A 57,671-nucleotide genomic window follows, 5' to 3' on the forward strand; every position below is an offset into this window, starting at 1 on the left:
GATCGTTACTGGGGTGATTGCTGAAGCAACAACCGGCCCTGGAACTTGATTGCTTGTGACATTGACCACATTTATAAGATTGTCTCCAAGGTCAAAAACTGCCTGTGTTACAGTATAAGAAACATTGTAAACCCATGTTTCATCTACGTTCAGGATACCTGGTTCTGTAACATCTCCGCTCAAAACTGTGAGATTGATTCCCGAAGTGGTTCCAGGTAAAAAATCCGTGGTAGTTAAATTTGTAACTCTGATATTTCCCGTATTGGTGACAGTGATTTCATAATCAAGTTTTTGGCCGGCTGCGGTAACCGGATTAGGGCCACCAATCTGGGTTTTTGTCACCAATAAATTGGGGGCCTGGATGAGTGTTTCAGTATGAGAATCAGTTGCTGAGACATTAATATTGCCCGCGGAAGCAGAAACTGATGCATTGTTTGTAAAAAATCCCGCATCTATGTCTTCCTGTTTTATATCATAAAATCCTGTAAAACCAGTATTATTGGAAGCTCCAACAGCTAAAGAAAAGGCAGATCCATTAAGGGTAATAGTCGGATCTGTTACCGTTACATTTGAAAGTGGAAAATTCCCGGTATTGGTAACCAAGAATGTGTAATTAATTCTGTCTCCAACATTTTGTATACCGTCTCCATTTAAATCTACATAGAGGCCTGATTTGATGAGACTGATATTAGGTAAAGGCGATGTCATGATGAAAGTTTCTGTCTTTTGACAGTTAAATTCATCTGTAACAGTAGCTATATATGTTCCGGCAGGTAAATTGGTTCGGTTTAATCCCGTTGTTCCATCGTTCCATGTTACTGTTTTTGTACCTGTGCCACCATTGACCGTCAATGAAATAGATCCATTATTGGTCCCGGGAGTAGGTTGACTCACCGATGAGGAAATAGCCAATTCACTTGGTGGCGTAATGGTTTTTGTAAAAGTATTGGTGACTCCCTTTGAATCTGTGACAACCAAAGTGGCTGTACCGTTGGAAGAATAGGTAACGGTTGGATCAGCCAAAGTAGAAGTGGACGGACTTGCATTTGGACCAAAAGTCCAGTTGTAACGGTAGGGTACGCTACCTCCATTTGTGGTAGATATGAATTTTACACTAGTCGAACCGTTTTGTGTACAGGCTGTATAATCAAACTGCACAGCTAATGGAGCGTCTACTGTTATGTCAGATCCAAATTGACATTGAGCACTTGGATAGTCATTACATTGATAACTTGAAAAAAGATTTGCTGAACCTGAAGTAGTCCAAGCCAAAAGTGGGTTTAGTAACTTTACTTGTGCACCACAAGACCAAGTAAATGAATGGTTAAGGGTGACGATTTTGTCTCCTGATTTTGCAGATGGTAGGACGCCCAGCCAAATATTTATGAACTGAGTCGATCCTCCGATAGATAAGTCAGCAAAAAGTCGGGTATTACTTGTACTTGATCCAGAGTTCGAATTGTAAACGATAGAAATATAAGCGGTTTGTTGAACACCTGGAGTACAAGTGGCGAAGGAATCTGACAAAGGTACCCCTGAAGCATCACTCAGATAAACCTGCTTGATGGTAAAATTATTTGACGAACATGAGCTTCCACAGCCTCTCAAGTCTATGAGATTTGGCTGGTTCTGTGCATGAGTTTCTGTGGGGATTATCCCCAACAACCAAACGAAAAATATAGCCAAATAGGCTATAGTAGTTTTGAATTTTCTCATAATTACTACTATTAATTGAAGAGTGTGGTGATTGCTCACCGAAAATTATTTTCAAAAATCAAAACCTAAGTGGAATCTGATTTCCGAGTAATTAGTGCTAAGCTTTCTGCCTTATATTTTATTAAGGCTTTGGCTAGGTTAAAAGATTAAGATTTACAAATGGGTGTTTTTGTAAAGCTTTAAAATTGAATAACAACTACTAAAAACCTTTGGAAAGTCAAAATCTTAAGAATAGGGTGATTTGTTGATCTTAACTTCAATTCAAAAGTTTCAATTTTATTTAGAAAAAGAAAACTTGTGTTTTACAAAGCAAAATTGTGCGCTTTATTTACTTTTTTATTCGGATTTTCGTAAAACCAATCATGTAGTTTAAAAGCTTTTTTACCTAAAGAGAGCATTTTTTCCATAATTGAAATGAATATTTCCAATTATGGTTCTTCAAAAAGTGTTCGGTGGTTAAAACAAAAAAAAGCTACCTGTAAGAGGATTAGTCCCAGGCAGCCTTTTTGATAAATAGACTCTAAACATTAAAAAGTGCAACAAAATTTAATTTCTTTCGGGATTTACTCCCGTTAATTGAGAGTTATTAAAACCATCTAGGGTTTTTCATGGTAACTTTTCTTGCTGAAAGGTAGTATCCGACTGAGATTTCATGCGAGTTAGCTCTCATGTTTTGGAGTACGTTAAGATTTTGGTCATAAGCATATCCAATTCTAAGGTTAGGAGTGGCAAAGATTTCACCGATAAAAGCAACTGCATTTCTTTTGCTTAAAGAACCTGCTTCCGGATTTTCACTCATGATATTTAGATTTGATCTGTAAGAAGCTCCTAACCAAAGTCTATCCATAAAAAGCATCATGCCATTCAAATCATAAGTGGTAGGTGATCCTTTTACTTGCTTGACAAGGAAAGATGGTTTGAATTTTACGTTCTGAGAAACATCCAACAAAGCGCCGGCAGTAAGGTAGAAGTGAATGTCATGATAAGCTAAGGCGATGTCTTCTTTTTCTAAGGAACCCTTTCCTATTAGGTTGTAGGCACTAAGTCCTGCATAAAATTTATTGTTGTGGAAAAACAAGCCAAGATTTGCATTTGGCGTCATCATATTTATCGTGCCTGTAGGAATTTCAGGATCATTATCGTGAAGTGCTTTAAGCATATCTCCATTAATACTGTATTGGCCTATACCTGCACTGGCTCCTAAGCCAAAGAATGATTCTCTTCCTGTCTGTATCCTGTAAGCATAAGTCAACATAGCAGAAGTGGTCTTGGTCGGGCCGATTTTGTCCGATAAAATAGTAGCTCCAAAACCCATCATGCCTTCATTGGCACTAAAATCTGCAGTTAAAGTGAATGTTTGGGGTGCGCCTTCGAAGCCAACCCACTGACTTCTATAAGTGCTTTGGACATATCCTTCATTTTTATATCCGGCATATGCTGGGTTGATATGCAGTCCATTAAAAATGTATTGGCTAAACTGAGGTAATTGTTGTGCGGTTGATTCAGAAAAATTCAAAGAAGAAACCAATAAAATGATTGCGAGTAATCTAAATGTTGTTTTCATAACTTTTAAAGTTTACGGCCGGGTGACCTGATTGCGAGAAGATTATTTGTTTAGAGTTTTTAAAAATGATCTAAATCGTTATGAAAGGATTCAAATACATTATTATGATGTAAATATAGTATAAAATGTATTTCAAATCCAAATTTATTTTAAAAATAATTTTACAAAATGCATTTTTTAACATTTAAAAATGATTTTTATGTGTGTTTGTTGTCAAATCACTCTAGCCTAAAATGCTAAAAAATTATTATTCAAAAATCTCTGAATCACCAAAAAAGTGCATTTAAATTGAGATTTGGCTGTTTTTGATTTCCAAAAAGTAGAATTTGAGATTTATAAAATGGAAAAAATGACTTTAAAGTCATTTTTTCAATAAAAATCAGAAAAGGAAAAAAAGTAAAAAAAATTGGCCACCGAATTTTTCGGCAGCCAATTTAAATTCAAAATATTTCGGTTTAAGGAATTTAATTATTCCTTTTTATACAATTCTTTGCTGACAGCCTCATATTTATCGCCAGACATCCAGACAGGTCTCTCGTTCCAATTAGCTATGTTTTGTGCAGCCAAAATATAGGACTTCCAATAAAGCAAAGCATAGTCTAAGTCAAAGTTATCGACATGGTCTCCCGGCTGGTGGTAATATTTATTGATTTCATCATCAAAAGCTGAAAAACCCAAACTGAAAGTTGGAGCAGGGATACCCTTTCTGGCAAAATTCACATTATCCGACCTGTCATATAATCCCTGTTCAGGAGAAGGATCTGTGGTAGCTTTCAGTCCGAATTCTGTAGCTGCGACTTCGATTAATGGATCGGCTGAAGTTCTGCCCAATCCAATAACAGTTATGATGGATGTATCATTGTATCCACCATTGTCAATATTTAGGTTGAAAATAATTTGATTAAGCGGGATTAAAGGATTTTCAGAGAAATATGCAGAGCCCAATAAGCCCTTTTCCTCAGCTGTCCATGCACAAAGTAATATTGACCGCTTGGGAGGGTTTTTTGCAAAGTATTTTGCAGCATTGATAACGGCCACCGTTCCTACTGCATTATCCCTTGCGCCGTTATATATGGAATCCCCTTCTGCATTGGGTTTTCCCACACCGACATGGTCATAATGTGCAGAAAGCATGATATACTCATTTTTAAGCTTTGGATCTGTTCCTTCAATTATGGCAACCACATTTTTTCCTGTGATTTTTCTATTGATTTTTCCTTGTATTTGGACTTCTGTTGTCGAATACTCTCCTTTCCCAATTGCATTGATTGATTCATTGTTTAAATCTTTCAACCATATATAAGGAATAGTTTCTTCCCCTTTGGAATTATCTACTGTCAATTGCGGTCTGTTCAGATAGTTGGCAACAAGATTCCAAGGTACAGAGGGGACATTATACATTTCAATTAAGGCGATGGCACCTTTTGATTTTGCCAAAGCAATTTTGTCTCTTCCTGCACTGAATAGATCTGCAGGACTTAATCTGTTGGGTGCTCCTACATTGGTCACCACAATTTTTCCTTTGACATCTTTACCTTCAAAATCAGCCTCCTGTCCATATCCGACTACTACCAATCCAAATTTACCGGATAAAGAAGGACCATCTAATACCAAAAGTCCATCTCCTTGTTCAAAAATATTCTTCCCCAAGGAAACAGTTCCTTTTGATGGGGGAGAGGATAATCTAAAAGGAATATTTTGGTAATATCCATTGGCACCTTCAATTTGATGTGCGCCGTATTTCCAAAACTGCTCTGAAATATATCTTGCTGCAGCGTCTATTTCAGGTCGAATTGGGTCCCTTCCCATTAATTCATCTGATGCCAAATACCTGAAATGGGAAATGGCTTCCTTTTCGTTAAACTCTTTTTCAATGCTGCTTTTTTGGGCCTGTACTTGAAATGCAAGTGCCGATAGTGCCAACAATAGTGTTTTCCTTTTTGACATGGTGGTAATTATGTTTGTGGCTGAATATATTATAATTATTGCTGAGTACAAAGAATCCATAAACTTAGACCTATTCAATAAAAATGAATTCAATAAAAGTCAGACCTTAAGGTTAAATTTTGACAAAAAAAAACAGTCTAAGTGACTGTTTCATTTGAGATCCTTTTTTTAGGATTTTTTTGAATGATCAAAGGTTTTCTTCCATTTCACGGTATGCAAGTATTCCGCCAAGCAAGTTCCTAACTTTATTAAATCCTTGGGTTTCAAGGAATCTTTTTGCATTCCCACTTCTTGCTCCTGATCTGCATTGCATTACAATTTCTTTATCCTTGAAATCTTTGATTTCATTAAGTTGATGTGCCAATTGCCCCATTGGAATATTGAGTGCCCCAAGGTTATCTTCTTCATATTCCCATTCTTCTCTGACATCTATAAATACAAAGTCTTCTTTGTCATCCAATTTCTTTTTGAGCTCTTCTACAGTAATATCTTCCATGATTTATTTATTTTACCAGTATTCTAAATGACTTTTGTTCTTTCCCAATGGTGGTTTTGACTACATATATACCGCTTTGCATTCCCTCAAAATTAACATTTTTCCCTTTATCATAATCTGATATGGGAAGTATAATATTTCTTCCCATTGGATCATATACATTGATGGTATCCACTTTGCCTTCTATCAATAATGAACCTACCACAGGATTGGGGTAAATTTTTAAAGGAACTGAAGCCTCTGACTCACTTTCAAAGGGGGGTGTTCCCAATAGATGAGCCCTGATCATAAGAGAACCTTCGACTGTCTCATTCTGAACCCAAGATCCGGTGGCATTAAAAAATATCTCACCACCATTATCATATGTTTTGTCTAATCCCACGTATAGGAAGTCATTTGTAAATTGGGTAAACCCAATATAAAATGAACCATCGATTGCTACATTTTGATCTACTTCAAAGTAGGCAAATTCATTCAGGGAAGTTTTTGTTGGGATAAATACTTCTTTTTTGAAGATAGGTTCTTCTTCCAGTTCCTTCCAAACCATCAGGTCTATAACTCCCCCCAATTGGGTGAAGTTTGTAAAGTTGATGCTGATACCTTTTAAATAAACAGTACTGCTTACCTCGTACCTTACAGCAAGCATTCCTGATCTTTGATTGATTCCTGCAGAATAATCCACGCTTCCATCATCATAAGCCAAAAAATCGCGAATAGGAAGTGTTGTTCTGACTGTGTCATTGATCCTGAAATCCACTTCAGGATAGGTGATTGGTATCCCATTTTCAACACCATTCAATAAGCCATCACCTGTCACCAAGTAGCTGATAAGTTCATAATCCATTTCTTCATCAGGTAGTGGAACATTAGAAATGGTATTGCTTCCGAATGTTCTTCTTTCTTGCCCTACAGGTACAGGATTGAATGGAGTGTTGCTGTTGATCGTCTTGACTACATTCTGATTAGCTTTTTCACGGATTTCAAATGTGTATTCCATTGCTCTGAAACCATTGTCAAGATTTTTGAATTCGTTTGAAGTTGTATTCCAAAATGTATCCTGGTCTTTTTGTAAAATAAAAAGTGGAATGGCAGAATATTTTTCGAATGGCCTTGAATTAGAAAGTGTAAGCGCTCTATCCGGAAATGATAGATCGGTCTCAGTTCGGTTTTTATGGAGGAATACATAATCCAAAATCCAACTGTCAAATGGGCCGGAACTTCTGCCCTGGATCTGAAACCTGAATTGGAATTTATCATGTAAGAATTTAGGAAGGACCTTGATGGTCTCCTGGGTAAAGAAAAATTCTTCTGCGGTAAGCCCTCCTGATTTTTCCCAGACATTGACCCATAAGCTATCTTGATCCAAAAATTGAAGGGAAAGAAAATCATTCGGATCGGGCATTTCTGCTTTTCCACCCGGCTGCCAAAAAAAACTTAAATAAACAGAATTTGCCTCCGAAGTGCTTAATCCGGATAAATCGATAGGAAATGAAGTGATTTTATCAGTCAGTCCTTGTTCAAACTGTACTGTCGAATAAGGCCTGCCTGCTTCGTCTATTCCATCTAGAAGCAAGGTTCCTATTGTCGGAGCGGCATTGGCAACTGTTGTTGACTGGGTTGCGCCTTCACTGATCCATTTGTTTGTATCCAATTGGGGGCCTGAAAAATCATCCCAAAATGGAAGCGTTAGCCTCTCAGCTTTGATTCTTTTATTTGCAAAGGAATCAGATTTTTGTGGTGCTTGAATCGGGGTTGGAAGCTGTTGAAACTGGGCAATGGAAGAGTAAGGACTTAATATAAGTACCAGGATAAAAATTTGAAGAAATATTGGTTTCAATAATCCCATTTAAAAATTGTTTGTTCCTTTTTTTCCTTCAGAAATCCAGATTTCTATGGGTTCACCGGTTTTGACTGATACTCCCGCAGGAGGCATTTGCCTTATAATAATTCCTGGAGCAACACTGTCGGTTTCGACATAGTTGATATTACCCATTCTTAAACCTGATCCGATGATCAAAAACTCTGCGTCTATTTCATCCAGACCAGTCAGAGACGGTACTTCCAGGATTTGGTTTCCTAAACCATCTCCAACAACCAAGTCAATTTGAGATCCTTTTGGGATTTCAAAACCTTCGTCTATGTTTCTACCTCTATATTTTTGTTCCAAAACTACGTTGATCCCGATATCAGGTACATAGATGATTTCCCCACGGACCAAACCTATATTTCCAAGAATTTCCTGGGCATTTTTCAAAAGGCTGTTTACCAGATTTGGCATTTTTATCAATGGTGCATTTCGGGCATTGAGGGTGACATAGATCTTCCTGCCTTTTTTGACTTTGCTGTCAGGACCGGGATTTTGCTTAAGTACAGAGAAAGGTTTGGCTTCTACGCTATAACCGCTATCAATATTTACTTCATAAGTAAGATCTCTATCTGAAAGAAATTTCTCTAGTTCTCCTACCTCAAATCCTTCTAGATTAGGAACAGTCACAGTCTGTCCATGATTGGTGTATGAAGGAAGGTAAATCTTCAGAAAAATAAAGGATAGAATTGTAATGGTCAGGAAAACCAAACCTAGGTGGATGGCAATTTTCTTAATTGAGTCTTTTGTATTCCCCATGAATCAGATGTAATCTTTATGCTAACGTATAAAGGTAAAATTATATTTGCTTTCTAAACAACAAATATCATCAATTCGAGTCTTTATCGGCAGGTAATCCCAAAAGAAAAAAGTCGAATACCCAAAACCAGGTAACTCGACTTTTTTCTTAGATGTGTCATTTTTTGTTTTTCTGAATCGAAAACGAGATTCATCAATTGAACCATCTATACAATTATCTTTTCCGAATTTTGAACGGAAGGGTTTAAGGTTTATTGAATAAATAGTTTTCTGGTTTCCGATACTGATCTACTTGTGATCTTCACGATAAACAACCCTTTTGAAAATTGCTGGGAAGCAAAAGTATAAGTTTGGTTCAAGGTATTGGCGTAATCCACATCATGCAGAAGGGCACCTGTAGAGGAGAATATCTGGATGTTTACCGATTCATAATTTGCAAAATTGAAAGCAACATTGAAGTATTCTACTGCAGGGTTTGGATAAAGGGAAATTTCCCCAAGTTCAGGTACTACAGGTTCAGGGTTTGCTGATATAAATAGCTCAATATTATCTAGGTAAACCGAACTGCTTTCCTCATCACTGTTTTCAATTACGAAAGCTATTCTTGAATTTTTCTTGTTTGTACCGGCAAAAGGTGTCAAATCCACGAAGTCCCTTACAAATTCAGAAGCATTGTTTGGATTTGCATTTGCGGCTTGAACGGTCGTTATTTCCGCACCTGTTTTTCTGTATACTTCAGTGTAAGTATCTCCGCCATTATCGCTTGCCATTACTTTTAACACTGTATTTGGATTCACAATACCAGCAGCCCTGTCAAAGAAAACACTTGCTTGAGGACTGATTGACAGATCCAATATTGGAGAACCCAACCAGAAGCTATTTTCTGTTGGTGTGATTTCTACCTTACTGACATTGCTCCCTATGCTTCCTGATTGAAGGGGAGAAATAACCCAAGAAGGAAACTGGTTTTCAGGATTGATGCTGATCCATGGCCCAATGGTAGAAGTTCCGTTGAAATTTTGCCTAAAGGGAGCCCTTGTTTTTTCGGTATCCATGTGGACAAATCGACTTAAAGTAATTTCTTCCCGAGCATTTTGGTCAAAATTTGGAAATAGTATTGTATAAGATAAAGTGTTGATTCCTAGGCTGGTCGATTTTGGAAGGTTTATGTTGGCTGTTTCTCCTGCAGCCAATGGTTCTGCTCTTGCAATGAAACCTTGGTTTGATCCACCTGAAATCCTCCTGAATATAAATCCCGAAATAGGTAGATTTCCGGTATTGGTTACAGAAATCACTTCACTTTCATGGTTATTGGATCCAATTGGTGTTGGACTGATCAATTCTTCGAGCTTAAGGTCATACTTGAAGGTCTCCTCTTGGAGGATTTCTATATCTTTTATGTATAGATTATTTCCGAAGCCATTTCTTCCGATAAATGCCACACGGACATTTCCAAAACCTGCAAATTGACTTAAGTTGACAATTTCCCTCCTGAACTGGGAATTACTAGTAGGTATAAATTCATCAAGGGTAGGTGTCGAAGTGCGAAGGAAATTAAAATCCTTATCATAAGGAGCATTTATGATATCGAATGTATTGCCGCAATCTGTAGATACCGCTACCAACAAGTAATCCCCAAACGAGTTGTTGTTGAATGGACCATAGGCCATATTGAACGTTAACTGTGCATTTTGGAAAGTACTGAGATCTATCTGAGGAGATATGAAATAATCCAATTCTCCGAATGCCTCATATTCATAATTCCTAATAAACAATGCCTGTTCAGCTTGTCCGTCTAACACAACTTGGGTTGCTTGCCATGTAAATAAGCCATCAGGATTATCGATTACCCACTTATTTCCGATATCATCAAAACTGAATGCGTATGGAAGTGGAACTACGGGTTGAATGCTTGGGCTCGACTGAATCGTATTATTTGAAGGGTTTTGATCTGCTGTACCGTTTACAAGTCTTATCGTGGCAACAAAGTTATTTCCTGAAGAATTTAAACTGATCGGATCAAAAGACACAGTAGTTTCTTGACCTGTATTCAAGTTTAAATTAAAGTTCTTTGATTGTAGAAGTGTTCCGTTGTTTCTAATTTCTATCGTCGCAGAAGTAATAACATTTGTACCCCTATTCAAAATTTCCAAAACTGGGGTCAGGGTCAAATCACAAATTAAGTCCTGAGGTTCCACTATCTTTTGTAAAGCGAGGTCACTTGAAAAAAGCTCCGGAGCAATAGTCCCTCTACCATTTACCAAGGAAGCCCTTCTTGGACTTTCTGCCAAGACAACATCCATTCTTGCGACTTGACCAAATGTGAAGTTATTCATGCAATTATCTGGAGTGTAGTCCATGTAATTTTCCACAAGGTCTCTGGTATTACAGGTAAATCTTGGATTTGAAGTTCTACAAGCATTGTTTGAGCCACTTTGGAGGGGTGTATCTTCCACAAAGTCGTCAACAGAACAATCTCCATCTCCCCAAATATGACGCAATCCGAAAAAATGTCCGACTTCATGGGTTGTAGTCCGCCCTTTTGAACCTGAAACAGCATTGTCACCTTCTCCAAAATAACGGTAATCTATTGTCACACCGTCTGTTTCTCTTGAATTGGGAGGAAAGTTGAGTCCGGGTAAGTTCGAAACCGGAAATGAAGCATAACCTATAAACGGAGACACTAAAGTTACTACCCAAATGTTAAGATAATCTTCAGGTGGCCAAAGAGAAGTCTGGCTTATCAATTCGACATCACTTGAACTGTTTGGATTAAATGAGGTCTTAGGACTCAAAACCCTGACAACCCCTGTAGTAGGCAAACCATTAGGATCTTGTTTGGCCAAGACAAATTCAACATTTGCATCTGCAACAACCCCCAAAAATTCTTCGGGAGTAAAAATCGTATCTGCATTGAGTCTTCTGAAGTCCTCATTCAAAATACGAATCTGGCTTTCAATCTGAGAAAATGGAATATTTGTGGATGCTCCTTCTGGGGTACCGTTGTGAAGGACATGCACAACCACAGGTATTACCCTTTTTTCTGCCTGTACTCTTTGTTGGGGGTTAAAATTTTTCTTCTTTTGGTTGATTTCTTTTGTAATCCATGATTCGAAATACTCTCTGCTGCCATAAATACCCAGCTTATCCTCTTGCATTTTTTCCATGAGCACATGGGCACATTTCTCATCATGAATATGCTGATAGGGTTGGCCAAAAAAATTCTGGGCCTCAACTTTGAGATTTGTCAGGGAAAACAAAAGGAATAAGGCATATCTTATTCCTTTACCAAAAGACTTTAATTTCATCCGTGTTAAATTAAGCAACTAAAACATTTACAGCTTCAACCTTGGTAATCTCAGGAACTGACCTTTTGATTGCTTCTTCAACGCCAGCCTTTAGGGTCATGGTTGACATTGGGCAGGAACTACAGGTTCCGGTCAATTCTAATCTCAGAATAAAATCATCCGTAACTTCCACAATTCTTACATTTCCTCCATCAGCCTCCAAATATGGCCTGATGCTGTCCAATGCTGCTTCAATTCTTTCACTAAGAGGTAAACTCATTTATTTTTTTAATTTACTTGTACAACTTCAGTTTTATTTTTTTCAGCATTCCTTATGGCAACCTGTCTGGCTACTGCCTCTGCCAATGCTGAGAAGGCTTTTTCGGTAATTCCTGATTTCAATACGGCAGGAAATCCAGAATCGCCGCTTTCCCGGATGCTTTGAACGATCGGGATTTCACCAAGCAGAGGAACATCAAATCTCTCTGCAAGTCTTTTTCCTCCCTCTTTGCCAAACAAGTAATACTTGTTTTCAGGCAATTCCTCTGGCGAAAAATAGGCCATATTTTCCACAACACCTAAGATGGGAACGTTTATTTGGGGCTGTCTAAACATAGTCAAACCTTTTGTTGCATCCCCTAAAGCCACTTTTTGTGGAGTAGTGACAATGACCACCCCGGTGACAGGAACTGTCTGGACCATAGTCAGGTGAATGTCAGAGGTACCCGGTGGCAAATCGATAAGCAGGTAATCCAAATCACCCCATTCCACATCGCCTATAAATTGCTTCAAGGCAGAACTAGCCATTGGTCCCCGCCAAACCACCGCTGAGTCAGCAGGAGTCAAGAAACCAATGGACATCAATTTGACACCATATTGTTCTATGGGTATGATGATGTTTTTTCCTTCTACCTGTTTTACTGACGGTTGCTCGGCTTCTACATTGAACATAATGGGGATCGAAGGACCTGAAATGTCAGCATCTATCAATCCAACTTTAGCTCCCATTTTTGCAAGTGCGACCGCTAGATTAGAAGCAGTAGTGGATTTTCCGACCCCACCTTTGCCTGAGGCAATGGCAATTATGTTTTTTACCTGTGGCAGCAAAGGAGCATTTGCCCTACTGCTCGTCACATTGGAAGTCATGTGAATATCCAAAACGATATTCCTTCCAAATGTCTCTTCCAAGACTTCTATGCAATTATTTTTGATAACTTCTTTGAGCGGACAAGCAGGGGTAGTGAGCACTACCTTAAAACTGATTTTATTTTCTGCCACATCAAGATTCTGAATCATTCCCAATGTCACCAAATCCTTTTTTAAATCAGGATCCTGTACCTTGGAAAGCGCTTTAAGAATGTCGTTTTTTTCTATTTTCATTTTTTAATGAGGTAAACCCGACTGCAAAATAGGCTATAATTATAGCAATTGAAAAACCTATATGATACATCAAGCACGAAATATTTCAAAATCATTAACTTTCTTCCCTAGCAATAAGTTTCGTATTTAATCTGTCCTGTTTTTGATGGAATACTTTTTATCTTTGATTCCCAAAATTTAAAAATAAGTGATAAGCAGAAATACCACAGACAAGGTCAGGGAAAGGGTGGACATCGAGGAGGTGGTCAATGATTATGTGCCATTGAAAAAAAAGGGGCAAAATCTTTGGGCTTGTTGTCCTTTTCATAATGAGAGTACTCCTTCATTCTCTGTCTCACCTGCCAAGCAGATATATAAATGTTTTGGCTGCGGAAAGGCAGGGGATCCTATCCAATTTGTAATGGATATTGAAGGAATAGGTTTCAATGAGGCTATCCGGCAATTGGCGCAGAAATACGGTATAGAAATCGAGGAGGACAAGCAAGTTACTCCAGAGGCTGTTCAGGCATTTAATGAAAAGGAAAGCTTATATATTGCTTTGAATTTTGCCAAGGAATTTTTTGTACAAAACCTTCAAAAGGAAGAGGGGAAAGCAATCGGTCTGAGTTACTTCAAGGAAAGGGGATTCAACCCTTCTATTATTGAAAAATTTGATTTGGGGTATGCTTTGGACGGATGGGACAATTTGCTCAAAGCTGCTAAGGAAGCAGGCCATTCTGAAGAAATTTTGCTGAAAGCCGGTTTGATTCTTCAAAAAGAAGGAGAACCTGAAAGACTTTATGACAGATTTAGAGGAAGGGTGACTTTTACTATCCATAACCTCGGAGGAAAACCCATCGGATTTGGAGCAAGAATCCTGACCCAGGACAAAAAGCAACCCAAATACATCAATTCCCCTGAAACAGAGGTTTATCACAAAAGTGACATCCTTTATGGAATCTTTCAGGCCAAGAAATCCATCAGGGAAAAGGATAACTGCTATCTCGTCGAAGGCTACACCGATGTGGTTTCGATGCATCTTTTAGGAATAGAAAATGTGGTCGCTTCCTCAGGTACTTCCCTGACCGAAAATCAGATCAAACTGATCAAACGGTTTACGGATAATATCACCGTCCTCTATGACGGGGACGCCGCAGGAATCAATGCTTCTCTCCGGGGTATAGATATGATTTTGGAAGGGGGCTTGAATGTCAAAGCTGTTGTCTTTCCGCAGGGTGAGGATCCTGACAGTTATTCCAGAAAAGTCGGATCACAAGTTTTCAAAGAATATCTTGAGGAAAAGGCACAGGATTTTATTGCCTTCAAAATCGGTCTTTATGCCGAAGAAGCTGCAAAAGATCCCATCAAGCAAGCAGATCTCATAAAACAGGTTGTAAGTAGCTTGGGGAAAATTCCAGATCCGATCATCAGGTCAGTCTATATCAAGCAGTCCGCAAATCTTCTCGATATAGATGAAGACATCATTCAGACCGAACTGAATAAGATATTTGTAAAGACTGAAAAGGAAAAACACTTTAGGGAACAGAGGGATTCGGAACAGGAGACCAATTTTGAAAATTTACTTCCCACCAAAGAAACGCCTGCGTCTTCATCTTCGCTTATTTATATTCAGGAAAGGGAGATGATGCGACTTTTGGTCAGTTATGGTTTTGAAATGGTGTCTGCAGAAACAAGGGTTTGTGAATACCTGCTTCAGGAGACGGCAGAACTCAACTTTGAAACAGCAGTTTTTAATAAAATTCTCTCTATTTATAAAAATGCTTTGTCTGAAGGAATATTACCCCAACCTGAATATTTTTTGAACTTCGGTGACCATGAGGTAAAAAATGAAGTCATCCATTTGATTACAAGAAAATATGAACTCTCCACACTTTGGGAAACAAGGTTTCAGATTTTCACACATCATGAAGCTGATGATTTGGCTAAGACTGTATATGACAATGTTTTGCATTTGAAGAAAAAAGTAATCAAAAAATTGCTTGAAGAAGCAAAACATAAAATCAAAGAAGCTGATGATGAGAAACTGGATGTAGAAGTAATTAGCCAAAGGCTAGAAATCTACATGGAACTCAAAAAGTTCCAAGTTGAAATCGACAGACAATTAGGAATAGTCGTCAGTTATTGACCAAACTTTAATTGGTGAAATCCTGTTTTGTAAAGCAAAGGGTACTAATTTTGTCACCAAATTATTCAGCATTCAAAAATCAACCATGTCAAATTCAATTCAACTCGATTCAATAGAGGAGGCAGTATTAGCAATAAAAAACGGTGAGGTAATCATTGTTGTAGATGATGAAGACAGGGAAAATGAAGGGGATTTTGTCTGTGCAGCAGAAAAAGTAACTCCCGAAATCATAAACTTTATGGCTACCCATGGCCGTGGATTGATCTGTGCACCGCTTATTGAAGACAGGTGCGACCAATTGGGTTTGCAGCTCATGGTCGGAAATAATACAGCAGCATTTGAAACTCCCTTTACCGTATCTGTTGACCTGATTGGTCATGGCTGTACCACTGGTATTTCTGCTAGCGACCGAGCCAAAACCATCCGTGCCTTGATTGATGACAGCATTCATCCAGATGAATTGGGTAAGCCCGGACATATTTTTCCTTTGAAAGCAAAAAGGGGAGGAGTCCTTAGAAGATCAGGTCATACAGAAGCTGCTATTGATTTTGCAAGATTGGCAGGGTTATCTCCCGCAGGCGTCCTCGTCGAAATTATGAATGAAGATGGTACCATGGCACGATTGCCGGACCTGGTTGAAGTGGCCAAACGATTCAATCTCAAATTGGTGTCTATCAAAGATTTGATTGCCTATAGGTTGAAAAACGAAAGCCTTATCAAAAGGGAGATAGGTGTTGACTTGCCTACTAGCTTGGGGGATTTTGACCTGATTGCATTTAGACAAACCAACACAGATGACCTTCATCTAGCATTGATAAAAGGCTCTTGGACTATCGATGAGCCCATTATGGTCAGGGTACATTCTTCTTGCATCACCGGAGATATTTTTGGCAGTTGCAGATGTGATTGTGGCCCCCAGCTACACAAAGCCATGGAAATGGTGGAAAAAGAAGGTAAAGGAATAGTCCTTTACATGAATCAGGAAGGGAGAGGAATCGGATTATTGAATAAACTTAAGGCATATAAACTCCAAGAACAGGGAATGGATACCGTTCAGGCTAATCTTGCGCTTGGTTTGCCGATGGATAAAAGAGACTACGGTGTCGGTGCACAGATTTTGAGGGATTTGGGTGTGAGCAAAATCAGGCTCATTTCCAATAACCCAACCAAAAGAGTTGGTCTTCTTGGATATGGTTTACAGATTGTAGAGCAAATCCCTATTGAAATAGCGCCAAATCCTCATAACGAAAAATATTTGACCACAAAACGAGATAAGATGGGACATACCATTCTTAAAAACGTCAAGTAGTGGAAGCAATTGTTGGCTTAAAATTCGATATTTTGCATAACATAATATAAATTGTATCAACCAATTCAATTTAGGATTCGTTATTGACTTGAACCCAATTACTGAATGAGATGAGGTATATACAACTTACATTGGTTTTATTATTAATATTTAACCTTTCGGCAAAATCCCAAAACGGTCAGTTTCCATCTCAGTTATGGCATAAAGGCCAGATCATCACGACTAACGGTCAGGTTTTTCAGGGGAGTTTGAAATACGACCTTGAAAACAACCTTGTTCAACTCCAAAACAGTGGAATTGAAACTTTTAGTGCATCTAATGTGGAAAGGTTTGAAATCTTTGATGAACAATATGGCGGAATCAGGACCTTCTATTCATTGCCTTATTCCCTTTCGGGCGACTATGAATCTCCCATATTCTTTGAGATTTTGACAGAAGGCAACAACATTGTGTTATTATGCAGGGAATATATTACTACTGACAACAGGGGCATGGGAATGTATTCTCCCATGGTAATGAATCCGATTTGGGGTCCACCTTTGTCAGGTGCATACAGACTAGCTTTCAACTTTTATTTTCTCAAAGACGGAGCAATTCAGAAATATTCCCAAAAGAAAAAGGAACTGTTGGACATTCTTGATGATAGGTCTGATGAAGTTGAACTTTATATGAGAAAAAACAGGCTTACTCATGACCAGCGCGGTGATTTGCTGCGAATTACAGCTTACTACAATCAAATAAAATAATTTTTATGTCAAAAAAACCATTGATTTTGGTTTCCAATGATGATGGAATTACTTCCAAAGGCATCAGGGTATTGGTAAATGTAATGAAAAAACTAGGGGATGTAGTCGTGGTGGCACCTGACAGTCCCCAATCCGGAATGGGACATGCCATCACCATCGGTGAGACTCTGAGACTTTACGAAGAAGATATTTTTGAAGATGTTATCGCTTACAAATCCAGTGGCACACCTGCAGATTGTGTCAAACTTGCAAAACACCATGTAATGAAAGACCGGCAGCCGGATCTTGTGGTAAGCGGAATTAACCATGGAAGCAATACCTCAATATCCGTTTTGTACTCAGGGACAATGTCTGCTGCCATTGAAGGTGCATTGGAAGGCCTTCCCTCGATTGGATTTAGTCTATGTGATTATTCTTCAAAAGCTGATTTTAGCCATGTCGAAGAATATGTATATAAAATTTCCAAACAAGTTTTGGAAAATGGAATTTCAAAAGGAGTGGCATTGAATGTGAATTTCCCACCAAAAAGAAACGAACCGATTCGTGGGGTAAAAGTATGTCGACAGGCCCATGCCAAATGGCAGGAAGAGTTTTCAGAAAGATTTGATCCTAATGGAAGGAAATACTATTGGATGGCTGGTAACTTTGTTAATTTTGACAAAGGCGAAGACAATGATGAATGGGCGATAGCAAACAATTATGTTTCAATTGTCCCCTGCCAATATGACTTGACTGCGCATCACGCGATGAGTCAGATCAACGAGGAATGGAATTGGGATGAATTATAAAAAAAGGGAGGATAATTTTCCTCCCTTTTTGTTAATAACCGGATTAAATTCAAAGCCAGCTTTTTAGCAAGGCTTCACTTTCTTTCCATAACCTTTCCCTCATTTTCTTCGAATTGGCTTCTGAAGATGGTTTTAAAGGTTTACTTTTCTTAAAGTAATAGCCATTTTTCAATGAATCTATTTTTGTTTTTGCAAGAAAAATAGTCGTTTTGGCACCTTCCTCGGCAGTAATCATAAAAGGAGAGGCCAATTTCCAAAAGAAACTAAAAACTCCAGAAGTTTCTTTTCCAAAATTGGTTTTCACCACACCGGGATGTAGCGCATAGGCATTCAAACCTTTTTCTCCATATTTATCAGCTAAAGATTTGGTAAACAAAATGTTGAAAAGTTTTACATTGGCATAGGAAACAAATGAACTGAATTTTTTCTTTTCATAATTTAGGTCATCAAAATCCACCTTTGCAGCCCTGTGCCCTTCTGAACTTACATTGATTACTTTCGCTCCATTCGAATTTAATAGAACTGGCATCAAATGATGGGTCAAAAGAAAATGGCCTAAATGATTTGTTGAAAGCCCCATTTCAAATCCATCTTTCGTTACTTCTTTGTTCTGAAAAATCCCACCGGCATTATTGATCAAGACATCCAAAGTGGATGTTTTGTCAAGGATACTTTTTGCAGCTGAGACCACTGAGTCCATGTCAGCAAGGTCGCAGTAGATAAATCTGACCTTTTTTTGATCAGGGGAGGAAAGAGATTGGATCAGCTTATTGGCTTTCGATTCATTTCGGGCTAATAAAAAAACTTCATTGAAATAGGGGGTAAGCTTGGAGAAAGCAACTTCTCCAATTCCTGAAGTGGGCCCTGTGATAGCAAGTTTCATTTGTTTTTTGTTTTTTCTAAAACAATTAAAAACTCATATGGTTCAAGAAAACTAATTTTATTGATATTAAATTTTAACCCTCACAAATTAAAAAATTTGTATTTTTAGCCATGTGATTTTCAGAAAATTACATAAAAAGAAACTTTCAATGCCAATGATTTTCCGTTCACGTTGGTATCTAGGAAGTTATAAGAAACCTGCTTATTCATCGATCGACCTCACTGATACAAAGTGGAACAACAAAAGCCATTTATTGACATAGATCAAGTTTTTAAAAACAAAAATCCCAACCTACATAGGTGGCTTCCGGGATTCGTTATCAATTATGTCAAAAAAGTTGTCCATGAAAATGAAATTAACAAAGTCATGGCCAATATTGGCCATCTGCAAGGGATGGAATTTGTTAATGCTCTCATAGGAGAATTTGGCGTGGAGGTGACTTTGACCGGGGCGGAAAATATCCCTTTGGACAAGCCTGTGATTTTTGCTTCCAATCACCCTTTGGGAGGAATGGATGGAATAGCATTTATGTATGCATTGGGCAAATACAGAACCGACCTCAGGTTTTTGGTCAATGACATCCTGACCAATATCAAAAACTTTGAGCCACTGTTTGTTCCAGTAAATAAACTAGGCACCAACAGTCGGGATGTCTCAAAATTGATAGAGGAGACTTATGCTGGAAGGTATGCCGTTTTGGTTTTTCCTGCCGGGTTGGTGTCACGAAAGCAGCCTGTTGGGATCAAAGATTTGGAATGGAAAAAAAGTTTTATCAGCAAATCCAAAAAGTACCAAAAGGACATTGTACCAGTCTTTATTGAGGGGAGAAATTCAAATTTCTTCTATAACTTCGCTAATCTCAGAAAACGAATCGGTATCAAAACAAATATTGAAATGTTTTATTTACCCGATGAAATGTTTTCTCAAAGAGGCAAAAAAGTCATCATACATATAGGAAAACCGATTCCTTACAGTTATTTTGATAAGTCAAAAAGTGAAAGCGAATGGGCCGAGGAAGTAAAGCAGATTGTATATAAAATGGCCTAAATGATAGATTTATGCAAGCAGTAATCCCTGCAGTAGACAGAGAATCAATAAAAAAGGAACTTACTCCGGAAAGGTTTTTGCGTTATTCAAACAACGGAAACAATTTAATCTATCTGGTCAATTACCACAACGCACCCAATACCATGAGGGAAATCGGTCGTTTGAGGGAATTGACGTTTAGACATGCAGGTGGTGGTACGGGTCTCGAGGTGGATATTGATGACAATGATATTCTTCCAAATTGTTACCAGCAACTCATTACATGGAATCCCGAAGATGAGGAGATTGTGGCAGGTTACCGCTTGATCAAATGTAAAGAAGCCGGAATAGATAAAGATGGTAATATCAACTTATCAACGGCCCATTTATTTGCATTTTCTGATAAATTTATCCAAGAATATATACCCTACACCATTGAGCTTGGACGCTCTTTTGTCCAACCGCAATACCAACCAAGCCTTGACAACAGGAAAGGTATTTTTTCACTGGACAATCTTTGGGACGGCTTGGGTGCTGTGGTCAAACTTAATCCTGACATCAAGTACCTTTTTGGTAAAGTGACAATGTATCCTCATTACAACAGGGAAGCAAGGGATTTTTTGCTATATTTTATGCAATACTATTTTCCTGATCATGAAAAATTAGTCTCACCACATCCTGAATTGCTCCTAACCTACGAAACCGATATTTCAGCTTTTTCTGAACAGCTTAAGGGGCTGGATTATAAAGAGGGATATAAAGTTCTTAACAGTAAAGTAAGAGCTTTAGGAGAAAATATTCCACCCTTGATCAATACCTATATGAACTTATCACCCACAATGAAGTCATTTGGTACGGCAATGAATGATGAGTTTGGTGCAGTGGAGGAAACAGGGATTTTGATCACCTTGGAAGATATATTCGAAAGTAAAAAGCAAAGGCATATCGAGACTTTTGATCGAGATAGGGTTTTTGGAAGCAGAGGGTAATTATGAAAAAAACAGTAATCATAGGAGCATCCACCAACCCTTCAAGGTATGCCTACCTGGCGGCAGAGATGTTGTCAGAACGTCAGATTCCGATAGTGCCTGTTGGTATCAAAACAGGTGTCGTGTTTGACAATGAAATTTTGAACATTAGAGAAAAACCCGCAGTGAAGGATGTTGACACAGTGACACTTTACCTTGGGCCACAGAATCAACTTGAATGGTATGATTATATTCTTTCACTTAAGCCAAAAAGGATCATATTCAATCCCGGAACAGAGAATCCTGAGTTTGAAAAATTGGCTAAGAAAAATGGGATAGAAACATGGGAAGCCTGCACTTTGGTACTACTGAGTACCGGTCAATATTGATTTTTTCTTGCTTCCAAAAAAAGGTTCATATACCAAATATGTGGAGCAGAGATCAAGGATACCAAGATGAAAAAAAGCAAAGTAAGTTGGTCGAATTCCATCATTTGGTGAAAAAATAATAAGATAAGGGCAATCCCAATCAGACTCATCGATGTGAAAGGCAAGAGTTTTTTGATGAAATTTTTTAATTTTTGATTTTCAAGGTAATCTTTCAAAGCGTCAAATTCTTCGGTCATGCTTGGTAATGAATGCCAAAATCCGAAGTAAATGATGAAGCCAAGAAGAAGAGGAAGTTGATACAATAACAAGCCAAGTAAACTTATCTCCAGAACCAGAATCAATCCTTTTTCGCCAAAATTAACTCCAATCAGAGTTGCCGAAAGACCCCAAAAAAAGGCAATTACAAATATTCCATATTGTGGTAAACCTCTTACATCAATGATATTTGCCAAAATGGATTGGGTATAATTAAAATCTCCCCATAAAATGGTGCTTAGGATAAAAGATCCGAGAGAAATATAGGTTAAGCTAGAAAATTTATTAAGTGGAGTTTTTAAAAAGTGGCTTTGTCCAAAGTGGTAAGCAGACATAATAAGAAAGGCTGCCAAAGCCAAAATAGGGAAAATAAGCCAAATTGCGAGATAGACCGCGATGATTAACAGATATTTAAAGATGAATCTGATTAGATTTTTTCTACCTACAACAGGGTTAAGCAAAAGATGGTCAATCGCTCCATGGGGAATTCCGATGGATATCAGGATTGTGGCAAAACAAATCCATTGAAACATTTCATTTCCTTCAAAAAACAAAAGGTAGCTGATTCCCAAAGTTGCTCCAATAATTTTCCCCGCAGTCTCAATGCCTTTCATAATTCAAAAGAGATTTTAGAAAAACGCCAAACTTCAATCTCGAAAGAAGACTTATTTCCTCCCAAATGTTGGTTTCTTCATGGAGGAATTTCAGGACTAGGTTAGCTTGGTTCTTAGAAAACATTTGCCTGAAGATATCAGGTAAGGCTCCGGGCCACTTGATAGCTATATTTAAAATGATATTGTCATAAAATCTGAACCTTGGTTTCCTGTTCCACTTTCTCGAGCTTACAGTTCCATTTTTATTCAATTCAGATACAATGGACATGCAGTGTTTTTGGATATCATAAAAAGTGTATCCTGTTGATGGCTTGGAACAGCCGGCCAATGTTCCAATGCTGATGATGTTTGGGTTTTGGTGAGTGGGGATTTCAAATGTAGTCATAGGAATGCTACCTGATTCTTTGAAAGTGATTTCATATTCGGATTCTCTAAGTTCACTTTCCATATATTCAGAAAGTTTTCTTTCCATTTCTGACATTTCCACCCCGTTTTTGGAATAAAGCGTATATTCAATGAGTGCCTCTTTTTTATTGTATGGAAGGATATAAAAGAAATCAGTTTTTTTTTGTTGATCTGTGACAAAATGCATCATGGATACCGCACTTGGATCAAAATAATCATTCTTGCAAGAAACTTTCCAACCGACAAATGATTGCTTTAAAATTTGATTTTCGCTCCTTTGTGAAGGAAAAGGAATGCTGTTAAATAAAAAATTAGACTTGAAAACACCGGATTTTGAAGTCAAAACTTGTACTGGACCTCCGACAATGCTTTCAATTTTTTCCACGCTGTCTTTTAAAATTGAGACATTGGGAAATCGCTTTATTTTTTCGATTATCTCTTTATAAAAATCTAAAGATTTGACATGAAAGTATTTGAGGTTTTGAAGATCAGCTGAAATCGATTTTTTGGATTCAGTAATGCTGATTGAGTCCCAATAAACCAAAGGAGTATTTTTTGGATGTATTCCGAGTGGTTTTTCTGCCCAATAGCACCACGTTCTGTCATTTTCAGTTTTGGAAGAGTGGTCAATCAGCAGGATTTTTTTATCCTTGAGTGGGCTGTCAAGTAAATAATAAACCAAACTTAAACCAGCACATCCAAGTCCTGTGATAATGTAATCGTAGGCTACCATGGGTCTCTTGGGTTGATAAAGAAAAAGGCCTCTCCTGTCCAAGAGAAGCCTTTTCTATTTTAATTATGCATGTTGTACTTTTTTGTTTTTGTTGGTTTCAGAAATGGCAACTGAATAAATTACCAAACCGAATCCGATTTTGTTGATGGCATCAGCCAAATTGTAGAACAAATCAATGCTGCTAACTTCAAAAGCACCTGATAATAAGTTTCCAGGCAACACCATATAACCCAAAGGATAGATAGACCAACCTAATGTGATGAAGATTTTCAATAAAAACATCGCTCTTCCCAGTGCAGGGCTATCAGATTCTTTAGCAAGTTTTGCCACGTCTCCTGCAAATACTTCATAAACAATATATAAGTAACCAACAGTTGAAATGATACCCCACATTACATTGTTTTCAATTCCTGAAGTCTCACCTATATATCCGGTAATCAACATCAACAAAGAAGCAAGGATAAGTTTTGTAAGTGTACTTGTTTTGGCACCAAAAGGCTTGGTCAACAAATAAAACTCTACGCACATCAACGGAACAGTCAATGTCCAATCTACATACCTAAATGCGGTTGGACTTTGACCTGTCTGAAGATAAAAATCTCTCATGTAATAATAGTGTACTGCTGCGATTCCGGTGATAAGTCCGGATACCAGTAAGGATGTTTTCCATTTGTCGCTTACAGAGCTTCTTTCTACGAAAAAGAAAACTGCTGAAGCGAACATAGCCATGTATCCTATAAAGAAAGTAATGGCGACCGGGTCACTGTTGATGATCTTATCGAGACCAATCAAATCTGCTGCTAAGAGGGTGTTCATAGATTAATGATTTTAGTTAGAATGGATTTTTGAAATATTATTTGGGTGAGACCTCGTGTACATAAGCTAAACAGAATAAATTTTGTTTAATTATTGGTATATAATATTAAACAATTGTAAATAAAGTGTTGAAAAACAGGTTTAAACAGATGTAAAATGTCTGATAGAAAAAAAATTTATATAATTCGGTATTTTAGAATTAATTCAGTAAAAAATTCTGAAGATTTAAGAATTTGAAAAATAGATTAAAAATGAATGATTAAGGGCGGTTTTAAGGTGAAATTAGGGTAGGTGCTCTCGATTTTTTTGTGTATAATTACGGGTTAATTAAAGAATGAAAAAATCTCTTTTTTTTCATAAAAAAGGCGTTTTAAACAAGGTATGAGCGAACAAAAAGAAGGAAATCATCAGGATTATTCAGCAGATAATATCCAGGTTTTAGAAGGTTTAGAAGCGGTTAGAAAAAGACCTGCTATGTATATCGGTGATATTGGAGTCAAAGGACTTCATCACCTTATTTGGGAAGTGGTTGATAACTCAATTGACGAAGCGCTTGCAGGTCATTGCGATACTATTCATGTGGCAATCAACGAAGATAACTCCGTTACAGTAGAAGATAATGGAAGAGGTATTCCGACAGATATGCACCTGAAAGAGAAAAAATCAGCTCTTGAGGTCGTGATGACAGTGTTGCATGCAGGCGGTAAATTTGACAAGGATACCTACAAAGTATCCGGAGGTCTTCATGGTGTAGGGGTGTCTTGCGTCAATGCCTTGTCTACTGATTTGAAGGCCACAGTCCATAGAAATGGGAAGGTTTTTGAGCAGGAATACAAAATAGGTGTTCCTCAATATCCTGTTAGGGAAATAGGAGTGACAGAAAAAAGAGGGACGATTATCCATTTCAAACCGGATGCTTCAATCTTTACCCATACTGAGTTTAAGTATGAAACAATTGCGACTAGGTTGAGGGAAATGTCTTTTCTGAATGCCGGGATCAGGATTTTCTTGAAAGATTTCAGGGAGCTTGAAGAAGACGGTACCCCTCGGACTGATGAATTTTATTCAGAAGGTGGATTGGTGGAATTTGTCCAATACTTGGATGAAACCAAAGAAAAGATCATAGAATATCCGATTTACATAGAGTCAGAAAAGGGAAATGTGCCTGTTCAGGTGGCAATGAGCTATAATTCTTCTTATTCTGAAAATGTTGTATCTTACGTCAATACCATTAATACCTATGAAGGCGGGACTCACGTTTCCGGTTTCAGAATGGCGTTGACTAGGACACTGAAGAGCTATGCCGATAAATCAGGTATGCTTGAAAAGCTGAAACTTGAGGTTTCGGGTGACGATTTCAGAGAGGGATTGACAGCAGTAATTTCTGTAAAAGTTGCTGAACCTCAATTTGAAGGACAGACTAAAACAAAACTTGGGAATTCTGATGTTCAGGGAGCAGTGAACAGTGCGGTTTCTGAAGTTTTACAATCTTGGCTTGAAGAGCATCCAAAAGAGGCCAAGATTATTGTAGGCAAAGTAGTATTGGCAGCACAGGCAAGACATGCGGCTCGCAAAGCCCGTGAAATGGTGCAGCGGAAAAACGTACTTGGAGGCGGTGGTCTTCCCGGTAAACTTGCTGATTGCGCCAATTCAGATCCAACTGTCTGTGAACTTTACCTTGTCGAAGGGGACTCTGCTGGAGGCTCAGCCAAACAAGGCAGAGACAGAGATTTTCAGGCGATTCTTCCTTTGAAAGGAAAAATCCTAAATGTCGAAAAAGCCCATGAACATAAGATTTATGACAATGAGGAGATAAAAAATATTTTGACAGCATTGGGTGTCCGGTTCGGAACTTTGAATGATGACAAAGAATTGGACATGTCATCTTTGAGATACCATAAAATTGTTATCATGACGGATGCTGATATTGACGGTTCACATATCAGGACCTTGATTTTGACATTGTTTTTCAGGTACATGCGCCCATTGATTGAAAATGGATATGTCTATATCGCCCAGCCCCCATTATATTTGTTGAAAAAAGGCAAAGACGAGAGGTATTGTTGGAATGAGGAAGAAAGAAAAAGACTTACCCGTGAAATGGCAGGTGAGGGAAAAGAGGACAGTGTCAATATCCAGCGATACAAAGGTTTGGGAGAAATGAATCCTGAGCAACTTTGGAGCACTACGATGGATCCAAATACAAGGACATTAAAACAGGTTACAATAGAATCCGCAGCCGAAGCCGACCATTTGTTTTCCATGTTGATGGGGGATGAAGTTGCTCCAAGAAGGGATTTTATTGAAAAAAATGCCAAATACGCCAAAATTGATTCGTGATTTTGATAATTTCATTTAAAAAAGGGCCAAAAGCCCTTTTTTTTTGTTAATTAATGAATTATTCACTCCTTCGGGAAAAATGATTTCCACAGATTATTAGATTTGTAGCATACAGCAAATAGTCATGAGAGTAACTTCTAGAGATAAATTTGAAAGCATCATTGAGAGCAGTGATCTGGTCAGCAGAGATTTGAGTTGGATGAAGTTCAATGACCGTGTTCTTGACCAATCCAAGAAAAAAAGCAGGTGTATTTTTGAGAAATTGAAGTTTTTGGCCATAACAGCTTCCAACTTGGATGAGTTTTTTATGATCAGGGTTGGATCGTTATACAATTACCTGGATTATGATAAAGAAAGAGTAGACTATTCAGGTTTGCGGGAAGAGCCTTTCAAGATGAAACTGATGCTTGAATGTCAGGAATTTCATAAGCGTCAACAAGAGCATTTTCTAAAGGAACTTCTTCCTAAAATGTCTGAGGATGGTTTTATTCTCAGTAACGTCAGAAATCTCGAGTCCGAGGAACAAGAATATATCAAGTCTTATTTCAATAAAGCCGTCTATCCGATGCTGACCCCTATGGTTTTTGATGGCTATCGGACCTTTCCAATATTGATGAATAAGCTTTTGATTTTTGGAGTGGTCACTTTGGCACCCGGCGATAAAAAAGAAAACAGAAAGCTCTCTTTCGTACAGATTCCGGCTAACATCCCGAGGTTTTTTGAGATCGAAAGAGAAGATATGGTCGTCTATATTCCCATCGAGGAAGTTATAAGAGAAAATATCGTTTCTTTATTTCGGAATGTAAATATTGAATCCATAAACCTTTTCAGGATTACAAGAAACGGTGACTTTACTTTAGAAGAAAGTGAGGACATGGACGCCAATTTCCTTGAAGAAGTCAAAAGAAAACTCAATGAGCGGAAAACAGGAAGGGTTGTAAGAATCGAGATAGAAGAGGGGTACAGCCGATGGATGGTAAGTTTGCTCAAAGAACGATGGAATATAGGGGATGACAGTATTTTCAAGGTAGAGCGTGCCAGCATGCTCGACTTCACAGGACTATGGCAAGTGATTGGCAATAGACGTTTTAAGGATAAATTGCCCCAGATTCCGGCGCCTGTTCCGCCCTTGTCTTATCCTGAGGAAGGATCGGAGGATATTTTCCAGGTACTCAAGGAAAGAGATATTCTTTTGCACCATCCTTATAATAATATTGACCCAATACTTGAATTAATAGAAAAAGCTGTTGATGACCCAAATGTAATGGCCATTAAAATGACCATTTATAGATTGGCAAAGGAAAGCAGAATCACCAAAGCCCTACTAAGAGCCGCTGAAAACGGAAAGCACGTATCGGTGCTTTTTGAAGTCAAAGCGAGATTTGATGAGGAAAATAACATCCGGGAAGCTAAAAAACTCCAAAAAGCCGGTTGTTTTGTGATCTATGGAATCAGTAATCTAAAAACCCATACCAAACTTTTGCTTATTGTCAAAAAGGATGAGGATAGGGTTATGCGTTTTGTACACCTTGGTTCAGGTAATTACAATGAAGATACCGCGAGGCTATATACCGATATCGGTTTATTGACTACCAATGAGACATTGGCAAATGATGTGTCGGAGTTTTTCAATGTAATAACGGGACATTCTATGCCTTCTACTTATCAAAATCTGATCACGGCTCCACGGGATATGAGGAATCAACTCGTCGAATTCATCGAGCAGGAAGCATATAACGCAAGGGCAGGACTTCCTTCAGGAATATTCATTAAAGTCAATTCACTTGAAGACTCTGAGATTATTTATGCTTTGTACAGGGCTTCTCAGTCAGGTGTACCTGTAAAACTGATCATCAGGGGAATATGCTGCCTTCGTCCAAGAAGGATAGGTCTGAGCGAAAACATTGAGGTTTTATCATTGGTAGGTGATTTCCTTGAACATTCAAGAATATACCATTTTCATAACAACGGGCAGACAAGAACTTATGCCGGAAGTGCCGATATGATGGTGAGGAGTTTTGATAAGAGATTGGAATCTCTATTCAGGATTCAGGATCCTTTCCTCGAAAAGCAGTTGATGAACATTATTTCTTTCAACCTCAAGGACAATGTCAATGCCTATATCATGCAGGAAGATGGAAATTACCTGCCAAAGGTTCCCAAGGAAGGAGAAGAAGAATTCAACGTCCATAAGGAATTTTTCAACTTAAATGCAGATAGTATCAAACAAGTCAAATTGATCGATTAGCAGATTGTTGCTTATTCCAAAAAACAAAAGGCTGTGGGTTAGCTCACAGCCTTTTGTTTTTGTTTTTTTTGTACAAGACCTGCATCATCCCATCTTTGAGTCCCACATCAGGTACCATCATTTTTTTGGAATTGGCTGCTGACATCGCAGCAAGGTAGATTTTTGTGGCAGGAATTATAACGTCTGCCCTGTCAGGATTGAGGTTGAGTTTGTTAATCCTATCTTCATAAGAATAGGACTCAAGAAAGGCTTGTACTTCTTTGATTTTTTCTATGCCTAAGCTCCGCACATTTTTCCTTGGATTGGTGAGCTCCAGTATTTTGTTGATGTTTCCACCTGTGCCGATACAGGTAATATTATCCTGTTTGGTCACATGGTCAGTGATGAATTTATTCATGCTTTTCCATACTGATACTGGAATATTGTCATCCAAAGCCCTAACAGAGCCAATTTTAAAGGATTTGGTTGCGATCTTTTCCTTATTGATATAAATATTCAATTCAGTGCTTCCTCCTCCGACATCTATATGCAGGTAGGATTTTTCATCAATTGATCCACCAAGCGCCATATTAATCAACTCCGCTTCGTGGTTTCCATCGATGATATTGATTTTCATACCAATATCCTCTTTTATTTCATCACATATTTCCCGCCCATTCATGGATTCTCTCATTGCGGAGGTTGCGCAGGCCATGTAGTCATCCACTTCATACAGGTCAATGAGAAGCTTGAAAGCCTTCATCAATTTGATGAATTTCAGGCGGTTTTTGTCGGAAATTTTTTGGGTATGGAACACATCAAGACCCAATCGAAGCGGAAATCTCAGGTATTCTAATTTTTTGAAATTCGCAATTCCTTCGTAGTGGGTGACGTTGGTGATTTGTAATCTGATGGCATTGGAGCCTATATCAACTGCTGCTAATCTCAATTCTTGTTGTCTTAAATCAAATTCCTCTCTGAATCGAAATACTAATTTACCCAAAAAACTCTTGGCAGTTTACAAACTATTCAATTTTTTGGGACTTTCTTTTTATCCGAATATATAGGAACTCAAACAAATCTGAGTGGTATTGGAATAAATCACATTTTTTGATAATAATGTTTCCTGAGCCTTTTCTTGACTCTGAAAAAACTGTATATCCCCAAAATCAAGGTTCCCAAACTCAAAGCAAAAGCTACCCATCCCAAATTTCTGACATGTTGCAGTGCATTTACTTCCATCAGGGCAGTGCCACTCACCAAAAAATACAGAGATGTTCTGATAAAGGATAGTAAAGTCCGGTCATTGGCAAGATAGGTTCTTTGTCTGGCCAAATAGTCCCTTACAATCAAGTCTTGTTCTGATAAATTTTCTTTTTCCATTGCTGATTAAATAATTCCGAGTGCAAAGAAAGCCTATTTTCAGCTTATTTATCCGTGATTTTACACACAAACCCAGTATTTATTGATTCTTCAAAAATTATTTCAAGGTTTTATTACTTTTGGCTTTTGAAGAAAATTGACAAGAAAGGGCATAAATTGCCATGGTAACAAGAATTAAATGAAGAATCCAGATAGGCCTCATTTTGATGATATTTATATGGAGTTGGCGGTCAATTTGGCCAAAAGATCTCACTGTATCAAAAAGCATGTTGGCGCAGTATTGACCAAGGACACAAGAATTATTTCTATCGGATACAACGGACCTCCTGCAGGCACGCATAATTGTGATGAAGAATTTCCGGATACGGGCTGTGCAAGAGATAGTAAAGGAAGCTGCACACTAGCTTTGCATGCCGAGCAAAATGCCATTCTTTATGCCGTCAAAAACAGCACCTCGGTGGAAGGATCAACATTGTATGTGACTTTGGCACCATGTCTTGCATGTGCCCGGATTATTTTTTCGATGGGAATTGCCAAGGTAGTATACATGTATTCCTATGCAGAGTACAAAGGTTTACCTTTCGATGAGGGATTGGAATTTCTAAAAAAATTCGGTGTAGAGGTTTTCAAATATGACAAAGAAGTGATTTTTGAAGACCCGCTGATTTAAAGAAAATTGACTTCCGGTTGGAGAGGCACATTGAATTTATTAAGGACTGATTCTTGGATCCTTAAGCTCAGTTCTTTGATGTCATTTCCTTCACCTCCACCGTAATTTACCAAAACCAAAGGCTGAAATTGGTGGACACCGATGTTTCCAAATTTTTTGCCTTTCCATCCTGTCTGTTCTATGAGCCAGGCAGCAGGGATTTTTACTCCTTCTTCATTTGGAAATCCCGGAACATTGGGGAATTCTGATTTTATGTTTTCAAAAATTGAAACTGGAACCGTAGGATTTTTGAAAAAGCTTCCTGCATTGCCTATATGCGCAGGGTCGGGCAATTTGCTCCTTCGGATATCAATGACTGCATCACTGATATCCTTTATGGTAGGTGATTCGATTCCTTTTTCTTTCAAAGTCTGTCTTATGGCCCCATATTCAGCATGGATGACCGGGGATTTTGAAAGACGAAACACAACATGGGTTATGACATATTGTTCTTTTAAATCATTCTTAAAAACACTTTCCCTGTACCCAAACTTACATTCCTCGGAGTAGAATTTTCTGACTTCATTGGTATTCCTGTTTATTGCTTCCAGGTGGTCAAAAACTTCCTTGATCTCGATGCCATAAGCCCCGATATTTTGCATAGGAGACGCGCCTACTGTGCCCGGGATCAAGGACAGGTTTTCCACTCCGCCCCAGTTTTTTTGGATGCAATACAATACGAATTCATGCCAGCTTTCTCCTGCACCCACTTTTACCAAAACCCCGTTTTCATCTTCTTCTATCAATTCAAAACCTTTGATCTCAATTTTCATCACCAAAGCCTCGAGATTCTTTGTCAAAAGAATATTGCTTCCCCCTCCCAAAATGAAGAGGGGGACATTCATTTCCTTCGATTTTTGGATAAGTTGTTTTACTTCTTCAGTGGAGGTCGCAACGGCAAAAAATCTTGCATTTTTATCAATTCCAAAAGTGTTGAAAGGCAATAGAGAAATGTTTTCTTGTATATTCATGGTGCTGATCCGATGCTGCGAATTAAGCAAGAATTTGGTCAAATAGAAAGAATTGGACACTTTTAGAATCACCACCTATGAAAGAAATGGTCATCAACGGGGTCAAGGTCAGACCCGGCCAATCCATGAATATTGACATCGCCATTGCGAGGCTCCCTACACATACTTTGATCGATCTTCCGATTTTTATCAACCGTGCAAAAGAAGATGGACCTGTTGTTTTGATATCAGGCGGAGTACATGGTGATGAGATCAACGGCATTGTTGCTGTAAGGAAGATGTTAGAGGAAAATCTAATTTCGCTGATGAAGGGGACGGTGATTTTTATGCCCTTGGTAAACGTTTATGGTTTTTTGAGCAGTTCGAGGACCTTTCCAGACGGAAGGGATTTGAACCGAAGTTTCCCTGGAAATAAAAAAGGTTCTTTGGCATCCCAGATTGCCTTCATTTTGTCCAATGAGATCATTCCTTTGATTGATTATGGTATTGATTTTCATACAGGTGGCAGGATGCTTTCCAATTATCCGCAGATCAGGGTGGATTATAAAGACAAAAAAGGGCTCGAACTAGCCACTGCTTTTGGTACCCATTATATCTTGAATTCGCCCCATATTGATAAATCTTTTAGAAAAGAAGCCTATAAGCGTCGAAAACATATTTTGGTGTATGAAGGGGGAGAGTCTATGCGTTTGGATGAATATGCTGTGGAGGAAGCGCTTTTGGGTACACAGCGAATGCTTATTCATCTTGGGATGATGGAAGGTAATGTTACCCCAAAATCCACCATTATGATATCTGAAAGCTCATGGGTCAGGGCAAAAGTTTCAGGGATTTTTACCTCTACGGTCAAGCTAGGGGATGAAGTAAAGAAAGGCCAGATTTTAGCAAAAATCACAGATCCATATGGGCAAGTCAAAGTTCCTGTAAAAGCTACCCACAATGGACATGTGGTGGGCCTCAATAATAATCCTGTTGTCAATTCAGGAGATGCATTGGTACATGTAGGCAGGGTTTGAAATGATAAATTTTAAAAATAAAAAAGCCTGCAAATGATTAAAATCCATTTGCAGGCTTTCCTTTAGGCAGATATTATTATAGGTTTGAAACAAAATTTGGTAAGAAAAACTTACCCTCAGTGATCAATAGTGGAATTCTCTGGTCAAGAGGCCGCGGATCTGCCAGGTCAAACAAAACACCTTCAAATTCACCTGTCGAACCTTCGGTGGTAAAGTCTGTAATTTTGAAAGAACAATCATCAGCAGCTCCCGGATTTGAACTCTGTAGCAAAGTTGCTCCATATTCCTTGCCATTTTCATCAAAATAGACCAAGGCTATAGAAGGGGCTAATGTTCCGTTTACCATGATTGGATTTTGCATAATATAAGTCAGTCCCAATTGGATTTGTTCTTGATTTCTAAAAGACATAATCATGGCATTTTTGCTTAAATTATCGCCAGTAACCATGTTAAATAGCGTAAATCTATTTGGCCCATCTTCAAGGAAGGTGATTCCTGCATCGTTGTTGGCCTTGAATTCTTTCTGAACACCATTTACTTTGAAGCTATAGAAATAATTGGGTTTAGGTTCTTCTTTTTCACAGGAAGAAAATGAAAACACTGCAATTAGCAATAGGATGGTTAAGCCAATATTTTTCATAATGAGGTTTATTTTTTTGAAATAACGGAAATTATTATCGGGAGGATGTTTTGCAAGGCACAAAAATAAGGTAAAAATTAAATTTATGTACCCTAATTATTTTCGTATTGGGTTTTTTAACATTAATCAAACAAATCCCAATAAAAAAGCCACTCCTGATTCAGGAATGGCTTGATTTGATTTTTTGTTACTTTTTTTTTAACTAAAAAACTTCTTTAGTCCTTCGATTTTTCTTTCCAAAGAACCTTCCACCGCTTTGTAAGCTTCTTTGTTTGGAAGAGGTTCATTTACTGAGAAGTAGTATTTGATCTTCGGTTCTGTCCCTGAAGGCCTTGCCGAAATCTTGCTTCCATCGGCCAGATAAAATTGGATAACATTTGATTTATCCATTTTTAGTGCCGATTCGGTCCCATTGACGATGTCATACACTTTGCTTTCTTTGACGTCAACTACTTTAACCACTTTCACACCGTTCATTTCGGTAGGTCTGTTCGTTCGGAATCCTGCCATTAGATGTTGGATCTGTTCAGCACCATCTTTGCCTTTTTTGGTAATAGAGATCAGGGATTCCTTGTAGAAGCCAAACTGGGTATATATCTCTGCCAATACATTTTGGACAGTTTTACCTTGGGATTTGTAGTAGGCCACTATCTCAGAAACCATTGCACAGGCGGAAACTCCGTCTTTGTCTCTCACAAAATCGCCGACGAGATAACCGTAGCTTTCTTCGCCACCGCCGATAAATTGTTTTTTACCCTCCAGATTTCTGATGATTTCTGCAATGTTTTTGAATCCTGTAAGAACCGAAAAGCAGGTGACCCCAAAACCTTTACAGATCTCATCTATGAGTTCTGTGGTCACTATGGTATTTACCATGAATTGGTTTCCGTCAAGTTTTCCAAGTTCTTTCCATTTGCTGAGTAGATAATAGGTCAGCAATGCACCTGTTTGGTTTCCATTCAGTAAATCATAACCTCCCTTACCATCCGGCACACAGGCTGCATAGCGGTCCCCATCTGGATCGCAAGCCAATACAAGTTCAGCGCCGGTTTTTTTGCCAAGATCAATAGCCATGGTCAGGGCTTCAGCTTCTTCGGGGTTAGGATAAATAACGGTTGGGAAAGTTCCGTCAGGTTGTTCCTGTTCTTTGACAATATGGACGTTTTCAAATCCAAAGGCTTTCAAAGCAGCAGGAACCATCTTGCCCGAAGCTCCATGAATGGGAGAAAAAACGATGGGCATGTTTTTCTGTGCCTGGATTTCATTTTTGGAAAGGCTCAGCTTTTTGACTAGATCCAAGTAGATTTTGTCGAAATCTTCCTCAATATATTCGATAAGACTGTCATTTTTATTCCAATTCACATCATCCATGGATGTTATTTTCAAAACTTCATCAATGATGTTTTTATCATGTGGAGCCACTACCTGTCCGCCGTCATCCCAATAAGCTTTGTAGCCGTTGTATTCCTTTGGATTATGAGATGCAGTGACCATTACACCACTTTTACATCCAAAATGGCGGATAGCAAAAGACAGCATGGGAGTTGGTCGCATTTCCCTGAAATATTTGACTTTGATACCATTGGCCGTAAATACGTTGGCAGTTGTTTCTGCAAAAAGCGTGTTGTTGATTCGGCAATCGTGCGTAATGGCCACTTTGATATCTTCACCTGGAAAGCATTTCAATAAGTAATTTGCTAAACCCTGGGTAGCCATTGCTACGGTGTAGACATTCATTCTGTTAGAACCTACACCCATTAAGCCTCTCAAACCTCCTGTACCAAACTCAAGATCTCTGTAAAAAGAATCAATCAATTCGGTTTTGTCAGGGGAATCAAGCAAAGCATGTATTTCTTTTTTACTCTTTTCGTCAATGTTACTGTTTAGCCAGCTGCTTGTTTTGGCTAGAATCATCGGATCTACTGTTGTCATCTGGGAAAAATTTTGAATGAGTTTCTAATTTAAATATTTCAATAAAATTACCTGCATTCCTTCTGTTAAAATCAGGAATTAATTAAAAAAAGAAGGGGAAAATTTCTCTCCCTATTCTCTTGGGACTTTCTGCTTTGCTGTAACTGACAAGTCAAAATAAGTCTGTCATGCCAATATCCATCCCTTAAAGATTACCCCTCAATTCCTGTTCTCTTTCGATGGCTTCAAATAATGCCTTGAAATTCCCTTTTCCGAATGACTTTGCGCCTTTTCTTTGGATGATTTCAAAGAACAGCGTAGGACGATCTTGAACAGGCTTTGTAAAAATCTGTAAGAGATAACCTTCCTCATCCCTGTCCACCAAAATGTTAAGGTCCTTTAGCGGCTTCAGCTCTTCTTCAATCTTTCCGACCCTATCCAATAAATCGTCATAATAAGAGGCAGGTACTTCCAAAAACTCCACGCCTCTTTTCCTTAATTCTGAAACTGTATGGATGATGTCATCTGTCGCTATCGCCATGTGCTGCACACCGGGACCGTTGTAGAAGTCAAGGTATTCTTCAATCTGGGATTTCTTTTTGCCTTCAGCGGGTTCGTTGATAGGAAATTTGATAAAGCCATTTCCATTTGAGACCACCTTGGACATCAGGGCAGAATATTCTGTAGAAATATCTTTGTCATCAAATGTGATCAGCAATTCGAATCCCATTACTTTTTCATAAAAATCCACCCATTTGTTCATTTCTCCCCAACCAACATTGCCTACGCAATGGTCAATGTATTTCAGCCCAATGGGAGTTGCTTGATACTCACTTGTTCTTGGTTTATAACCGGGTAAAAAGACACCCTTATAATTTTTTCGCTCGACAAAAGTATGGATTGTCTCACCGTAAGTTTTGATGGAAGCTGTGACTACCTCACCAAATCCATCTTTGTGTACTTTTGGTTCTTCATGCGGAATAGCGCCACGAGTCACTGTTTCGTTGAAGGATTTTGTAGCATCATCTACCCAAAGGGCCAATACCTTGACACCATCTCCATGTTTTTTGATGTGGTTCGCGATAGGATGTGTTTCTTTCAATGGGGTTGTCAAAACGAGCCTTATTTTATCCTGCTTCAAGACATAAGAGGCTCGGTCTCTGATACCAGTCTCAGGCCCGGCATAGGCTATCAGCTCGTAACCAAACGCATACTGATAAAAAAGAGAAGATTGCTTTGCATTGCCGACATAAAGTTCAACATAGTCTGTCCCGTTGATGGGAAGAAAATCCTGGTTCATAATCTAAGAGTTTTTGGGTTTATTTTTCCTTGACCCAAATATAGGGAAATGGGGAGGAATTCGGGCAGGATTCAGAAAGCAGTTTTCAGTTTTCAAATGGAAGTGATCAGTTGACAGTGTGTGTCGCAGGATACGGTTATCAGGATTCGGTTGTGGTTGAAAAGTCAAAATAGATTAGGATATCCATGATTGACAGTAGACCGTTTAGGAATTTGTTTTCCAATCTTCCCATTTTCTGTTCTTCAAATTTTGCAATTTTCGAATTCCTACTCCTGACCGTTTCTGTTTGCCAAAAGGTAAATGATACCCAAAAATATCCAAGAGAGAGACCATTGCGTAAGGCCTAATTTGGGAAGCCCAAAAATTAGAAAGCCATACCAAAGCGGAATCATAACAAGACCGATTACAAATTTGAAAGTGGCATAAAAGACCAAATCCTTGATTTTTGGCTGAATCCATAACCAAATCCAATAAACAGGAAAATGGAGGACCTTCATGACTTTGTTTGAAAAATAGGGTTTTGAATAGGTTTTGTCAGGATTTTTGTGATTTTTTGTGGATAAAAATTCCCTTACCTGATCTGGTTTGGTAAGGTCAATCCGGTTTTGGATGATTGCCTCTAAATCTTTTTCATAATTTTCTTCGGGAATTGAACTTACCAATGGTTCCAAAGCCCTGAATGCAGATGTCATCAGGGGTTCAAAGAGGGGAAAGTAATCCTTTGGTTGGATGGTTTTCCCAAATACCAGGCTGACCTTACTACCTGAATAACGGTGATTACTGTAATTAATTCCCACTGGGAGGATGACCAAATCGAGTTCAGGTTCTTTTTCCAAGGTTTGATAGGCAATCCGAGCAAATCCTTTTTTCAAAGGCCTTAGGTTCCTTTGGTTGCTGTGGTTGCCTTCAGCAAAGATCACAATGCTTCCTTTTTCCAACAGTATGTTGACGCTCTTGTCAAAGGTTTCATTGTTTTTTTCCATGTTGTTGATACCGTCTCTCACTCTATAGATAGGGATCATTCTGATGAAGTCGAGCAATTTTGCAACGATTGACTTTTTGAAAACAGAAGCTCTGGTCAAAAAATGAGGCTTTAAGTTGGTGTGAGTAGCAATAAGGATCGGGTCGATCAAGGCATTCTGATGGTTGGATACGATCAGGACAGCCTTTCCTTTTGGAATGTTTTCCTTTCCGTGTACCGTGATTTTAGAGAAATAAACATGAAGTGCTACTTTGACTATGAGCCTTAGGACGGCATTGAAAAGGTTTTTCATGAATCTGATTTTTCTTGGCTATCCTTTTTGCGTAATCGGAACTGGATTTGTTTCTTTTATTCTTTTCCAAAACATGGCTAAGCTCATTCCTGAAATGATATGCCATATTCCCCACCAAGCGGCAATGATCGCCATACCGCCCAAACCTTCAAAATAGGTAAAAATCAGAACCAATGCCAAGCCTGAATTTTGGATTCCTGTTTCAATGGTCAAGGTTTTGGTATCGGCAAGGTTCAACCTGCCGATTTTTGCGATGGAATAACCTGAAAAAAAGGCTACAAAATTATGTCCCAAAACCCAAAGAAAAATCAATCCGATGAACTTAAGAAACAAATCATAATTCCCTAGAAATGCAATGACAACAAATGCAGCAAAAATCAGGATACTGACAGGCTTTAGAATTTTAGTCGCTTTTGCTGACCAATTTGGAAACCTGTTGTTGACCAGCATGCCCAAGATCAGGGGAATTCCCAGAATCAATGCAACTGTCTGGAAAACATCAAAGTAGGAAAGAGAGATTTCTTGAAGCAAGTTAGCCGTAGGGCCATAAAAGCTAGACCACAACGCAAAATTGAAAGGAGTGATAAAGATTGAAAATCCTGTTGAAAAGGCGGTCAGGGACACGGATAGCGCAGTGTTTCCTTTTGCAAGGTGGGTGAGAAAATTGGAAACATTTCCCCCTGGACATGCCGCAACCAAAAACATTCCCAATGCTACAGAAGGAGGTGGGCTGATTAGGTAAACCAACAACAGGGTCAGGAAAGGCAAGAAAAAGAATTGTGAAAAGATGCCCAACCAAAATGCCTTTGGGTTTTTGGCGATGTACTTGAAGTCAACCATCCTTAGCTCTAAAGCAACACCGAACATGATAATTGCAAGTGAAATATTTAGCAGGAAAAGAGAATCCTGATTGAAATTTAAAGTGCTGCTGTCAAGTGCTTCGATCATTTTTTGAAATCGGATGGTTATGGGAGAACAATCAAATAGATGTTTGGGTGATTCATCGTTAAATCAATTTTAAATATCTGGATAATTTCGGAATTTGGATTAAGCGGAGAATTTTTTCAATGATTTAGCAGAAAATATACCTTGAATGAATTGTTTTTGAATACATAACCCATTCATAGCTAAAGTTTCTGGATTTTGTCAATCCCTAATTTCAAACATAGTAAAATAATACCAATTTATTGGTTTGGGTTTTCTCTTCGTAATTTTGATTCAATAATTTCCAAAGACCTAAATACCGTACTTAGGAAATAAAGATCAACCGCATCAATGACATTTCTCATGGTTTCCGGTTTTGATTTTCCATAGCTTCACGAATAATAGAGGAGGAAAAATGGGTTCAAAAAATGTCCAAAAACTAAAAGGAAAAAAGCAAAGGGCCATTTACTTGCATCATTTGGTGCGTGATATGGAAGCACTTGAAATAATGATTCAACAGGGATTGATTGAAAAATCACCTGTCCGAATCGGTGCCGAACAGGAATTCTGTATTGTTGATCCGGAATTTTTGCCCAACAACAATTCCCTTGATGTCCTAAAGGAAATCAATGACAGACATTTTACCACCGAAATAGGTAATTACAATCTTGAAATCAACTCCGACCCTCTACCATTGGACAATGATTGTTTTTCACTTCTCCATCATGAACTTGATTTATTGGTAGAAAAAGCCAAAAACGCTGCCCAAAAATCCGGTTCACGTATCATCCTTACCGGAATCCTGCCAACCATTGCACCAAAACACACGACTTTGGATAGTATGACGGCTGTAGACCGTTACTTTGTTTTGAACGATGCTGCAAAAAAATACAGGGGTCAGGACTTCAGCATCCATATCAAAGGAGTAGATGAGGTGACCATGCTCCACGATTCGGTCATGCTGGAAGGTTGCAATACCAGTTTTCAAATGCACCTTCAAATAGATCCTGATGAGTTCGTAGACATGTTTAATTGGTCTCAGGCCATCACAGGACCTGTTTTGGCAGCATGTTGCAATTCACCTCTTCTTTTTGGGAAGGAGCTTTGGAGCGAAACCAGAATTGCACTCTTTACCCAAAGCGTGGATGTGAGAACCAACTCCTTTTTGCTCAATGAAAATCAGCCAAGGGTCAGCTTTGAAAGTAAATGGCAAACAGGTTCAATCTTGGATGTATTCAAGGATAACATTGCCAGATTCAGAAGTATCCTGACAGCGGAATTTGAAGACGACAGCGTAGACCTGCTCAAAAAAGGTGAAATTCCCAAACTTAAAGCCTTATGTCTTCACAACGGTACGGTTTATCGATGGAACCGTGCCTGCTATGGCGTGGGCGGTAGCAAACCCCATTTAAGGATAGAATGCAGGTATATCCCTTCGGGTCCTACGGTCATTGATCAGATTGCCAATTTTGCATTTTGGGTAGGTTTGATGAAAGGCAGGCCTGAAAAATATAAAGAAATTCACCGTATGATGGATTTTAAAGAAGTGAAATCCAATTTTTTGGCTGCGGCAAGATACGGATTGGCGGTGCAGTTTCATTGGGACGGAAAATTGTATACCGGAAGGCAGGTGCTTTCTGAAATTTTCTTACCAATGGCAAAGGAAGGTTTGAAGAAATCCGGAATTTCAGAAAATGATATCGACAAATACCTTTCTGTAATCCAAAACCGCATCAATACCCACAATGGATCCGAATGGATCAGCAAAAGCTACCGCAATCTCCTCACCACCAAAAAACCGGATGCAGCACTTCAGGTATTGACTGCAAACATGTACCTGAATCAGGAATCGAATAAACCTGTTTCGGAGTGGGAGGTGCTTTCTCCTGATGCCATGTCCCAATTCAACATTACCAAAAGAGTTCACCATGTGATGAGCACAGACATTTTCTCAGTGGAAGAAATTGACTCCATTGAATTGGTTGCCCACATGATGAAATGGAAAAATATCCACCACATGCCAGTCATCAAAGGAGACAAGGAACTGGTAGGCATTTTATCCTGGAATGATGTCAGTCAATTATTTGAAAATGGGAAGGCTACCAATGCCTCAGTCAGATCTCTTATGAAAACCGATTTGATTACCATTGATCAGGATAGCAGGGTAGATGACGCCAAGGTATTGATGGAAAAACACAAAATCCATTCCCTACCTGTGGTGAGAGATAGCAAGCTTGTTGGAATATTGACTTCAAATGACCTGTAATGGACGCCCAAGCCCTTACCACAAAAATAGAAATGCCTACCAATAGGGTAATGCAAAAACTGAAGGGTTCTAAATCAGGACCCACAGTTTTATTTTTTGCAGGAGTCCACGGCAATGAACCTGCCGGCGTCATGGCTTTGAAGGAGGTTTTTGAGGATCTCTCCAAAAAGGAAAATACCCTGAGAGGAACCGTGTATGGCTTGATTGGTAATCAAAAAGCTTTGGCTAAAGGCAAAAGGTATGTTGACATGGACCTCAACAGACTTTGGACCAAAGCCAATATCAAGATGGTTTCCAATAAAAAAGTCCTTTTGGAAGAAGAAAAAGAACTCTTGGAACTCTTGGATTTACTTAGGGAAATCATCAAAACAGAAAAAGGGCCTTTCTATTTTATCGATTATCATACGACCTCGAGTAAGACATTGCCTTTTATTACCATCAACGATTCTATGATCAACAGGAAGTTTGCTAGGCAATTTCCCGTTCCGATCGTACTTGGGATTGAGGAATTCCTAGAAGGCCCATTGCTCAGCTATATCAACCAGTTGGGTTATGTTGCAGTCGGATTTGAATCGGGGCAACACACAGATCCTGCTGCAATCACCAACAGTGTCGCTTTTACCTATATGACTTTAGCAGCTTCAGGTGTAATCGGTAAAATGGATGTGGAGGATTTTGGTCATTATCCGCACCAATTGGAAAAAGCAGCAACTTCGGTACGGGATATATTTGAGGTAGTTCACCTTCACAGGATTACCGGTGTGGATGTATTCAAAATGTTACCTGGATTCGAGAGTTTCCAGAAAATCAATAAAGGTACCCATTTGGCTACCAATAACTATTTGCCTGTTTATTCAGGTTATGATGGGCGACTGTTTATGCCCTTGTACCAAAATCAGGGAAGCGATGGTTTTTTTATCATCCGGAAGATCCCGGAATTTGCACTTATGTTGTCTGCTCTTTTAAGGAAAATAAAAATCGATAATCTTTTCACTTTGCTTCCCGGGGTAAAATGGGAACACAAAGACAAAGAAATCCTACGAGTAAACCTCAATATTGCCAAGTTTATGACCAAGCCACTTTTTCATTTGCTCGGATACCGAGTCAGGCAGCTTGACGGACAATACCTCAGACTCTATAACCGTGAGAAAGCCTCCAAAAAGAAAATGTATAAAAATGAGGGCTGGTGGTAGATTTAAATTTGTTGGGATCAGAGGACGGACGCAGTAGGAAAGATGAATTTGGTAAGAAGTGAAAAGTTAGAGGTTCCGATGAAATAAGGTCCGGGGAAAAAGAATGATAAATTCTGAATTAAAAATGAGGAATGGATTTCTATGGATCTTAGGAGATCCCAAACACAATACCAAAGACCTTATAGGGGATAGAGAAAAGGTACCTAAAGGGTAACGCAGAGACGGAGTATGGTTAGGGAGGACACGGAGTTTGGGTAGGAGGAACACGGAGTATCCTTAGGGGAAGGTGGGGGAGACTACAACGGAACCATAGGTATGGGATAGGAGATCCTTCCGTTTTGGTAGGATGAAACCATTTTATCTTATAACCTATAGGAAGTTTTTAACTCAGCCTGATAAAGTTTTTGAGGTTATGATGGTGGCGGAAAATATTGCTTCCTTTGTTTCAGGATTGACCGTTAACCTAATAACAAATAACCATTTTTTCGTCAAGTAGGAACAATTCCCTAATTTCATGTTGTTCCATCCTAAAACCGATCTAAGATGTTTGAATATAATCCCGAAAAGCACTATCCAAAGGAAACCGAAAGTCGAGTTGTGATCAGGTTTCAGGATTGCGATCCATTGCAGCACCTCAACAATGCCAAATACTTTGACTATTTTTTCAATGCCCGGGAAGATCAGGTTCCCAAGCTATATGGGGTAGAGGTGATTGATTTTATCCGAAAATACAAATCGGCTTGGGTAGTATATAACCACAACATTTCCTACGTCCGTCCGGCCAAAGTAGGAGAGTGGGTCCGAATCATGAGTAGACTTCTATGGTTTAACCATAACACGATCATCGTCGAATATTACATGACAGATGATACGCAAAAAGAACTCAAGACTGTACTTTGGACTACGATGCGGTATGTGACAGTAAAGGAAGGCGCCTCGACAAACCACGAAGGGGCGGTTTTGGAATTCCTTCGGGCAACATCAGAAAACCTCGATATCAGCAATATGACCATTTCCGAAAGGGTCAAAATCATCAAATCAGAATTGTAATCAGCCGAATGTCCGCAATTCTTGACCGATGAAGAACGGAACCTGTACAAAACCGTACAGGTTTTTTTATTTAATCTGGATCAAAAAAAAATGTAAAAATTTTTTCAAAATTAATTATAGTTAAAATTTTTCCTTTCATGCAACCTTTGGCAAAGTGGTAAAATTAGTTTTTTATCAAAATCTGTTACGAAACAGGACACTTTGCTGTCTGATTGTATCATGATAATACAGTTTTTTGGTTTGTAAGTTATTTCCGCAACCGATTGAATGTTAAAAAATTAACGATCGGGTTAAAATTCTTTAACATGGGAATTGGCATAAAGCAGTGCCAAAATTAATTGGTACAGAAGATGGATAAGAGATCATACCAACTTATAAACGACCACACAAAATGAAAAAGTTACTCACATTAGCATTAGCCGCCACACTAGGTGTAGCCAGCTTTGCAAACGCATCAAATGAAGGAATCGAAGAGTTATCTTCTGTACGTTCCAAGGACAAGAAAGTAGCCATCTCCCTTAAAGAAGGTTTGGGAAAAGTCAAACTTGCAGTACTAGACAGTGATGGAAAAAAACTCCATCAGCAATACTTCAAGGTAAAAGAAGATATGCAGATTCCTTATGACTTTTCTTTGCTTCCTGCCGGAGAGTATCAGATCTCCATCGAAAGCAATATCAAAGAACCAACGGCTGAAAAAATGATTTATACAGTCGAAACCAAAGAGGCACCCGCTCCGCTTCCTTTGATGGCCTACGGAAAAAGCATCGATGAAAACTCGTTCAGATTGGCAGTCATTGGATTGGAAGAGCCAGGAACAAAAGTTGAAATCTTGGATGAAAGCGGAAGGGCAATTTTCACTGAAAAAATCGACCAAGCTGAAGCTTTTACCAAAGTCTACCACTTAAAAAACTTAAATACCAGCGATGTGTCATTGAAAATCACTGACGCGACCGGACGAACAAAAACCCTTTTCTTGTAAACTTAACCACTATTGAAGACCAAGCCCTGGAGATGATTCTTCAGGGCTTTTTTGTTTAAATAGGTTGTCGGTTGATAGCTTTCATTAAAAAAATATTTATGAAATCGCTCAAATTCAAGTCAAAAACGGTCCTGAAAAAGACTTCTTAAATTTTCAAAGCGAAGCTTTTCTATTGCTTTATTTTCCTTCTGTTAAATTTTTATATAAAGATTCAACCTTACTCATATCCGGTTCTAACCTCATCCAAAGGGTTCGTTCTTGCTGCATAGGCATCCATCTGTAAAACCAAGAAACTCCCCATTTTTGGTAATACTGATTTTCTTGGTTGTAGACTGGGTCCTGAAGAGCTGTTTCCAGACTGATGAAATTGTAGTTTTCCACTTTTAACTTCCGGACGATTTCACCGAGGTATTTGGAGTTCAAAGCATTATCATGACAAAGAAAGATTTGGTTCACTTTTCTTCCATATTTTTCTACAGAAAGGGAATCAAAAAAACGGAAATAATCTAAGGTTTTGGAAACATATAATTCACCGATTTCCTTTGCCTTTTCAGGTTCAGCATGTGAAAGATAATACTCATAGATATGATTGATCATCCAATCCGAACTTTCCACTGTGAAAGGAGTACTGATGTACTTTTTTTCTTTGAGAAAGCTATCCATCAAAACATGTTGGACAGAATCTTTCCCTAAATCATTGAAAGGGAAGCGAAAATATTGAAGTGGTTTATTGTATTTGCCTGCGAGCTCCTGGCTTATGAATTCACCTTTTTCAATATCTACCTTGAATGGTTCAAACCCCACATCTGAATACCTGAGATGGCCAAAAGTGTGGTTGCCAAGAGTAACAAAATACTTTTTTGCCCAATCAACCAAGAGTTCAAAATTTCTGGCAATTGAATCAGTTTTATAAAGCAATCCTTCATTGATAAAAACAGCAACCGGAATATTGAATGAATCCAGTTTATAGAGTAATTGAGATTGAAAATTATCCGTTTTTAACTGCCGGGTGTTTGGTACATCATCTATCGTTATTGCCACATTCGTTTGACTATATGCAGAAAACGATCCAAATAAAAGGTAGGTCAGTAAGCAGAGAAGCCATTTGTATGTAGGTTTTCTTTTCATTTTTTTTCGAGAAACATTAGAGTCCCAAAGAGGCTTATGATTTCAAATTGACCTTTCTATTTGGCTGATTTCAGATAGGTTTCTGGAGTCATTATGGATAAAGTGCTCGATTTATAATCTTTGATATTTCTGGTGATGATGACTTTGATTTCTTTATCATTTATGGCAGAGAAATTTTGAAGAGCATCCTCAAAATCTTTGAATTCAGAGTTAAGTGCCTCAATGACAGTTTTTTTGTTTGTTGTGGTGACATCGATGATGTTCATCAGAATTTTTAGATTTTCAATCACCTTTTCATGGCTTGCTGTTTTCCGCAATAAATAATAGACATTGCTCAACATGAAAGAAGTAACAAAACCTTTGACTTCTCCTTTTTCACATAAACTCAAAAGTTTTGATGCTTCTTCTGAAAAAGGCTTTCTGTCAAAAAAGAAATCGAGGATAACATCTGTATCTATTAAAACCGTATCCATTACAAATATTTTTCAGATAGACGGTCTGTTAATTCTTTATTATAATCGAAATTTTCCGGCATTTTAAATGAGCCTTTCAAAGATTTGACAATCGGAGTCAATTCATTTTCTGTTAAAGGTTCTTCATCAGTCAAGGCCTTCAAGTAGTTTTCAATCAAATCCGAGAGACTCCTTTCCTTCCTTCGTGCGTACTTTTTGGCGTTTTCAATGACTGATTTCTCAATCGTTAGCGTCAGTTTTGTATTCATGGCTTTGAATTTGAAAACCAAATTAGCAATAATAATTACACGTGTCAATGTTAAATTTTTTACACGTGTATTTTATTTAAAATGTTTATTTAAACAAGGCTTCAAATATCCAATTAACCATTAACCAATTCACCAAATAACCCTTAACCCACTCACTTATACCTCCTCAATAAATTCTCAGTCATATTCTCCGACAATTCCTTCAAGTCAATGTCGAGTTCATTTTTATTGACCTCGAGAACTTGGTTTTTCATCTGCTCGGGGAGTCGGTCGAAACCATAATATGCACCCAAAATCCCCCCGGCGATGGCTGCTGTGGTGTCGTTGTCCCTGCCATAGTTGACAAGGAAGATGAGTGTTTTCTCAAAATCAAAATCCGCAAAAATCATGGCTGTCAGAACCTGAAGATGGATTTCTCCGGCATGGAAAGGCATGTCTTGAAGGTGTTGGTCGAGTTTTTCGAAGGCGGGCTGAAGGTACTCGGGAGTCCATTTTTGGACGTTTGCGATCCTTTCATCTTCGGTGGTGGCCTTGGCTTCGTTGAAGGCTTTGGCCTCCTGCACGATCTGCAGGGCGGTCTGCAGGATCCTGTAGGAACTTCTTCCCACCAACCTTGCCCCATAATATTGCTCCGGATCGACTGACCTTAGCACGTCGAGGACTTCGGTTTGGGTTGCCTCTTTTTTCATGGCAGCGGAGGTCATCGCTGCGGAAAGTGCCGTGATGTCTTTCGCATAGCCGATATCAAACAAGGCTAATTTGAAGGCTTCAGAATAGGCTTTTTCGGGTTTTTCCGGGAAAAAAGCTCCGATCGCAGGGGCATAAAGCAATCCGGCGCAGACCATTTCTCCGCCATAAAAAGTGCTCAGACCGATCTGATAGCCGTTAAGGTCATTTTTAACATAAGGGCGAGCGGCTTTTGCCCACTCCTGTAGCCAACCCACTTTGAGGGAATTTGCTTCAAAGGGTTCGGCGGTTTCGCTTTCGATGGTTTTGTACTCAGCGAGATACCCGTCAAACTGAGCTAAAATATGAGAGGCGAACTGCTTTGGATCGAGTGATTTTGGATTTTCTCCTGCAAGGTATTCGAAAGCGAGTTTCTTCCATCTCGTGTCGTCAGTGGTACCGCCGGCGGTCAGGTTTGCCTTCCATATTCCCTCAGGCGATACTTCCCTGACCATGGAGTCCAAGTCCTGTACAAATCCATATTCTGCGCTTATCATTTCCCGTGACCACATTTCTGTTGGTGCGCCCATGGCATCTCCGATCGCCGAACCCACTAGCATTCCCAATACTTTGTCTTGGAGTTCACCCTCTGAAAGGCTCAAAGGCTTGGTTTCTTCCTCAGCTACGTCTTTTTTGGTTTCGGGACTTTGGCAGGAATAGACACAAACAGCTGCAGACAAAAGGAGCGAAGCAATGATTTTATTTCTCATGGTTTCAATATCAGTTTTTTTGCCTCCTCTACTAATCCGGATTTTTCTTCCAATGTAAGGGATAGCGGCAACTGCGCCAATCCAATCAAGCGACGGAGTATTTCAGTCCCGATATATTTATGAAGCAGTTTCTCGTCCAACTCAGAATACAAGGAGTAGCTGTTTTTAATGGCGTTGATGGTATTTTGATTTGATTTGGCCATTTTGAGGTGGGCGATCAAAACCCCAAGGTCAAATTCGGCATCGCCCATAAATGCAAATTCCGGATCGATTACCTTCAGTCCCGAGTCTACCTTGATCCAACTTCCGGGGTAAAAATCCCCGTGAAGTAGGTGTTTGCCATTTTCAAGATATCTTTTTCCTAAGTTTTTTATGGCATTTTTCAATTTCAAATCGGTTTTGATTTTCATTGACATGGCTTGCAGCCCTGGTTGCACGCCGTCAAGGTCAAAGCCGTTGAATTCCATATAGGGATAGATAAAAATATGTTCATGATTAAGTTTTTTCATTTCTATGTTGTCAGGGAAATTTGTCACTTTCATCTGATGGAGGGAAGAAAGATATCCTGCCAAAGCGCCTGATTCCTCTTCGGAAAAAGAAAATCCGCCTTGGTACACACCCATGAAATCTGACCCTTTTCCCAAATCATCCATTGCCACAAGGTGGTTTGCTTTGTCCCGGGCTATGATTTTTGGTGAATAAGAAGAAAGAAACTCATTTTGATTGATTATTCTGTAAAAATCATCCTCGATAAAAATCCTTCCTAAAGGTGCGGGAATGGTGGGGTATTTGTTTACAAAGGGACGGGACTGTTTGAGAATGATTGACCTGGTTTCTGTTTTCAGCCTGACGACCACATTCATATTTCCTTCTCCGGCTTTGGAATATTCGAGTATGTTTTCATTTGAGAGAAGTAGTCCGGACTTTCTGAGGTATTTTTCTTGTCGAGGATTTAAAGGAATCTGTAAAATCATGAAACAATATTTGGGGCTAATTTAGATTATTACATTAAAGGCAAGGTACGTTTTGGATTTTTTTAAATTGTCGGATGATATAATAAAGAAACAATCCTTTCAATTAATTCTAAATAATGTCAATAAGTTTAATTGACTTTATCATTAAATCCAAAAAAGAGTCCTTTAGAAAAAAATGAACTAACTATTACAAAAAATATTTAAATTCTCTTTTTAAATTAAAAATTACTTTTTACTTTTCAATGGTCCAAATTCAACTGTTAACTGAATAAGCAATGAAAAATTTCCACTCTTTTTTTATCGGATTTATCTTGATTTTATTTTCAGTTTGTCAGGAAAAAGAAGAACTTTTTACTCCTGAATTGATCGGTACTTGGGAAAAAACAGGCTTTGACCCTACCAATGGATATGAAGGGGTTTTAAGTTATAACTTTAAAACCGATGGAACTTACACTTGGAGTATTAGCTACAGAGAACCAGGTGCCACCGAGAATTTAGGCTACCAATTAATTTGGAAGGGAAATTTTCGATCCACTGAAAATCAATTAACACTGATGCCTCAAGAAATTTTTTATCCTGCGGAAAATTTTAGAACCCCACCAGGTGCCAAAATGGAAGATATGGTAAAATCACAAGAATATAATCCAGATTCGCCGGGTTCGGTTAATATTTACCGAATTAACATTTCAAACGACGCAACTGAATTTCTACTATATGCCCAACCTGTTGCCGGCAATGGACCTCCATCAGACGATATTCTTTTTGTCAAAGTTAAGTAGGAATTTTTTTTCTCTTTCATTGCTATCTGATTGCGAAAAATTCAATATAGAATTGGCCGAGAAAAATGTATGACCGTGTTGTTTCCCATTCATCCTATTTTTTTAAGCAGATAATCCGTTTCAAAAACTTACTGCCTATCTGTAAGTAGAGTTTGACTTCAATGTTTTGGACCAAAATCTTCAAAGAATATTAGGTTTTCGGAAGATTGATACTTTTAAAAGTCCGAATATTACATTGATGGCGGGTACCGTTTTGGATTTTTTTACATTTTTGGTTTCTCGATCAAACAAACAATCGATACATCGGTCATCGGTCATCGCTCAATAAAACTAGATTAAAAAATTCAATCAATACTTTATGAACCAACCCAACAAATTATCTCTTTTATCCCTCGCTTTTTTACTGTTCATTGGTCAAACATGGGCACAAGAGCAAGTTGACCTCGAGATGATGCACCGCATCAAAACCGAAGGCATCAGCAAGTCCCAAATTCAGGACATTTCTTTTCACCTGACGGATTACCTTGGACCAAGGCTTTCAGGATCCACCAACTTACGCAATGCAAGGGCTTGGACATCGGAGAAATTCCAAGAGTGGGGACTTTCCAATATCAAAATCGATTCCTACGGGGAATTTGGCAGGGGATGGAATGTAAGGAAATCCTATATCGCGATGAAGTTGCCTTACTACGCCCAAGTTATTGGCTATCCGAAAGCTTGGACAGACGGGACAAACGGTTTGGTGGAATCTGAAGTAACATTACTCGAAATCACTTCCGATGCCGATTTTGACAAATACAAAGGCAAGCTCAAAGGTAAAGTGGTCATGGCACCGGCGACACTGACGCTCAATCCTGCTTTCGAAGCAGAAGCCAAAAGATGGACTGACCAGGAATTGGAAGACAGAAAGAGTATCAATATCGGCGGTAACAATGCCCGATATACTCCCGAAATGTTGGCCCAGATGCGCGCACAACGTGACTTAGATCAAAAGCTTACAGCATTCCTTTTGGCAGAGGAAGTTGGATTGAGAATTACAGGGACAAGAGGAAGCTTCGGAACGGTATTCCATACAAGAGCAGGATCATACAGCACAGATAAGAAGCCTACCGTTCCAGAAATGGAAATCGCGGCAGAGCATTATGGCAGGATTTATAGGTTGTTAAAAAACGGCAAATCGGTCAGCATTGAAGCCGAAATAGAAGTGGAATGGTTGGACGATGATTACAAAGGATACAATGTCTTGGCTGAAATCCCAGGAACTGACAAGAACCTCAAAGCCGAAATCGTGATGCTTGGTGCGCATATTGACAGTTGGCATGCCGGTACAGGCGCCAATGACAATGCTGCCGGAGTGGCTGTGATGATGGAGGCGATCAGAATTTTGAAAGCCTTGAATATACAACCGAAGCGGACTATCAGGATTGCGATTTGGGGAGAAGAGGAGCAGGGATTGTTCGGCTCAAGGGGATATGTCCAAAAATATGTAGCCGACAGAACATCCAAAGAGAAAAAGTCTGAATGGGATAAAATCTCCGCTTACTACAATTTAGATAACGGTTCAGGGAAAATCCGTGGCATCTACGTGGAGGGAAATGACATGGTGGTTCCGATTTTCGAGAAGTGGTTTGAGCCTTTCCATGAATTGGGTGCCAAAACCATCACAAGGAGAAATACCGGTTCAACAGACCACGTTGCTTTTGAGGCGGTAGGTGTTCCGGGATTTCAGTTTATCCAGGATCCGATTGATTACGGCAAAGGATACCACACCAATATGGATTTGTATGAAAGAATGCAGATTGCGGATATGACACAGGCGGCGGTCATCATTGCGGCAATGGTCTATAACACTGCTCAGCGGGACGAAAAACTGCCAAGAAAGCCTTGGAATTAATTCTTTTTTACCACAGAGGGCGCAGAGATCGCGGAGAAAAAACTAACGTAAATACTCTGAGAACTCTGGGTGCTCTGTGGTGAAAATATAACCGCAATGGACTCCAGGGTTCCGGTATGGTTTACCACATAAACAGATAGACCACATAGATTAAAGAGTGGATATCATTTTTTCGCTTTTCCTCTGCTTCTCTGCGAGAGATTTAACCTTCCGATAAATCCCCTCCCAAAAAATTCCGTGTCAAGGTAAATTTTTGATTAATTTTAAACTTTGTTATATCCTCTTTCTTTTATCCATAGGATATAATTCTGCAATCTTATAAACCCAAATTCTCATGTATTCAGTACCCCGAACGATTTTTACCGAAGAGCACGACATGTTCCGTCAGTCGCTCCGAGATTTTATTGCCAAAGAAATTACACCCAACAATGCCCAATGGGAAAAAGACAAGCAGGTGACCCGCGAGTCTTGGAAGAAATTGGGAGAAAATGGTTTTCTCTGTCTCCAAGCTCCCGAGCAATATGGAGGTTTGGAAATTCAGGATTTCAGATACAATGCTGTTTTCATCGAAGAATTGGGACTTTCGGGTTGCTCAGGTCCTGCGATCGGCTATCCGCTCCACAGCGATATCGTCTTTCCTTACATTCACCATTACGGTACCGAAGCCGCCAAATCCAAATACATCCCGGGCATGATCAGCGGAGATTTGATTTCCGCCATTGCCATGACAGAGCCGGGTGCCGGTTCTGACCTGCAGGCGATCCGGGCCACGGCGGAAGATAGGGGCGACCATTACCTGATCAATGGTTCAAAGACTTTCATCACCAATGGTTTTCTCTGTGATGTGGTGGTTGTGGCCGCCAAAACAGATCCGAGCAAAGGAGCAAAGGGAATCAGTCTTTTTATTGTGGATAGGGACATGGCCGGATTTTCCAAAGGTGTTCCTTTTGACAAAGTGGGTTTGCATGCTCAGGATACCTGCGAATTGTTTTTTGAAGATGTGAAAGTTCCAAAAGAAAACCTCCTAGGCAATGTTGGCGAAGGATTCAAATACCTGATGACGGAGTTGGCGCAGGAGCGATTGATAGTAGGGTTGGCGGCGATTGCCTTGGCAGAATCGACTTTTATCTCCACAGTGGACTATGTCAAAAACCGACCTGCTTTTGGCAAAATGGTTTCTGATTTTCAGAACACTCGATTCAAACTCGCTGAAATGGGAGCTAAGCTCGAGCAGGGAAGGATCTATGCCGATCAGTTGGTGATGCTGCACAACCAAAAGAAAGTCGATGGGGCTATGGCCTCTTCAGCCAAATTTCTTCTGACCGAACTCCAATGTACTGTCTCAGATGAATGCGTACAGCTGCACGGGGGATATGGATATATGTGGGATTATTCGGTGGCAAGGGCTTTTGCGGACGCAAGGGTGCAGCGGATTTATGCCGGAACCAATGAGATTATGAAGGAGTTGATTGCAAGGAAGATTTTGCAATGAAAACAAAAAAGTTTTGAGTTGGAGCCAATTTCAGTCAAAGGAAATTGGCTTTATTTTTTTCCAAAAATTAATATTTTATATTTAGTACTGTAAATTTCCCAAACTCAAATTCAACCCAAAATACATACCCTGCTATGCATAATTTCCCATGGTATAAGTTTTATCCAAAGAATGTCAAAACCGACATTGATATTCAGGCATACAGTTCTGTTGTCAACCTTTTTGAAGAAAGTGTCAAAAAATTCGGCAATTCCACCGCATACGAATGTATGGGAAAAACCATGACATTCAATGAAGTGGACAAGTTGTCCCAGGACTTTGCTTCCTATCTACAAAATCACCTTAAGCTGAAAAAAGGAGACAGGGTTGCGATTCAGATGCCCAACTGTCTCCAATATCCTGTAGCAATGTTTGGGGTGTTGAGAGCAGGAATGGTGGTGGTCAATACCAATCCCTTGTACACGCCGACAGAAATGAAGCATCAGTTCAATGACTCAGGTGCTTCCGCAATTGTGATTTTGGCCAATTTTGCCTCCAATCTGGAAAAAATCTATGAAGAAATTGAAGCCAAACATGTAATCATCACCGAACTCGGAGACATGCTTGGAGGCCTTAAAGGAACCATTGTTAATCTGGTAGTTAAATATGTAAAGAAAATGGTACCGGCATACAGCCTTCCAAAAGCCATTAGCTGGAAAAAGGCAATGTCTTTGGGCTCCGGAAGCAGCTACAAAAGGGAAGAGATGACCTTAGAAGATGCGGCATACCTTCAATATACCGGAGGAACCACAGGCGTGTCCAAAGGTGCTGAACTGACTCACGGAAATATCTGTGCCAACATGCAACAGATCTCAGAGTGGATGAAACCAAAGTTGAAAGAAAGGGAAGAAGTCGTCATTACTGCACTTCCTCTTTACCATATTTTTGCGCTGACGGTAAATTGCCTCGCGATGATGAAGATCGGAGCCCACAATGTGCTGATTACTAATCCCCGTGATATGCCGGGATTTATCAAAGAACTCAGCAAAGTGAAATTCACGGTCATCACAGGTGTGAACACACTTTTCAATGGTTTGATGAACGCTGAGGGATTTGCAAATCTTGACTTCTCAACACTCAAAGTGGCAGTCGGTGGTGGGATGGCTGTACAGGAGGCCACAGCCAAAAAGTGGGAAAAAATCACCGGAGTACCATTAGCTGAAGGGTATGGATTGACAGAAACCTCACCCGTGGCCACCTGCAATCCTATAGATGGAACAGAAAGGATCGGGACAATCGGGATTCCATTGCCCAATACTGATGTCAAAATCATAGATGACGAAGGCAATGATCTTGGTATAGGTCACCGTGGAGAAATCTGTATCAAAGGACCACAAGTAATGAAAGGCTATTGGAACAGGCCTGAGGAAACCGCTAAAGTAATGGAGGGAGAGTGGTTCAAAACCGGAGACATCGCCATTTTGGATGAAGATGGTTTTGTCAAAATCGTCGATAGGAAAAAAGAAATGATTCTTGTTTCGGGATTCAATGTCTATCCAAATGAGGTTGAAAATGCCATTGCACTTCATTCAAAGGTGTTGGAAGTCGGGGTCATTGGCATGCCCGATCCAAAATCCAATGAAAAAGTAGTGGCCTATGTCGTAGCAAAAGACAAATCAGTGACCGCCGAAGAAATCATTTCCCTTTCCAAAGAAAGCCTGACCAATTATAAAGTTCCTAGGGAAGTGTACTTCGCTGATGAACTTCCAAAATCCAATGTGGGTAAAATCCTGCGTAGGAAAATTAAGGAAATGCATGAAAAAACAATTTCGGCCTGATTTGTAAATCCGAAGAACAAAAAGGATGCGACACTTTGAAGAGTTCGCATCCTTTTTTATTTTAATCCAATAAACCCAAATTTTACCCAGATGCAATTCGACTACATCATTATCGGTGCAGGTTCTGCAGGATGTGTTTTGGCAAACAGGCTTTCTGAAAACCCACAAAACGCAGTCCTCCTAATAGAGGCAGGTTCTCAGGATAAAAAATCTGAAATCCAAATACCCGGTGGTTATGGAAACCTTCACGGTACAGAGGTGGATTGGGCATTTTGGACAGAACCCCAGTCAAATGTAGATGGAAGGAGGCTTTACGTACCAAGGGGAAAAGTTCTAGGTGGAAGCAGCAGCACCAATGCCATGGCGTATGTCAGAGGAAATAAGCTTGATTTTGATGAATGGGAAGCCTTGGGAAATAAAGGATGGGCTTATGAGGAGGTGTTGCCCTACTTCAAAAAATCAGAACACAATGAGGATTTTTCTGGGAAATTTTATGGGAAGCAAGGTCCTTTGCACATAGCCTATTCCCATCAACCACACCATCTGGGACATGATTTTATTGAGTCCTGCCAGAGAAATGGGATTCCCCACAACAAAGAATACAACGGCGATAAGCAGTTTGGGGCCTCTATGCTTCAGTTCAATATCAAAAACAACCAAAGGCAAAGCGCGGCAACCGCCTTCCTCAAACCTGTCTTACATAGAAAAAACCTGATGGTAAAAACAGGTTGCATAGTCACCAAAATCCTGATCGACAACCAAAAAGTGACAGGTGTGGAAGTCATCAATGCAAAAGGTGAGAAAGAACATATTGCAGCAGCCAAAGAAGTCATTCTGAGTGCAGGTGCGATAAAGTCCCCACAGATTTTGATGCTTTCGGGGATCGGAGACCAAGATTATCTAGTCAAATTTGGGATCAATCCTACCCACCAACTTCCGGGAGTGGGCCAAAATTTGATCGACCATATTTGGTCAGGGGTGAGTTCTTGGTCTACTGTCCCTACCAACAATCATACCCTTAAACCCCTCCAAATGGGGAAAGCGATTTTACAATACCTGCTCTTCAAAAAAGGGCCTTTGGGCAATAGCCCTTTGACGGCCAATGCTTTTTTAGCCAGCGAAAAGAATTTGGAAAGGCCTGACCTTCAGTTCCACTTTGCCGTTACCGCCATCGCAGAAGATTACAGTACTGATATTTATAATTTGAAGACTTTTCCCAAAAAGAGTGGCTTTTCAATTATGGTGATTTTGATCAGACCTGAAAGCCGGGGATTTATTGGTTTGAAATCTGCCGATCCTATGGAAGCTCCTTTGATCCAGCCCAATTTTCTTTCGGATAAAAGGGATTTGGAAGTGTTGCTCAAAGGTATGGTGAAAGCCAGGGCCGTCTTAGAGACTTCTCCTTTGAAGGATTTCAGTGAGTCAGGGATTTATTTACCCAAGAAATTTGATGAAAAGGGCCTAACCGAACATATCAAGAAAAGCTTGGAAACTCTTTACCATCCGGTCGGCACTTGCAAAATGGGTCAGGACAATATGGCGGTTGTGGATGAAAAGCTCAAAGTCAAAGGGATATCAGGACTCAGGATTGCCGATGCCTCCATCATGCCCACCATCATCTCCGGCAATACAAACGCAGCCTGCATCATGATAGGGGAGAAAGCTTCGGATTTGATTTTGTTTTCCAACAAGTAATCAATCTCGTTGAAAAATATAGTCGAATCTCCCAAAACGGACTTCGTATTTTTTTCCTGAATTATTCATGGCTGTAAAACCAAAAGTGCCTGCTAAGGCATTTGTACCGGGAATATACTTCACGGTAATCTGACCGGATTCCGCAGGAGTTCCCAAATCTTCTTGTTCTGAGTAGGTAATTATTTTGCCAATTACGTCGGGATTGTCCAAGCTGAATTTTTTCCCAAAACCATTTTCCATTTCTTCCCAATCTGTTTGGGTCAGTTTCTCAAGAGAAAAGAAAATGGTGACAAAAGCATTTTCTTTATTTCTTTCAACCAAATGAAAATTAAAAGTAAGGCTCGTATCGGCCTGATTTAGTAAATATCCCGAACTTTCTGTTCCAAAAATACTGTAGTTTGGGTAGTCAACGAATGGCATATTGTTGATCATGGCACCGGATTGATTTTTGCCTGACTCCGAATAAACCGGCAATCTTGGATTGATCGGATCGGGGATGAATCCGTCACAGGAATAAAAAAGGAAAACCAATGCGAGCAGGAGAATAGCTTTAAAACCTGATTTTTTCATGGTGGATGTTTAATTGGAGGCCAAGCATAATAGTGGTGGTATATAGGTCGGAGATCCTTCCTTGAATCCCCTCTATCGGGTCAATGTCATAATAATCAAGGACAGGAGTAAGTCCAAATGATGCTCTCGTATAGAACGAAAGTCTCTTCGAGTTGAACAGATCCACGCCAAAAAACACGGCTTTTTCGTTTTTTCTAAAAGTAACATCCTCGCCTACATTTGAACCCATAAACCTGTTGAATTCAATACCGCTATGAATTGAGAAACCTTCTATGATGGCATATTTGACCATCGGTGCAAAACTTCCGTATTCCAGATTGACGCGATATCTGCTACCGTCAAGCCTTGGGGTATAGCCTTTTTGTACCAGTATTAAATCAGTTCTCAAACTTAAGTTTGGGATACCTTTTATCGGAACAACTTCAATATTTGCACCAAGATGAAGGCTCATTTGTCCCTGAGTTTTCTCGAGAAGGCCATCATGCCTGACATTGGAATAATTGGTGCCAAACATCATCCCGACCTGGGCAAAACCTTCCGGAATCTGAATGAAAAAAACGAAAAAAGTAACCACTATAAACTTGTATCTCATCAAGGAAAACAATTTATGGTTTGACAAAAAGGACAGCCGAAAAGCTGCCCTCTTTACTTGACGAATTAAGCCAATAGAATGTCCTGAATTGGTAAAGCTTTCTTTCACTAAAATTCTTTGTTTTGTTTTCCAAATTCGAAAATGTTTAAATCCTGAGAAAGCATTTACTCAAAAAGATTTTGTGTTATTTTTAACATTGCCTAAAACAACCAACGTATGAAACTGAAAATCAGCCTCTTTTTTCTTTCCCTTGTATTCCTTGCTTCCTGCCAAAAAACCGAAAAATCAGAAGTCGAAGAAAATAAATACAAGCTCCTAGC

The 57,671-nt window shown here is 39.2% G+C and carries 49 protein-coding genes (1 of these 49 running past the window's edge); 21 read left to right on the forward strand and 28 right to left on the reverse strand.

Annotation, left to right across the window (positions count from 1 at the left end; genetic code table 11):
• The 9 genes from NU887_RS20190 to NU887_RS20230 form a co-directional block, all read right to left on the reverse strand.
• Positions 1–1,716, reverse strand: a 1,716-nt coding sequence (locus NU887_RS20190; RefSeq protein WP_258425201.1) for a DUF7507 domain-containing protein, incomplete at its 3' end; no start/stop codon positions are given.
• 586 nt (positions 1,717–2,302) lie between these two features.
• Positions 2,303–3,280: a PorP/SprF family type IX secretion system membrane protein gene (locus tag NU887_RS20195; RefSeq protein WP_258425202.1), complete on the reverse strand. Its 978-nt coding sequence runs from the start codon at positions 3,278–3,280 to the stop codon at positions 2,303–2,305.
• A gap of 468 nt (positions 3,281–3,748) precedes the next feature.
• Positions 3,749–5,227 (reverse strand): M28 family peptidase, encoded by a 1,479-nt coding sequence (locus NU887_RS20200; RefSeq protein ID WP_258425203.1) that lies wholly within the window; start codon positions 5,225–5,227, stop codon positions 3,749–3,751.
• 187 nt (positions 5,228–5,414) lie between these two features.
• Positions 5,415–5,723: a rhodanese-like domain-containing protein gene (locus tag NU887_RS20205; protein ID WP_258425204.1), complete on the reverse strand. Its 309-nt coding sequence runs from the start codon at positions 5,721–5,723 to the stop codon at positions 5,415–5,417.
• A 7-nt stretch (positions 5,724–5,730) separates the two neighbouring features.
• On the reverse strand, positions 5,731–7,569 hold the full coding sequence (locus NU887_RS20210) for a T9SS type A sorting domain-containing protein (protein WP_258425205.1): 1,839 nt from the start codon (positions 7,567–7,569) through the stop codon (positions 5,731–5,733).
• Positions 7,570–8,346, reverse strand: a complete 777-nt coding sequence (locus NU887_RS20215; RefSeq protein WP_258425206.1) for a PASTA domain-containing protein — start codon at positions 8,344–8,346, stop codon at positions 7,570–7,572. It lies immediately after the preceding gene.
• A 251-nt stretch (positions 8,347–8,597) separates the two neighbouring features.
• Positions 8,598–11,654: a M43 family zinc metalloprotease gene (locus NU887_RS20220; protein ID WP_258425207.1), complete on the reverse strand. Its 3,057-nt coding sequence runs from the start codon at positions 11,652–11,654 to the stop codon at positions 8,598–8,600.
• Positions 11,655–11,664: 10 nt separating this feature from the next.
• Positions 11,665–11,913 carry a NifU family protein gene (locus tag NU887_RS20225; protein ID WP_258425208.1) on the reverse strand — a complete coding sequence of 83 codons (249 nt, stop codon included), beginning with the start codon at positions 11,911–11,913 and terminating at the stop codon, positions 11,665–11,667.
• A gap of 8 nt (positions 11,914–11,921) precedes the next feature.
• Complete coding sequence (locus NU887_RS20230) at positions 11,922–13,013, reverse strand: Mrp/NBP35 family ATP-binding protein (protein ID WP_258425209.1); 1,092 nt, start codon at positions 13,011–13,013, stop codon at positions 11,922–11,924.
• Between the two features lie 187 nt (positions 13,014–13,200).
• On the opposite strand from NU887_RS20230, the gene dnaG reads away from it, so the two are divergent.
• The 4 genes from dnaG (at position 13,201) to surE (ending at position 17,981) form a co-directional block, all read left to right on the forward strand.
• Positions 13,201–15,138, forward strand: coding sequence for a DNA primase (gene dnaG / locus NU887_RS20235; RefSeq protein ID WP_258425210.1), 1,938 nt, complete (start codon positions 13,201–13,203; stop codon positions 15,136–15,138).
• Positions 15,139–15,223: 85 nt separating this feature from the next.
• Complete coding sequence (locus NU887_RS20240) at positions 15,224–16,447, forward strand: bifunctional 3,4-dihydroxy-2-butanone-4-phosphate synthase/GTP cyclohydrolase II (protein ID WP_258425211.1); 1,224 nt, start codon at positions 15,224–15,226, stop codon at positions 16,445–16,447.
• A gap of 110 nt (positions 16,448–16,557) precedes the next feature.
• Positions 16,558–17,193, forward strand: coding sequence for a hypothetical protein (locus tag NU887_RS20245; protein WP_258425212.1), 636 nt, complete (start codon positions 16,558–16,560; stop codon positions 17,191–17,193).
• Positions 17,194–17,198: 5 nt separating this feature from the next.
• Complete coding sequence (surE, locus tag NU887_RS20250; protein ID WP_258425213.1) at positions 17,199–17,981, forward strand: 5'/3'-nucleotidase SurE; 783 nt, start codon at positions 17,199–17,201, stop codon at positions 17,979–17,981.
• A gap of 49 nt (positions 17,982–18,030) precedes the next feature.
• Here surE and NU887_RS20255 read toward each other — a convergent pair whose 3' ends face one another.
• A complete protein-coding gene (locus NU887_RS20255; protein WP_258425214.1) occupies positions 18,031–18,864 on the reverse strand; it encodes an SDR family NAD(P)-dependent oxidoreductase in 834 nt (277 codons plus the stop codon).
• A 231-nt stretch (positions 18,865–19,095) separates the two neighbouring features.
• Between NU887_RS20255 and glsA the strand changes: the two genes are divergently transcribed.
• From glsA to NU887_RS20270, 3 genes are read left to right on the forward strand one after another with little or no spacing between them, the layout of a single operon-like run.
• Positions 19,096–19,911: a lyso-glycine lipid O-acyltransferase GlsA gene (gene glsA / locus NU887_RS20260; RefSeq protein ID WP_258425215.1), complete on the forward strand. Its 816-nt coding sequence runs from the start codon at positions 19,096–19,098 to the stop codon at positions 19,909–19,911.
• A gap of 11 nt (positions 19,912–19,922) precedes the next feature.
• Positions 19,923–20,879 (forward strand): glycine N(alpha)-acyltransferase GlsB, encoded by a 957-nt coding sequence (glsB, locus tag NU887_RS20265; protein WP_258425216.1) that lies wholly within the window; start codon positions 19,923–19,925, stop codon positions 20,877–20,879.
• 2 nt (positions 20,880–20,881) lie between these two features.
• Complete coding sequence (locus NU887_RS20270; RefSeq protein ID WP_258425217.1) at positions 20,882–21,247, forward strand: CoA-binding protein; 366 nt, start codon at positions 20,882–20,884, stop codon at positions 21,245–21,247.
• Here NU887_RS20270 and NU887_RS20275 read toward each other — a convergent pair.
• The 3 genes from NU887_RS20275 to NU887_RS20285 form a co-directional block, all read right to left on the reverse strand.
• Complete coding sequence (locus NU887_RS20275; RefSeq protein ID WP_258425218.1) at positions 21,238–22,116, reverse strand: Brp/Blh family beta-carotene 15,15'-dioxygenase; 879 nt, start codon at positions 22,114–22,116, stop codon at positions 21,238–21,240. The genes NU887_RS20270 and NU887_RS20275 overlap by 10 nt on opposite strands.
• Positions 22,103–23,254, reverse strand: a complete 1,152-nt coding sequence (locus NU887_RS20280) for a lycopene cyclase family protein (protein WP_258425219.1) — start codon at positions 23,252–23,254, stop codon at positions 22,103–22,105. The genes NU887_RS20275 and NU887_RS20280 overlap by 14 nt, the downstream gene beginning before the upstream one ends.
• 63 nt (positions 23,255–23,317) lie before the next feature.
• On the reverse strand, positions 23,318–24,070 hold the full coding sequence (locus NU887_RS20285) for a bacteriorhodopsin-like (protein ID WP_258425220.1): 753 nt from the start codon (positions 24,068–24,070) through the stop codon (positions 23,318–23,320).
• A 381-nt stretch (positions 24,071–24,451) separates the two neighbouring features.
• On the opposite strand from NU887_RS20285, the gene gyrB reads away from it, so the two are divergent.
• Together gyrB and ppk1 are read left to right on the forward strand one after the other, a co-directional pair.
• Positions 24,452–26,410, forward strand: a complete 1,959-nt coding sequence (gyrB, locus tag NU887_RS20290; protein WP_258425221.1) for a DNA topoisomerase (ATP-hydrolyzing) subunit B — start codon at positions 24,452–24,454, stop codon at positions 26,408–26,410.
• Positions 26,411–26,534: 124 nt separating this feature from the next.
• Positions 26,535–28,658: a polyphosphate kinase 1 gene (gene ppk1, locus NU887_RS20295; RefSeq protein ID WP_258425222.1), complete on the forward strand. Its 2,124-nt coding sequence runs from the start codon at positions 26,535–26,537 to the stop codon at positions 28,656–28,658.
• A gap of 43 nt (positions 28,659–28,701) precedes the next feature.
• On the opposite strand, the gene NU887_RS20300 is transcribed toward ppk1, so the two are convergent.
• A complete protein-coding gene (locus tag NU887_RS20300) occupies positions 28,702–29,586 on the reverse strand; it encodes a Ppx/GppA phosphatase family protein (RefSeq protein WP_258425264.1) in 885 nt (294 codons plus the stop codon).
• 152 nt (positions 29,587–29,738) lie between these two features.
• Entirely contained in the window at positions 29,739–30,020 is a 282-nt protein-coding gene (locus NU887_RS20305) for a YidH family protein (protein WP_258425223.1), read from the reverse strand.
• Positions 30,021–30,198: 178 nt separating this feature from the next.
• On the opposite strand from NU887_RS20305, the gene NU887_RS20310 reads away from it, so the two are divergent.
• Positions 30,199–30,690: a deoxycytidylate deaminase gene (locus tag NU887_RS20310; RefSeq protein WP_258425224.1), complete on the forward strand. Its 492-nt coding sequence runs from the start codon at positions 30,199–30,201 to the stop codon at positions 30,688–30,690.
• On the opposite strand, the gene murB is transcribed toward NU887_RS20310, so the two are convergent.
• Complete coding sequence (murB, locus tag NU887_RS20315; RefSeq protein WP_258425225.1) at positions 30,687–31,700, reverse strand: UDP-N-acetylmuramate dehydrogenase; 1,014 nt, start codon at positions 31,698–31,700, stop codon at positions 30,687–30,689. The genes NU887_RS20310 and murB overlap by 4 nt on opposite strands.
• Positions 31,701–31,777: 77 nt before the next feature.
• On the opposite strand from murB, the gene NU887_RS20320 reads away from it, so the two are divergent.
• Positions 31,778–32,716 (forward strand): succinylglutamate desuccinylase/aspartoacylase family protein, encoded by a 939-nt coding sequence (locus NU887_RS20320; protein ID WP_258425226.1) that lies wholly within the window; start codon positions 31,778–31,780, stop codon positions 32,714–32,716.
• Between the two features lie 76 nt (positions 32,717–32,792).
• Here the strand turns inward: NU887_RS20320 and NU887_RS20325 are convergent, their stop codons facing one another.
• The 5 genes from NU887_RS20325 to NU887_RS20345 form a co-directional block, all read right to left on the reverse strand.
• The gene (locus NU887_RS20325; RefSeq protein WP_258425227.1) at positions 32,793–33,356 is read right to left on the reverse strand and encodes a hypothetical protein; all 564 of its coding nucleotides are present in this window, start codon (positions 33,354–33,356) and stop codon (positions 32,793–32,795) included.
• 198 nt (positions 33,357–33,554) lie between these two features.
• On the reverse strand, positions 33,555–35,288 hold the full coding sequence (locus NU887_RS20330; RefSeq protein ID WP_258425228.1) for a phospho-sugar mutase: 1,734 nt from the start codon (positions 35,286–35,288) through the stop codon (positions 33,555–33,557).
• A gap of 184 nt (positions 35,289–35,472) precedes the next feature.
• Positions 35,473–36,567 (reverse strand): 4-hydroxyphenylpyruvate dioxygenase, encoded by a 1,095-nt coding sequence (gene hppD, locus NU887_RS20335; protein ID WP_258425229.1) that lies wholly within the window; start codon positions 36,565–36,567, stop codon positions 35,473–35,475.
• Between the two features lie 266 nt (positions 36,568–36,833).
• On the reverse strand, positions 36,834–37,841 hold the full coding sequence (locus NU887_RS20340; protein WP_258425230.1) for a lysophospholipid acyltransferase family protein: 1,008 nt from the start codon (positions 37,839–37,841) through the stop codon (positions 36,834–36,836).
• Between the two features lie 18 nt (positions 37,842–37,859).
• Positions 37,860–38,789: a bile acid:sodium symporter family protein gene (locus tag NU887_RS20345; protein ID WP_258425231.1), complete on the reverse strand. Its 930-nt coding sequence runs from the start codon at positions 38,787–38,789 to the stop codon at positions 37,860–37,862.
• Between the two features lie 391 nt (positions 38,790–39,180).
• On the opposite strand from NU887_RS20345, the gene NU887_RS20350 reads away from it, so the two are divergent.
• The 4 genes from NU887_RS20350 to NU887_RS20365 all read left to right on the forward strand — a co-directional run bounded on the left by NU887_RS20350 (position 39,181) and on the right by NU887_RS20365 (position 44,253).
• Positions 39,181–41,031 carry a glutamate-cysteine ligase family protein gene (locus tag NU887_RS20350; RefSeq protein ID WP_258425232.1) on the forward strand — a complete coding sequence of 617 codons (1,851 nt, stop codon included), beginning with the start codon at positions 39,181–39,183 and terminating at the stop codon, positions 41,029–41,031.
• Entirely contained in the window at positions 41,031–42,224 is a 1,194-nt protein-coding gene (locus tag NU887_RS20355; protein WP_258425233.1) for a succinylglutamate desuccinylase/aspartoacylase family protein, read from the forward strand. Before NU887_RS20350 ends, NU887_RS20355 begins: the two co-directional genes overlap by 1 nt.
• A gap of 543 nt (positions 42,225–42,767) precedes the next feature.
• A complete protein-coding gene (locus tag NU887_RS20360) occupies positions 42,768–43,274 on the forward strand; it encodes an acyl-CoA thioesterase (RefSeq protein WP_258425234.1) in 507 nt (168 codons plus the stop codon).
• Positions 43,275–43,665: 391 nt separating this feature from the next.
• The gene (locus NU887_RS20365) at positions 43,666–44,253 is read left to right on the forward strand and encodes a DUF3244 domain-containing protein (RefSeq protein ID WP_258425235.1); all 588 of its coding nucleotides are present in this window, start codon (positions 43,666–43,668) and stop codon (positions 44,251–44,253) included.
• Positions 44,254–44,430: 177 nt separating this feature from the next.
• On the opposite strand, the gene NU887_RS20370 is transcribed toward NU887_RS20365, so the two are convergent.
• The 5 genes from NU887_RS20370 to NU887_RS20390 all read right to left on the reverse strand — a co-directional run bounded on the left by NU887_RS20370 (position 44,431) and on the right by NU887_RS20390 (position 48,512).
• Complete coding sequence (locus NU887_RS20370; RefSeq protein WP_258425236.1) at positions 44,431–45,381, reverse strand: polysaccharide deacetylase family protein; 951 nt, start codon at positions 45,379–45,381, stop codon at positions 44,431–44,433.
• 56 nt (positions 45,382–45,437) lie between these two features.
• Positions 45,438–45,854: a type II toxin-antitoxin system VapC family toxin gene (locus tag NU887_RS20375; protein ID WP_258425237.1), complete on the reverse strand. Its 417-nt coding sequence runs from the start codon at positions 45,852–45,854 to the stop codon at positions 45,438–45,440.
• Positions 45,854–46,102, reverse strand: a complete 249-nt coding sequence (locus NU887_RS20380; RefSeq protein ID WP_258425238.1) for a DUF6364 family protein — start codon at positions 46,100–46,102, stop codon at positions 45,854–45,856. The genes NU887_RS20375 and NU887_RS20380 overlap by 1 nt, the downstream gene beginning before the upstream one ends.
• Before the next feature lie 152 nt (positions 46,103–46,254).
• Entirely contained in the window at positions 46,255–47,538 is a 1,284-nt protein-coding gene (locus tag NU887_RS20385; protein ID WP_258425239.1) for an ADP-ribosylglycohydrolase family protein, read from the reverse strand.
• A complete protein-coding gene (locus NU887_RS20390) occupies positions 47,535–48,512 on the reverse strand; it encodes a phosphotransferase (RefSeq protein WP_258425240.1) in 978 nt (325 codons plus the stop codon). Before NU887_RS20390 ends, NU887_RS20385 begins: the two co-directional genes overlap by 4 nt.
• Before the next feature lie 275 nt (positions 48,513–48,787).
• Here NU887_RS20390 and NU887_RS20395 point away from each other — a divergent pair, with 275 nt between their 5' ends.
• The 5 genes from NU887_RS20395 to NU887_RS20415 all read left to right on the forward strand — a co-directional run bounded on the left by NU887_RS20395 (position 48,788) and on the right by NU887_RS20415 (position 56,189).
• On the forward strand, positions 48,788–49,291 hold the full coding sequence (locus NU887_RS20395; RefSeq protein WP_258425241.1) for a hypothetical protein: 504 nt from the start codon (positions 48,788–48,790) through the stop codon (positions 49,289–49,291).
• A 358-nt stretch (positions 49,292–49,649) separates the two neighbouring features.
• A complete protein-coding gene (locus NU887_RS20400) occupies positions 49,650–51,185 on the forward strand; it encodes a M20/M25/M40 family metallo-hydrolase (RefSeq protein WP_258425242.1) in 1,536 nt (511 codons plus the stop codon).
• A 334-nt stretch (positions 51,186–51,519) separates the two neighbouring features.
• Entirely contained in the window at positions 51,520–52,677 is a 1,158-nt protein-coding gene (locus NU887_RS20405; RefSeq protein WP_258425243.1) for an acyl-CoA dehydrogenase family protein, read from the forward strand.
• Positions 52,678–52,811: 134 nt separating this feature from the next.
• Positions 52,812–54,494 carry an AMP-binding protein gene (locus NU887_RS20410; RefSeq protein ID WP_258425244.1) on the forward strand — a complete coding sequence of 561 codons (1,683 nt, stop codon included), beginning with the start codon at positions 52,812–52,814 and terminating at the stop codon, positions 54,492–54,494.
• Positions 54,495–54,584: 90 nt separating this feature from the next.
• Complete coding sequence (locus NU887_RS20415) at positions 54,585–56,189, forward strand: GMC family oxidoreductase (RefSeq protein ID WP_258425245.1); 1,605 nt, start codon at positions 54,585–54,587, stop codon at positions 56,187–56,189.
• On the opposite strand, the gene NU887_RS20420 is transcribed toward NU887_RS20415, so the two are convergent.
• Both NU887_RS20420 and NU887_RS20425 read right to left on the reverse strand, forming a co-directional pair.
• Positions 56,190–56,759 carry a Riean_0653 family protein gene (locus tag NU887_RS20420; RefSeq protein ID WP_258425246.1) on the reverse strand — a complete coding sequence of 190 codons (570 nt, stop codon included), beginning with the start codon at positions 56,757–56,759 and terminating at the stop codon, positions 56,190–56,192.
• The gene (locus NU887_RS20425; RefSeq protein ID WP_258425247.1) at positions 56,740–57,351 is read right to left on the reverse strand and encodes a hypothetical protein; all 612 of its coding nucleotides are present in this window, start codon (positions 57,349–57,351) and stop codon (positions 56,740–56,742) included. The genes NU887_RS20420 and NU887_RS20425 overlap by 20 nt, the downstream gene beginning before the upstream one ends.
• Positions 57,352–57,567: 216 nt before the next feature.
• Here NU887_RS20425 and NU887_RS20430 point away from each other — a divergent pair, with 216 nt between their 5' ends.
• Positions 57,568–57,671, forward strand: partial view of an AGE family epimerase/isomerase gene (locus NU887_RS20430; protein WP_258425248.1) — the beginning only. It continues 1,258 nt past the right edge of the window; 104 of the gene's 1,362 nt are visible here — the first part of the coding sequence; it begins with the start codon at positions 57,568–57,570; its stop codon lies beyond the right edge, outside the window.

Source organism: Aquiflexum gelatinilyticum (assembly GCF_024741135.1).
Lineage (GTDB): Bacteria > Bacteroidota > Bacteroidia > Cytophagales > Cyclobacteriaceae > Cognataquiflexum > Cognataquiflexum gelatinilyticum.

What these genes read in the sequence shown, in the direction of transcription:
- NU887_RS20195 (WP_258425202.1), bottom strand. Translation starts at nt 3,280, where the DNA reads ATGAAAACAACATTTAGATTACTCGCAATCATTTTATTGGTTTCTTCT.
- NU887_RS20200 (WP_258425203.1), bottom strand. Translation starts at nt 5,227, where the DNA reads ATGTCAAAAAGGAAAACACTATTGTTGGCACTATCGGCACTTGCATTT.
- NU887_RS20205 (WP_258425204.1), bottom strand. Translation starts at nt 5,723, where the DNA reads ATGGAAGATATTACTGTAGAAGAGCTCAAAAAGAAATTGGATGACAAA.
- NU887_RS20210 (WP_258425205.1), bottom strand. Translation starts at nt 7,569, where the DNA reads ATGGGATTATTGAAACCAATATTTCTTCAAATTTTTATCCTGGTACTT.
- NU887_RS20215 (WP_258425206.1), bottom strand. Translation starts at nt 8,346, where the DNA reads ATGGGGAATACAAAAGACTCAATTAAGAAAATTGCCATCCACCTAGGT.
- NU887_RS20220 (WP_258425207.1), bottom strand. Translation starts at nt 11,654, where the DNA reads ATGAAATTAAAGTCTTTTGGTAAAGGAATAAGATATGCCTTATTCCTT.
- NU887_RS20225 (WP_258425208.1), bottom strand. Translation starts at nt 11,913, where the DNA reads ATGAGTTTACCTCTTAGTGAAAGAATTGAAGCAGCATTGGACAGCATC.
- NU887_RS20230 (WP_258425209.1), bottom strand. Translation starts at nt 13,013, where the DNA reads ATGAAAATAGAAAAAAACGACATTCTTAAAGCGCTTTCCAAGGTACAG.
- NU887_RS20240 (WP_258425211.1), top strand. Translation starts at nt 15,224, where the DNA reads ATGTCAAATTCAATTCAACTCGATTCAATAGAGGAGGCAGTATTAGCA.
- NU887_RS20245 (WP_258425212.1), top strand. Translation starts at nt 16,558, where the DNA reads ATGAGGTATATACAACTTACATTGGTTTTATTATTAATATTTAACCTT.
- surE (WP_258425213.1), top strand. Translation starts at nt 17,199, where the DNA reads ATGTCAAAAAAACCATTGATTTTGGTTTCCAATGATGATGGAATTACT.
- NU887_RS20255 (WP_258425214.1), bottom strand. Translation starts at nt 18,864, where the DNA reads ATGAAACTTGCTATCACAGGGCCCACTTCAGGAATTGGAGAAGTTGCT.
- glsB (WP_258425216.1), top strand. Translation starts at nt 19,923, where the DNA reads ATGCAAGCAGTAATCCCTGCAGTAGACAGAGAATCAATAAAAAAGGAA.
- NU887_RS20270 (WP_258425217.1), top strand. Translation starts at nt 20,882, where the DNA reads ATGAAAAAAACAGTAATCATAGGAGCATCCACCAACCCTTCAAGGTAT.
- NU887_RS20275 (WP_258425218.1), bottom strand. Translation starts at nt 22,116, where the DNA reads ATGAAAGGCATTGAGACTGCGGGGAAAATTATTGGAGCAACTTTGGGA.
- NU887_RS20280 (WP_258425219.1), bottom strand. Translation starts at nt 23,254, where the DNA reads ATGGTAGCCTACGATTACATTATCACAGGACTTGGATGTGCTGGTTTA.
- NU887_RS20285 (WP_258425220.1), bottom strand. Translation starts at nt 24,070, where the DNA reads ATGAACACCCTCTTAGCAGCAGATTTGATTGGTCTCGATAAGATCATC.
- gyrB (WP_258425221.1), top strand. Translation starts at nt 24,452, where the DNA reads ATGAGCGAACAAAAAGAAGGAAATCATCAGGATTATTCAGCAGATAAT.
- ppk1 (WP_258425222.1), top strand. Translation starts at nt 26,535, where the DNA reads ATGAGAGTAACTTCTAGAGATAAATTTGAAAGCATCATTGAGAGCAGT.
- NU887_RS20305 (WP_258425223.1), bottom strand. Translation starts at nt 30,020, where the DNA reads ATGGAAAAAGAAAATTTATCAGAACAAGACTTGATTGTAAGGGACTAT.
- NU887_RS20310 (WP_258425224.1), top strand. Translation starts at nt 30,199, where the DNA reads ATGAAGAATCCAGATAGGCCTCATTTTGATGATATTTATATGGAGTTG.
- murB (WP_258425225.1), bottom strand. Translation starts at nt 31,700, where the DNA reads ATGAATATACAAGAAAACATTTCTCTATTGCCTTTCAACACTTTTGGA.
- NU887_RS20320 (WP_258425226.1), top strand. Translation starts at nt 31,778, where the DNA reads ATGAAAGAAATGGTCATCAACGGGGTCAAGGTCAGACCCGGCCAATCC.
- NU887_RS20325 (WP_258425227.1), bottom strand. Translation starts at nt 33,356, where the DNA reads ATGAAAAATATTGGCTTAACCATCCTATTGCTAATTGCAGTGTTTTCA.
- NU887_RS20330 (WP_258425228.1), bottom strand. Translation starts at nt 35,288, where the DNA reads ATGACAACAGTAGATCCGATGATTCTAGCCAAAACAAGCAGCTGGCTA.
- hppD (WP_258425229.1), bottom strand. Translation starts at nt 36,567, where the DNA reads ATGAACCAGGATTTTCTTCCCATCAACGGGACAGACTATGTTGAACTT.
- NU887_RS20340 (WP_258425230.1), bottom strand. Translation starts at nt 37,841, where the DNA reads ATGAAAAACCTTTTCAATGCCGTCCTAAGGCTCATAGTCAAAGTAGCA.
- NU887_RS20345 (WP_258425231.1), bottom strand. Translation starts at nt 38,789, where the DNA reads ATGATCGAAGCACTTGACAGCAGCACTTTAAATTTCAATCAGGATTCT.
- NU887_RS20350 (WP_258425232.1), top strand. Translation starts at nt 39,181, where the DNA reads ATGGGTTCAAAAAATGTCCAAAAACTAAAAGGAAAAAAGCAAAGGGCC.
- NU887_RS20355 (WP_258425233.1), top strand. Translation starts at nt 41,031, where the DNA reads ATGGACGCCCAAGCCCTTACCACAAAAATAGAAATGCCTACCAATAGG.
- NU887_RS20360 (WP_258425234.1), top strand. Translation starts at nt 42,768, where the DNA reads ATGTTTGAATATAATCCCGAAAAGCACTATCCAAAGGAAACCGAAAGT.
- NU887_RS20365 (WP_258425235.1), top strand. Translation starts at nt 43,666, where the DNA reads ATGAAAAAGTTACTCACATTAGCATTAGCCGCCACACTAGGTGTAGCC.
- NU887_RS20370 (WP_258425236.1), bottom strand. Translation starts at nt 45,381, where the DNA reads ATGAAAAGAAAACCTACATACAAATGGCTTCTCTGCTTACTGACCTAC.
- NU887_RS20375 (WP_258425237.1), bottom strand. Translation starts at nt 45,854, where the DNA reads ATGGATACGGTTTTAATAGATACAGATGTTATCCTCGATTTCTTTTTT.
- NU887_RS20380 (WP_258425238.1), bottom strand. Translation starts at nt 46,102, where the DNA reads ATGAATACAAAACTGACGCTAACGATTGAGAAATCAGTCATTGAAAAC.
- NU887_RS20385 (WP_258425239.1), bottom strand. Translation starts at nt 47,538, where the DNA reads ATGAGAAATAAAATCATTGCTTCGCTCCTTTTGTCTGCAGCTGTTTGT.
- NU887_RS20390 (WP_258425240.1), bottom strand. Translation starts at nt 48,512, where the DNA reads ATGATTTTACAGATTCCTTTAAATCCTCGACAAGAAAAATACCTCAGA.
- NU887_RS20395 (WP_258425241.1), top strand. Translation starts at nt 48,788, where the DNA reads ATGAAAAATTTCCACTCTTTTTTTATCGGATTTATCTTGATTTTATTT.
- NU887_RS20400 (WP_258425242.1), top strand. Translation starts at nt 49,650, where the DNA reads ATGAACCAACCCAACAAATTATCTCTTTTATCCCTCGCTTTTTTACTG.
- NU887_RS20405 (WP_258425243.1), top strand. Translation starts at nt 51,520, where the DNA reads ATGTATTCAGTACCCCGAACGATTTTTACCGAAGAGCACGACATGTTC.
- NU887_RS20410 (WP_258425244.1), top strand. Translation starts at nt 52,812, where the DNA reads ATGCATAATTTCCCATGGTATAAGTTTTATCCAAAGAATGTCAAAACC.
- NU887_RS20415 (WP_258425245.1), top strand. Translation starts at nt 54,585, where the DNA reads ATGCAATTCGACTACATCATTATCGGTGCAGGTTCTGCAGGATGTGTT.
- NU887_RS20420 (WP_258425246.1), bottom strand. Translation starts at nt 56,759, where the DNA reads ATGAAAAAATCAGGTTTTAAAGCTATTCTCCTGCTCGCATTGGTTTTC.
- NU887_RS20425 (WP_258425247.1), bottom strand. Translation starts at nt 57,351, where the DNA reads ATGAGATACAAGTTTATAGTGGTTACTTTTTTCGTTTTTTTCATTCAG.